A 57,108-nucleotide genomic window follows, 5' to 3' on the forward strand; every position below is an offset into this window, starting at 1 on the left:
AACCAATGGTGCAACGACGCCTAGAATCCGCCCTGCCGCAATTAGTGCTGCTCGTTCGGATCGTTGTCCGCGTCTTCCTTGGTCTCGTGGACGGTGCCCTTAACGTGTTCCGGTGCGGCGTTGATGGAGTAGAGCTTTGCCGGCTCGGAACCCTTGTTGACGAAGTTGTGCCACTTGCCAGCTGGTACGAAGATGGCAAAGTCGTCTTCGACTACCTGGTCGATGTCCAGGTTGTTCTTGTCTTCACCAATCATGATGCGGCCCTGGCCGGACTCGAGGCGTAGAAACTGGTCATGGTCATCGTGGACCTCCGCGCCGATTTCGCCGCCGTCCTGCCATTGCCTCTTATGCTGTTCGGACTTTTTGTGGTTGCGGATGGACATCATGCCGATGGCGATACCGATGACGATGGGCACCCACACCTTCGAGTTATCGAGCAAGAAAACCATCCACTCGGGCAGCGCCGGGAGGTCAGGGAAATCGATGTTCGGCGAGTTGATGTTCGGCCAATCGATACTGATGGTTGGCAGATGGATTTGGGGAAGCTCGGGGAGGTCTGGAAGATCTGGCCAGTCGATGTCGGGAATAGGCAGCAAGCCCAAAAGCTTGCGCAGGATTGGGCCGAGCACGATAACAGCCAACGCCCAACCGCCTTTACCAAGGCCCGCGAGGAGGGGATAGGTCACGCGTTTAACGGGACTTTGCTCCATTGCTTCGCGACGCCGCGCACCACGGCTGCCAGCTGGTGGCTCAAACTCGATGACCTCTTTGCCGTTGTGATAAGTCACCTCGAGCAACTCGTCGAGAGCATTCGCGTGGAGCTTGAGGTGCGGCTTCGTGCGGTTGACGGCATCGAAGCCGTGCAGCGCGTCGGTATCGATTTGTTTTAGTGCCACTCGCGCCGAAGACAACGAGGTGTACCTTCCAAGGACTTCGCCGTCGAGGCAAACTTGCACGCGAATAGGTGGATTATTAATGAATGCCCGGATTCTTTCTTTAAGCGGCATGTTGGCGTCCAGGGCGTTGTATTCTTGCTCGCTCGGTTCTTGCGGCCAGTCTTCATAAGCTTCAGCAAACTCCACATCTGGGCCGACCGTGACTTCGAGTTTTCCGGCCTCCGGATGGTCAAGAGTCCACGTTTCCATGATCTAGGCCTTCCTTCCTGTTAACCAGCTGCCCAACCAAGCAAGCAGGACGACTTCAACTGCGTAAATCCACGTACCGGTGTTGTAGTACATCTTGGTAGAAAGCCAAAACATAAAAGCTGCAATGAGCGGAAAGGACAGTGTATAGCGGAAGAGCCGGCCGTCCAGTATGCCCAATGCCAACGCCATCACTGGCAGCAGCACCAGCATGGACACAGTCGCTGTACTCCCACTAAGAGCCGCGCCCACAATCCCCGGCACCACGAAGAACGCTAACGCGGTTGCGATAAACGAGAGGTAGGCCCGTTTCGGACGAGACGTCGATTCCATGGCCCTGACCTTACAGCCTGCGGGATCATTCTTAGGAATGATTCTTTGACTTCGAGCGGTAGGGGGATTCCTATCGAAATAGATTGAAAAGAATTCGCTGTCTTTGACCTAATGCCTGAACTTTTAACAATGAGTTGAAAGATAAGGGGCGAAGGTAAAACCCTCGCCTGCTGGGGTTGAACGCCGAGAAAGCGAGGGGAGAAATTGTGCCCCCGACAGGGATCGAACCTGCGACCTTCGGTACCGGAAACCGATGCTCTAATCCGCTGAGCTACGGAGGCAAAAGATATGCGGCATGCGCCAGATATCAACGGTGTGATTCTAGCGCATGCTGTCACCAAGTAGCCAATGCGGGGGCTACTTAGTGGTGTGGTGTCTAGCTTTAGTGGTGTGGCGTCTAGCTAGCCTGGCTACTTCACGATGACCACGATGAGGTCGCGCGGACCGTGGACGCCCTCCACACGGGAGAGCTCAATGTCAGAGGTAGCAGACGGGCCGGAGATCCACGTAGCGGGGAAGTCCGGGTTAATGCGAGAGACCATCTCCGGAACTCCGTAGACGATCTGGTCCTTGCGCACGATGCAGACGTGACGATCCGGAACCAAAGTTAGGGCGCGGCGACCACACAGTGGGCCGGCTTCTAGCACGATGGTGCCAGTCTGTGCCGAGGTGACGTGGGACTCGGTCAGCACAGCATCAACGGTGTCGAGTTCGCGCGGATCCGAAGTTGGATCGTCAGGGGTGAAGGTGGCGTTGGACGTGATGGCGTCGATAAGCGCTGCGTCCATTCCCTGAGCGTAGGTGACCTTGGAGCATTCCTTGTTAGTGAAAATCTGGGAAATGGTCTCTGCCAGCTCAGCCTCGGTGGTCACGTGGACTGCGGCCTTGTAATCCTCGAGGCGTTCCACAAGCATGTCACGCAGCTCGTCGGCATTGAGCGTGCCCTTGGTGTCGTACTCACGCGGTGCCTCCACGTGATCGGACAAGCCTGCCTGCTTCTGCGCGGTGCGAATGCGCTTCAGGATCTCTTCTTTGGCGGTACTCACTTGATGCCCTCCTTCTTGGCCTGGGCGAGCAGTTCTTTAGCTTCATCGGAGTCGAACCACTGACGGAAAGACTTCTTTGGTGGAACAGCAGTATCGCGGGCATCGGACCACCCGGACAGGAACAACGGGAGCTTGTCCATCACTCCGTTGAATCCGCCGAGAACGCGGCCCAGCGCAACCATGTGCGTGACCTGGTTCCAGATCTTCGGGTGACCCCAGACCAGCTGAACCACGCTGAAGAGCTTGGACTCGACTGGTGGGGTAGCGTGGGTGACCTTTTGGTGGCGGTTCTCCAGGATGACCTCAGAAAGCGGAATCTTCACCGGGCAAACCTCGTCGCAGCGTCCACACAGGGAGCATGCATAAGGCAGGCTGGCGGAAGGATCGTGGTGGTCCTTCATACCGGTCAGCTGTGGGGTCAGGGAGATGCCAATCGGGCCAGGGTAAACGGAGCCGTATGCGTGGCCGCCGGCGCGCTCGTAGACCGGGCAAACGTTAAGGCAAGCCGAGCAACGGATGCATTTGAGAGCCTGGTGGCCAATCGGGCTGGACAGGGCAGCGGTACGACCGTTGTCCAAAAGAATCAGGTGGAAGTTCTTCGGGCCGTCGTTTTCAGTTACGCCCGCCCACATGGAGGTGTATGGGTTCATGCGCTCTGCTGTGGAAGAACGCGGCAGCAGCTGCAGGAAGACCTCAAGGTCCTGGAAAGTTGGCACGAGCTTTTCGATGCCCATCACGGTAATCAGGGTCTCCGGCAGGGTCAGACACATACGGCCATTGCCCTCGGACTCCACAATGTTGATGGTGCCGGTCTCGGCAACGCCGAAGTTCGCGCCGGAGATGGCAACCTTGGCCTTCATGAACTGTTCGCGCAGGAAGGTACGAGAAGCCTCCGCGAGTTCGGCTGGCTCAGCCTTTAGGGATTCATCCGTGTGCGGCATTTTGTTGACGAAGATGTCACGGATTTCGGCACGGTTGCGGTGGATGGCCGGAACCAGGATGTGGGAGGGCTTATCCTCGCCCAGCTGAACGATGAGCTCAGCCAGGTCGGTTTCGCGGGCATTGATCCCTACGGACTCGAGGTGCTCGTTCAGGCCGATTTCCTGGGTTGCCATGGACTTGACCTTGACGATGTCGGTCTCGCCGGTCTCGCGGATAAGGCCCTCGATGATTTCGTTGGCTTCCTTAGCGTCGCGTGCCCAATGGACGATGCCGCCGCGCTTGGTTACCTGCTCCTCGAACTGCTCGAGAAGTTCCGGCATGCGGGCAGCAACGTCTTCTTTGATTGCGGAGCCGGCGTCGCGCAGCTTCTGCCAGTCCGGCAGCTCTTCGACGGCGTTGGCACGCTTATTACGAATGGTGGTGGTGGCGTGGTGCAGGTTACGACGCTGGGTCGCGTTGTTGAGGCCAACGTGGGCGAGTGGAACGAATGCCTTCTCGCCGCGGAGGTTGCCGTAGCCCTCCGGCGCGCGAGGCGGGGTGGTGTCGAGGAAGGAAGTCATTAGAGCATCTTCTCCTTGGAGTAAGCGGCCGTCTCAGGGGTCCAAGGGTGTTCCTTGGTGGAGGCCAAAATTTCAGCCATGTGCAGCACGCGAACGCCGCTGCGCTGGCGCGCTAGTGCGCCGCCGATGTTCATAAGGCAAGAGGAGTCGCCGCCGGTGAGGTACTCGGCTTCGGTGTCCTTCACGTGGCGGGTTTTGTCAGAAACCATGGCCTGGGAGACCTCTGGGTTCTTAAGTGAGAAGGTGCCGCCGAAGCCACAGCACTCTTCGACGTTTTCGAGCGGCACGAGGTCGATTCCCTCGACCTTGCTCAGCAGCTGGTACGGGCGGTCACCGAGCTTCAGGAAGCGCAAGCCGTGGCAGGAAGCATGGTAGGTGACCTTGTGCGGGAAGAAAGCGCCGAGGTTGGTGCGCTGCTCGATGTCCACGAGGAATTCGGGCAGGTCCAAGGTCTTCTGGGAGGCCTTTTTAGCGCCATCCACGTCAGCGGAGGAGCCGAACCGGTCAGCAATCTTGACGTGCTGCTCACGAACTGCGCCAACACACGAGCCGGAGGCGGAAACCACGTAATCGATGGAAGGATCTGCGAACGCGTCCGCGTAGCTGCGGATCATGCCCAGTGTTTCCTTCTGGTAACCAGTATTGATGTGCATCTGGCCGCAACAAGTTTGCTCTTCTGGGAAGACCACTTCGTGGCCCAAACGGGAGAGGATTAGTGCGGTTGCCTTGTGAGCGTCCGGGAAGAGGGCGTCACCAATGCACGTAGAAAAAAGTGCAATTCGCATGCTTGCGCTCCTTTAACTGCCCAGTATGTGCCATGGAAGTCAGCGCGTACTTGGGTGGGCTAATTTTTATGGGTGTGCCTTAAATAATACCGATAAAAACGCAGAATTTCATAGTGAAAATGCCGTCTAGCTGCGGTTATTCTGCAACACTAATGTTGCGAAATTTATTACGTGCGCAAACCACTACCGCCGTGCGTCTCGTGGGGAACTTGTGGTTTCTGATGAGTGATGCGTCACTTTAAGGCAATATACCTTTTGGGGGTAGACAAAAGTCTCCCCATCGCGCGGCTGTAATTGCAGCGGATGCGGAGACTTTCTTTAGGGGCAGAAGTTTTAAGGAACTAGGAAGCCCAACGCGTTGGTCATGAGGAACACAATGACACACACGACGGCCAGGAAGACGAGCGAGTAGCCCACGACTGCCTTGAGGATGCGGGACTCCTCGCCCTCCATCTGAACTGCCGTTGCGGCGATGGCCAGCGACTGCGGGGAGATCATCTTGCCCACAACGCCACCGGCGGTATTCGCCGCCAGCATGAGGTCTGGGTTGACGCCGATGCGTTCTGCAGCGGTGACCTGGAGGTTGGCAAAGAGGGCGTTGGCCGAGGTATCCGAACCGGTAACTGCAGTGCCGATCCAGCCCAGCACCGGCGCGAAGAGCGCGAAGATGCCGCCCGCGGAGGCCACGAATTCACCGATAGAGATGGTCTGGCCGGAGTAATTCATGGTGTAGGCCAAAGCGAGAACCAAGATGATGGTCAACGCAGAGAACTTCATGCGGGAGCAAACCTCACCGAACTTTTTCAGTGGGGCAGACTTCGGCAGGTGGTAGTGGCCGTTCTCGTTGAAGATCCAGAAGATGATGGCCACGATGAGTCCGGAGATGAGCAACAGCGTGCCCGGGTTGCCAAAGACATTGAAGCTAAACGAGGTGTCCATTACCTTGCCAGCAGAGTCAAGGACTGTGCCATCCAGGCCCGGCCAGGCGAACTTAATCTTCCAGAACCCAAAGAGCTTCGGAGCTGCGGTAGCTACCGCGAAGACTGCGGTCACGACTGCGTAGGGCAGCAGCGCCATCCAGATGCGGCTGCCGGACAAGTCGGTGACTGCCTGCTGCGCCGGAATGCCCATGCGCTCACGCAGCTCAGCAACGCCCTTTGGCTTCCACATGCGCAGAAATACGAACGCGCAGCCCAGCGAGACGATGCAGGCCACAACGTTGGTGAGCTGGTAGGCAAAGAAGTTGGCCGCAGCCCACTGCGCGATGGCAAAAGAAACGCCGATGACGCCAGCAGCCGGGGCGGCTTCCTTGACGCCGCGGACTCCGTCCAAGATGAACAGGATGAAGAAGGGGACTGCCGCTGCAATCAGCAGCACCTGCAAGGAAATAAGTCCTGCGATATCAGCAGTCTGCTCGGCGGTACGGCCGCCCACCTCACCGGCGGTGGTCACTGGAATGCCCACCGCGCCGAAGGCAACCGGTGCAGTGTTGGCGATGAGTACAGTCGTGGCAGCCTTGAGCGGCTTGACACCCAGCGCCAGAATCATCGTCGCGGTAATCGCCACTGGGGCGCCGAAGCCGGCGAGAGCCTCAAGCAGGCCGCCGAAGCAAAACGCGATGAGGATGGCCTGGATGCGGATGTCACCGTCGCCAAGCAGGTCGAAAGTCTTGCGAAGATCCTCAAAACGCCCAGAGGCCACGGTGATCTCGTAGAACCAAATGGCGGTGATGATCACCCAGACAATCGGCAACAAGCCAAAGAGGCCACCGCGTGCGGCGGAGGACAGCGCCATGCCCGTGGGCATGTCGAAGCCGAAGATAGCAATGGCGAGAGCCACGATGAGTGCCACAGCACCCGAGGTATGTGCGCGAGCCTTAAGACCCAGCAACATGATGAAGAAGGCGATGAGGGGAAGTGTCGCTACGGCAGCGGAAAGGCCGAGGCTACCGCCAATGGCATCCGTCGATATTTGGAAAGTGTTCATAGTTACCCAAGTCTCTAGAAGGAAAACGAGTGTCTTATTTAATACACAGTCTTTCTAAAGCCTAAAACTTGAGCGAGCCTTTTCGCGTAAGTTTCGCAATAAAGGGCATATGTCACACAAGTTGCTTGCTGTTATAAAAGACCCCAACGCGTGCCTGATGCTGCTCATGTCAGCGCGGGACGATAGACTTTGACGCTATGAATCCCGTAGATCTTTCTGTGCTTATTAAAGAGACCGCAGTCGCTGTATTGAGCGAACACGAGCTCGACACCGCCGTCCTTCCTGAGACCGTGACCGTGGAGCGTCCGCGTAATCCCGAGCACGGTGACTACGCCACCAACCTTGCCCTGCAGGTAGCCAAGAAGGCCGGCGTGAATCCGCGCGAGCTGGCCACCTGGCTGGCCGAGGCGTTGGCTAAGCACGACGCCATTGACGTCGCCGAGATCGCAGGCCCGGGCTTCCTGAACATCCGCCTGGCAGCCGCCGCACAGGGCGCCATCGTGGACCAGGTCCGCCAAGCAGGCACTAACTACGGCCACAACGATGCCTACAAAGGCCAGAAGATTAACCTCGAATTCGTCTCCGCTAACCCCACCGGTCCGATCCACCTGGGCGGCACCCGTTGGGCAGCCGTGGGCGATTCCCTCGGCCGCGTGCTCGAAGCCTCCGGCGCTGAGGTAACCCGCGAGTACTACTTCAACGATCATGGCCGCCAGATCGACCGCTTCTCCAACTCGCTCGTGGCTGCGGCCAAGGGCGAGCCGACTCCGGAGGACGGCTATGGCGGAGAGTACATCCAGGAGATCGCAGCCAACGTCCAAAACCAGGTCCCCGATGCACTCGAGGGCACCGAGGACGAGGTCCGCGAGAAGTTCCGCGCCGCTGGTGTGGAAATGATGTTTGACCACATTAAGGAGTCCCTGCACGAGTTTGGCGTTGACTTCGACGTCTACTTCCACGAGAACTCCCTGTTCGAGTCCGGCGCCGTTGACAAGGCCGTGGCGCACCTTAAGGACAACGAGAAGCTCTACTTCGAGGACGGCGCCTGGTGGCTCAAGTCCACCGACTACGGCGATGACAAGGACCGCGTGGTCATCAAGTCTGACGGCGACGCCGCATACATCGCTGGCGACATCGCCTACGTTGCGGACAAGTTCGACCGTGGCCACGACCTCGCTATCTACATGCTGGGTGCGGACCACCATGGCTACATCGCCCGCCTGCGCGCCGCCGCTGCCGCCATGGGCTATAACCCAGAGCAGGTCGAGGTTCTCATCGGTCAGATGGTGAACCTGCTGCGCGACGGCAAGGCTGTGCGCATGTCCAAGCGTGCTGGCACCGTCATCACTCTCGACGACCTCGTCGAGGCCATCGGCGTCGATGGCGCACGCTACTCCCTGGTGCGTTCTTCCGTGGATCAGTCCATCGACATCGACCTGGGCCTGTGGGCTTCCCAGTCCTCCGATAACCCTGTTTACTACGTTCAGTACGGCCACGCGCGCATCTGCTCCATCCTGCGCAAGGCGCAAGAGCTGGGCCTTGACGCCGCGGCTATGGCAGATGCAGATCTCGCGCTTCTCACCCACGAGAAGGAAGGCGATCTCATCCGCACCTTGGGCGAGTTCCCTGAGGTTGTCTCCACCGCAGCGACCTTGCGCGAGCCGCACCGCATCGCCCGCTTTGCCGAGGATCTTGCTGCTGTGTTCCACCGCTTCTATGACCAGTGCCAGGTGCTGCCGAAGGCAGGGGAGGAGACGCAGCCAATCCACATCGCACGCCTCGCGCTTGCCGACGCCGCCCGTCAGGTCCTCGCCAACGCCCTCACCATGGTGGGGGTTAGCGCGCCGGAGAAGATGTAAATGGATTTTAACGAGCTGCCAGCGCACGTCTGGCCCCGTAACTCGCGCCGCGAAGAAGACGGCGTGGTTACCGTCGCCGGGGTCCCGCTGACGGAACTCGCCGAAGAATACGGCACGCCACTCTACGTCTTCGACGAGGATGACTTCCGCTCCCGTTGCCGCGACATGGCCCGCGCCTTCGGCGGCCCTGAGCACGTGCACTATGCCTCCAAGGCTTTCATCACCAAGCGCATCGTGAAATGGGTAAACGAGGAAGGCCTGTGCCTTGACGTCGCCTCCCTCAACGAGGCCAAGGTGGCGCTGGCCGCCGGTTTCCCGCCGGCCCGCATGACCGCCCACGGCAACAACAAGGAGCCCGAGTACCTCGAGCTGTGCGTGGACAACGAGATCGCGCACGTCGTCCTCGATAACGAAGGCGAGCTGGCACAGCTCAACGAGATCGCGCGCGCCGCTGGCCGCGTGCAGCCGGTGATGATCCGGGTCAAGCCGGGTGTCGACGCCCACACGCATGAGTTCATCGCCACCTCGCACGAGGACCAGAAGTTCGGCATCTCCTTGGCCACGGGCGCGGCTTTCGACGCCGCCAAGGCTGCCCTCGAGTCCGAGAATCTTCAGCTCGTGGGCCTGCACTGCCACGTGGGTTCCTCCGTGTTCAACGCTGAAGGCTTTAAGCTCGCCGCAGAGCGCGTGCTCTCGCTGTACAAGCGTATCCACACCGAGCTGGGTGTAGCACTTAAGGAACTCGACCTAGGTGGCGGCTTCGGCATTCCGTACATGGAGTACGAGGAGGCACTCGACGTCGCCAAGCTGGCACAAGATCTCCTGGCAGCCGTGGAGCGCACCGCGCACGAGCTCGACATCGAGCCGCCCTTCGTGCTCGTCGAGCCGGGCCGCTCCCTCGTGGGCGCAAGCGCAGTCACCGTCTATTCCGTGGGTACGGTCAAGGACGTGGAGACCGGCAAGGCCGAGCTGCCTATCCGCCGTTATCTTTCCGTCGACGGCGGCATGTCCGACAACATCCGCCCAGCGCTCTACGAATCCGAGTATGACGTGCGTGTAGCCAATCGTTTCACCGACGGTGAGCCCGTGGACTCCCGCGTGGTGGGTTTCCACTGCGAATCCGGCGACATCTTGGTCAACGAACGCAAGCTTCCGGGAGACATCACCACCGGCGACCTGCTCACGTTCGCAACCACTGGCGCCTATCAGTACATGATGGCGTCGCGCTACAACGGCGCACTGCGCCCGGCCGTGGTGTCGGTGCGCAATGGGCAGGCAAATCTGATGCTGCGTCGCGAGACTGTCGATGACCTTTTGGCTCTCGAAGTCAATTAAATTCACTTAAAATCCACTGGCGGTGGGGCCATGACCAAAAGGTTTGCCCCTCCGCCTTCCTATATGGGGCCATGATTTGGATCCCTAAACCCAAAACTAGACAGCTCGTTCTGTATAGTGTGGTTAACAATTTCAGTACCGACGAATGAGGGACGATATGACTTCACAGACCAAGATTCGCACCGGCAAGGGCGAGGGCGAAGCAGTAGGTATTGCACTGCTCGGTTTCGGCACTGTCGGCGCCGAGGTCTTCCGCCTGCTGGGGGAGAACGCTGATGCTTTTGCACATCGCATTGGTGGTCCCGCAGAGATTCGTGGCGTAGCTGTCCAAAACAAGAACAAGCTGCGCCCAGGCGTTCCTAAGGACCTGCTTACTGACGACGCCAAGGCGCTAGTCATGCGCGACGATATCGACTTGGTCGTCGAGGTCATCGGCGGTATTGACTACCCGCGCGAGCTGCTGCTGGCCGCGCTCAATGCGGGCAAGTCCGTGGTGACCGCGAACAAGGCTCTGGTGGCCGCGCACGCGGACGAGCTGGCTGAGGCTGCCGACCGTGCGGGAGTCGACCTCTACTTCGAGGCGGCCGTCGCAGCCGCCATCCCGGTGGTAGGAATGCTGCGCCGCTCGCTGGCGGGTGACCAGGTGCAGCGCATCTCCGGTATCGTCAACGGCACCACCAACTTCATCCTGGATGCGATGGAGACCACCGGCGCTTCCTACGAGGATGCGCTGGCTGAGGCCACCCGCCTGGGCTACGCGGAGGCAGACCCGACCGCCGACGTCGAGGGCCATGATGCAGCTTCCAAGGCAGCCATCTTGGCTTCGTTGGGCTTCTACACCCGAGTCACCTTTGATGACGTCTACTGCGAGGGTATCTCGAGCATCACCGCTGACGACATCGCCGCTGCGAAGAAGGCGGGTTACTCCATCAAACTGCTTGCCATCTGTGAGCGCTTGCGCGACGAAGATGGCAACGAGTCCGTCAACGCCCGCGTCCACCCGACGCTCGTCCCGAAGGATCATCCGTTGGCTTCTGTGAACAAGTCTTATAACGCAATCTTCGTCGAGGCAGAGGCAGCAGGTTCCCTAATGTTCTATGGCAACGGCGCAGGCGGTAATCCTACTGCTTCCGCAGTGCTTGGCGACGTCGTCGGTGCCTCCCGCAACATCGTCCACGGCGGCCGCGCACCAGGGGAAAACACCTACGCCAACCTGCCGATTGCTCCCTTCGGTGAGGTTTCCACCCGCTACCACATCGACATGGAGGTCGCAGATCGCACCGGCGTTCTGGCGGCGATCTCCGCGCAGTTTGCCAAGCACAACGTCTCCCTGCGCACCGTGCGCCAAGAGGACGGCGACGACACCGCACGTCTCATCGTGGTCACCCATGCGGCCACCGAGGCGGAGCTCGAGGCCATCGTCTCTGAGCTGAGCACTCTCGACGAGGTCAAGGCAGTGCACTCCGTTATCCGCCTGGGCGGTGAAGCCCTGTGAGCATCGAGCTAGAGGTCGGCACCAAGGCCATCGTCACGGTTCCAGCCTCCTCGGCCAACTTGGGCCCAGGCTTCGACACGCTCGGAATTGCGCTGAGCCTGTACGACACCGTCGAGGTAGAGGTCACCAACTCTGGTCTTGAAGTAGAGATCTTCGGCGAGGGCGCCGAGGACCTGCCGCGTGACGGCTCCCACCTAGTGGTCAAGGCAATTCGTTCGGCCCTCAACGCTGCTGATGTTTCCGCGCCCGGCCTGCGCGTGGTCTGTAACAACAACATTCCGCAGTCCCGCGGCCTGGGTTCCTCGGCGTCGGCAGCCGTAGCAGGCGTTGCCGCCGGCAACGGACTTGCCGGATTCCCGCTCACCGAGCAGCAAGTAGTGCAGCTTTCCTCGGCTTTCGAGGGACACCCAGATAATGCCGCGGCATCGGTTCTGGGCAACGCGGTGGTCTCGTGGACCACGGTTCCCGTCGATGGCCATTCCCTGCCGGAGTACAAGGCAGTCACCGTGGATGTGCATAAGGACATCAAGGCAACGGCATTGGTGCCTAACTTCCACGCATCGACCCAAGCCGTGCGCCGCGTGCTGCCATCCCACGTCACCCACGGCGACGCAACGTTCAACGTCTCGCGCACCGCTGTGCAGGTCGTAGCGCTTCAGAACTACCCAGAGCTGCTCTGGGAAGGTACGCGCGACCGCTTGCACCAGCCTTACCGTGCCGACGTCCTACCGGTGACCTCCGAGTGGGTCAACCGTCTGCGCAACCGTGGTTTCGCGGCCTATCTTTCGGGCGCCGGCCCTACCGCCATGGTGCTGCACACCGAGCCCATCGACGAAAACATCTTGCGCGACGCGCGCGAGGCCGGCCTCCGCGTTATCCCCTTGGAGGTCGCGGGGCCGGTCGAGGTTAAGGTCGTTCAGGCTTAAGAAGACCGCTTCACGTGCACGCAGCAGGTTCCGTTGCCAGACTTCGGAAGCAGCGTGAGCTTGAGGCGGTTTCCTGCGTCTGCGGCTGATTGCTCGAGGAAGCCGTCGTGGATAGCACACAAGAATGGGGAAGGCTTGATGCCTGCGGTCACGAATGGGCAGGCGTGCAGCTCCATGTCCGTGTGGCCCTTTTCCTCAAGGTCGGCGTTTGAGGCAGTAGGGTCGAAACCCATGTCACGCATCTTGCGGTAAAGCGGGGTCAGCGCATTCGCGGAAGCGTACTGGTCCTGCTGCGTGGAGTTGGCCCACTTACGGCCGATTTCCCGGGCTTGTTCGGAGGCGAAGTCATTAAGCTGGTCTTTGTCCGCGAGCATCTCTGCTAAGACGCTGATCAAGGTCACGTATTCCTCGGCCACCGAGCGATTGTCAGGGATGCGTACCTGGAAGATAAGCGAGGGACGTCCGCGGCCCTTCGCCGGGGCCGTGATAACGCGCACGGCGCCCACGTGTACGAGCTCGTCTAGATGGCCGCGCGCGGTGTTGACATGCATGCCCATGTCTTGGGCGATGTCTGCTGCGCGTGCTCCCTGGGGATATTCCTGCAACGCGTTGAGAACCTCGCGCTGCTTTGGGGAAAGGCGCAGCGCCTCGGGAAAAAGTTCTGTGGAAGAACGCGGAGCTTGGGTAGGCATATGTTTACCTCGGTGAAAGTTCTTGACGTGAATTTATTAGGGTAATCGGTTGTTAAAAACGACGATACAACTACAACCCGTAAAAAATACAAACTAGCGAGTGCGATATATGCCACTACGTGGAGCGACTGCCCCCTAATTAGTGAGGATGGAGCAGTGGACTTGCTCGCCGACGGCGAGGTTTGTTGCCTCGGTGACCGAGATTTCGGCGTCTACAGATTGCCCGCCCAGGTCCAGGGTAACGACGGCCCGGTCCAAGGAGATAGCTCGTAAATCCAGCACGGTGGCAGTGATGCTTCCGGAAGGGGAAAGCACGACGTCGCTGTTGCTTAGGACGAGCGTTGTGTCGCCCTGCGGATCGGGCTGCAGCGCGCCTGCAACCTGGTTGCCGCGGATGACGCTGCGGCCAAGTAACTGCGCCACGAAGCGGTTGGGCGGAGCATTGACGACGTCCTGGCGAGGGGCGTGGGCAAGAATTTCGCCTTTTTCCACCACCGCGATGTCATCGGCCAGGCTGAGAAGATCGAGAACATTGTGGGTGACGAGGATCGTGGTGCGGTCGTGCGCCGCGGCAGCAAGCAGGCGGCGCCATTGTGCGGCGGCAGCGGCGTCCACTGCCGCCAGGGGTTCGTCGAGTAGCAGCACTGCCGGCCGCGCGGCCAAAGCGCGCACCAAGGCGGCTTGTGCTGCTTGTCCGCCGGAGAGGTCCCGCACTTTGACGTGGGCGATCTCATCCAAGCCGGCAGCGGAAATGAGCTGCGCGGTAACGTCCTCGGCACCGGTGACCATGGTGATCGCCTCGGTCACTGTGGCCAGCGGCGGCAATGCGGGCTTCTGGGTGAGCATGACGCTTTCGGAGGAGTCAGCGATGCGGCGCAGCAGCGTTGTCTTGCCAGCGCCGTTAACGCCCACCACGGCGGTCGTGGCATGGGGCCGGAACGGCGTGAGTTCGCGGCTTCGCGGCGGCCTGCTTAGCTCGCGGAGATTTTCGATATCAAGTGGGCCTTGTGCGTGTGCCCGTGGCGCTGGTTCCTTGCGCAGCAGCGTGGGCAGGCCCGCGAGTGCTAAACAAAGCACGGCCAGGCCGATGAGCACGGCGGAGAGAGCATAGGCGTTGTCCGCGCTGACCTCGCGTTCTAAGTAGATGCCGCTTGACATCGTGCGCGTAATACCTGGCGCCGAACCAGCGAAGGTAATCGTGGTGCCAAACTCGCCCAGGCTGCGCGCGCAGGCCAGAACGGCGCCGGTAAAGATGGAGGGCGCAACGGTAGGCAGCGTGATCTTCTGCCATATCGCCCACCGTGACATTCCCACCCGGCGCGCTGAGGTGGATACCTCCTGGTCAATGTGGCGTAATGCCGAGTCCACCGCCACCACCACGAAGGGCAGCGCCACGAAAGTATGCGCTGTGACTACACCGGCAAAGGAAAAGGCGAACTTCAAGTGGAGGGCGTCGAGAAGCGGGGCCAAGAGCCCGCGCCGACCGAGTGCCGCGCTTAGCGCTAGGCCACCCACCACCGGCGGCATGGCCAGCGGAAGGTAGACCAGCAGGCGCACAGCCTGGCCCATGCGTTTGAGGCCGTGGAGCCACACGGCGAGCCCGACGCCCAGGAACGTGGCAAGGACGGTGGCCAAGACCGCAGAAGCCAAAGTCACGCGCAGCAAGTCGTGGGTGGAGTCTTGACCGACGACCGCCCCGAGACGAGACCACGGCACGCGCGTTGCTAGCGCCACGACGGGAATCGCAACGTATAAAACCGCCACAGCGCCCACGATGGCGAAGGGCCACGGGGCGCGGGTGGGGGTTTCGTGAGAAGCCATGCAGAGCAGTTTAGTCGGCGGGTTGGAAGCCGTACTGCGTCCAGGTTTCATCAAAGTCGTCGGAGAGCGTATCCAGTAATTGCTCGGCAGCGTCGCGTCGCTCGGAATGCGTGACCACCGCGCCCATAATCTTGTTACGGTACTTCTCAGCGCCCTCGATGGGGATGACCTCGAGCTCTGGGTTGGCCGCGGCGTCTGTGGAGTAGACAAAGCCGGCGTCGGCTTCGCCGCTGGCGACCTTGCCCACGACGTCGGCTACCTGGCCTTCTTGCGAATCGGGAGTAATGGTGAGGTGGAGATCCTCCATGATCTTGTCCGCGATGTCGCCGCAGGGCACGGACGGATCGCAGCGCACGAAGTAGTCCTCCTCGCGCAAGTCCCGGACCGAGGAAATCCCTGCCGGATTACCGGGTGGGACCACCATGACCATGGTGTTGGTGGCCAGCACGCGGGGCTTGTCCACATCGCCGTTGTCCACGGCTTTGTCCATGGTCTTTTCTGAGGCCGTGATGAGGAGGTCTGCCGGTGCTCCTTGGTGAATCTGCTCGACGAGGGATGCTGATCCGCCGTTGTTGATTAGCACTGGGGTGGTGGCCGTGAGGGCATCGTTGAGCACACGCGTCGAGGACGCAGCAAAAACGTTGAGTTCCGCGGGGTCGCTGGCGCAGGCGCTCAGCGACAGAGCCGCCAGCGCCGATCCAATGAGTGGGTTAAGGAGCTTCTTCACAGACATCTAACTTACGCCAGCACTAGGCGGTGCGGGTGAACTTGATGTGGAAATCTTGTGGTTCTTCCTTGAGGTAGGCAAGGTCGAAGGACTCCTCGCGTGCCTCAATCTCCTTGAGCAGTGGCACCGGGTTGTGCGGCGCGATGAGGATCATCGACTCGCCAACGTTGAGGGTGCCGAGCGCGCCGTGGATCGCGCCGTGGCGGACTGCGTGCGGAATTTCAGAGGCGTTCAGGGTAGGGATGTCGTTGCCCTTGTGCGCATCAGAGATAGGCAGTTGCATGATGTTCCTTTCGTTGGAGGTGCTCGAAAGCGTTTCGAGTTTCACCTTAGACCCAATATTAGTACGATAAAAGTTGTGAAAAATATTGCGCATCGTTTCGTGTTTCTGGCATTCGCCGGCGCGGCGTTGCTCGTCGGCCTTTTCGCCGGTGCCTCACTGCTGGGCGTCGCCCCAGCCAGCGCAGTAACCAACGCCCATGGCCCGCTGATGGTGTTCGGTTTCGTGGGAGGTGCCATCGGCTTGGAGCGTGCCGTCGCGGTGAAGAAGACGTGGGCCTGGGCGGGCCCGGCCTTCCACGTGCTGGCAGTGCTAACGCTCCTCGCCGGGGTAACGCGACCCGTACCCGCGGTGTGCTTTGCACTGAGCTTCCTCGTCCTGGGCTTTATCTATCTGGAGGTCCATCGCCGCCAGCCCACCCTCGCTGTCCTCGTCCAGGCTGCCGGCGTGATTGGGGGAGTCGCCGCTTCCTTACTGTGGGCGATGACGCCCTCCTTTGCTACGGCCATGCCGCTGTGTGTCCTCTACGTCGTTGCCACCATCATCGGCGAACGCATGGAGCTCGCCCGCGTGACCATGGCCGGCACTCGCGCGGAAAACCTCATCACTGCATTGGTCCTCTCCCTGGCAGCCGCGGGAGTTATCTACATCCTCGTACCCGCAGTGGGCTACCGCCTGATGGGTGCGCTTTTGCTCGCCATCTCCTGGACCACTGTCCGCGTGGACGTGGCCAAGAACCTCGTGCGCGCTAAGGGGCTGCCCCGATATTCCGCAGCCTGCATGTTGGCCGGTTACTTCTGGCTGGCAGTTGCTGGACTGGCGTGGCTGGGCATGGGGCAGGTCAGCGGCTTTAGCTACGACGCTTCGGTGCACACCATTTTCTTGGGCTTTGTCATGTCCATGATCTTTGCGCACGCACCGATCATCTTGACGTCTGTCATTCGAAAGAAGCTGCCCTATAACCCCGTTCTCTACGGGCCTGTGGTGCTACTGCACGCGGGCCTTATGGTGCGCGTCGGCGCGGATATCGTTGCTCACACTGGGGTGTATCAGGTAGGCGGTATGACTAACGTGGTGGCGGTGCTGCTGTTTGTTTTAAGTGGCTTTGTTTTGACCATCCGGGAGGCACGACGTGCACATCGCTGACGTATCTTTAGCCCCCCGCGGACGCTGGCACACGATTGCAGCGAGCGTCATTGGCTTCTGGGTGCTGGTGGGCGTTGCCATCAACGTGGCAGGAAATCTCGGTGTCAACGTGGTGTGGTGGGATCTCATTCACCCGTTCACGATTGGCGCGATGACCACGGCAATCATCGTGTATTCCACGCACTTTACTGAGGCACTGACCCGCATGCAGGCCCGTGGCTACAAATCGGTGGCCTGGCGCGTGGCGCTAATTCAGGTGGGCTTGGTCCTCCTGCTCGTCGATCGTGCGGGCTATGATTGGGGCCCGCTTTCCGACGCCGCCTCGCTTCTCATCATCGTCACCTTCTTCTGGCACGCGTGGGACATCTACCGCGCGCTCAAAGGTTCGCTCGCGGGTTCTTTTGCCGTGACAGTACCTTTCTACATTGCTGCCGCCGTGTTCTTGATGGCCTCAGTCGTGATGGTCATTTTCGCGGCTAACGGCGTGGGCAACTACTCACTGCTGGTCGCCGCGCACTCCCGCGGAATGGTGTGGGGCTTTGCCTGGCTGACCATCCTCGGAACAGTGGTCACGCTGCTGCCCACGCTGTCGGGCACCAAGATCGCCCCGGCAGCGCGCGCCCGCTGTTCCCGGGCACTTATAGTGCACTGCGTAGGCCTCGCCCTCGCGGTGGGGCTTTACGCAGTGGGGCTTACTCGGGCAGCGGGCATGGCCCAGTTGCTCGTCGTGCTCGCCGCAATTTACATCATTCAGCCCATCCTGGCCACGGTGGTGGCGGGAAACCCGCAGCAGACCACGGCGACGGTCTCGGCCGTCGCCGGATTGTTGTGGATGCTCAGCTTATGCGCTGCGGACGCGGTGTGCGCCGTAATCGGCGTCTACCCCCGCGCGGTGACGTTGTTGCTCATGCCCGCCTTCGTCGGCGCTGGCCTGTTGCAATTGGTCACCGGCGTGCTCCATCACCTCCTGCCCACCCTGGTGGGCGGCGGGACGGCGAAAGTCACACTAGGGCGAAAAGTCGCTGACCGCGGCGGTTATGCACGTTTGGTGCTTATCAACTTGGGCGCAGTGTTGTGCTTACTCGGCGCGGATGTTGCCGGGCTTATCATGATGGGGCTTGGCCTCATCACCAACGTCTTGGCCATCGTAGTGGCCGTTTACAAGCAGAATAGACTGGAGAACTAAATGCTCAGCGTTTCTTCGAATCAATCTCCGAAGCCGCCGGCTCAAAACAATTGGGCTTCCTGGTTGCTCATCGGCATTGCCCTTGCCGCGGTTATCGCGCTCGCGGTGTTTAATAGCACGGGCAAGGCGCAAAGGGCGTCGGAAAGCGCGGGCGTGGAAGCGACCGTTGTCGACGTCTCAGTCTCCGGCATGGCCTTCGTCCCGGCCTCCATTGACGTGCCACAGGGCGCCCACCTGGTGATCAACTTCACCAACGACGGCGACCAGGTCCACGACCTAAAGATTGGTGACAACGAGACAGGCCGTGTGGAGCCAGGCAAGACCGTTGAGCTCGACGCAGGCATCATCAACGAATCCACCCAGGGCTATTGCACCATCGCCGGGCACAAAGCACAGGGTATGGTGCTCCAGATAAACACGACTGACGACGCCGCGGGAGCTGCCAGCACCGCAGGCTCTGCAGGCACAGCAGGCGATGCTCAGCACGAGCACCATCACTCTGCGAGCCACCCCGACGTACCGAGTGCAGCGGAGCGCACCAAGAAGCGCGACGACTTCAAGGCTTTCGATGCCCGCTTGGCCAAGGCCGAAGGAACCACCCACGAGGAGACCTGGACCATGACCGAGGAAGAAGTCGAGGTCGCACCCGGGGTAAAACAAACGCGGTGGCTATTCAACGGCCAAGCCCCAGGGCCAACCCTGCGCGGCAAGGTAGGCGACAAGTTCAAGATCACCATCAAGAATGAGGGAACGATGGGCCACTCCATCGACTTCCACGCCGGTGAGGTCAATCCGGATGAGAACATGAAGTCCATCGACCCGGGCCAGTCGCTAACTTACGAGTTCACCGCTAACCGCTCGGGCATCTGGATGTATCACTGCTCCACGGCGCCGATGAGCCTGCACATCGCCAATGGAATGGCGGGCGCTGTCGTTATCGATCCAGCTGAACTCAGCGATGTGGATGCCGAGTACGCCATGATTGCCTCTGACATCTTCCTAGGCGACGAGAACGGTGCCGATGCGGACCGCGTCTCTAACGGTGAGTACGACCTGATGGCGTTTAACTACTACCCGAACCAGTACGACCTTGAGCCACTGCATGCCAAGGTAGGCGATAAGGTTCGCATCTGGCTGCTCAACGTGGGCCCAGACCAGCCGTTGTCCTTCCACGTGGTGGGCGAGCAGTTCGACACCGCGTATAAGGAGGGCGACTACCTCATTAAGGACCGTCGCGATTCGGGTTCGCAGGCGCTGGATCTGCTTCCCGCGCAGGGCGGCTTCGTGGAGATGACGTTCAATGAACCCGGCACCTATAGCTTTGTCAATCACATCATGACCTCGGCCGAAAAGGGTCAGCACGGAAAGATTGTGGTCACGCAGTAGCGCTTAGACAAAAGGAGCGAGGAAGAAATCTTCCTCGCTCCTTTAATCGATCTAGTGCTTAGGCACCGTGGGCAGGAGTCTCGTTGGCGTCGAGCTGCGCGCGGTGGGAACGCACCGGCTCCCACGCAGTGTGCGAGCGCATATCCGTAGTGCGCTGGTCGCGGGAACGGTAGACCACGTACGGACGGGTGACGTAGCCAACCGGCGCTGAGAAAGCGTGAACCAGGCGAGTAAAAGGCCAGACGGCGATGATGGTAAAACCACACAAAACGTGGACCTTGAACTGCCAGGGAACATCAGCCATCCACTCCGGGTGGATGTTGAAGATCAGCAGTTGGCGCAGCCACGGCGAGATGGTTTCGCGGTAGTCATAGCCTTGAGGTCCGCCGAAGACCTGGGTGCTAAACGTCGCGATGGTGCCAGACAGCAGCGCTAGCGCCAGGAAGAAGTACATGACCTTGTCCGAGCTCGAGGTGGACAGGAACACTGAGCGATTAACAATGCGGCGGTAGAGCAGACCCAGGAAGCCAAGAACTACGGCGACCGCCGCGATAGAGCCAGGGATCGTCGCTAACAGGTGATAAGCGTGGTCACTGATGCCTACCGCACGCGTCCACGACTTTGGGAAAGCCAGGCCCATCAGATGGCCGATGACCACGAAGACCATGCCCCAGTGGAACAGCGGGGAGGAAAGGCGCAGCAGCTTCGATTCATAGATCTGGGAAGAGTGCGTGGTCCAACCGAATTGGTCGGTGCGCCAGCGCCAGAAGATGCCGACGAAAAACGCGGCGATGGCCAGCCACGGGAAGGCACCCCATAAAAAGTTGTTGAAATAATCCATGAGTGCTCCTTAAACGAGATCAGGTTGGGCAGTGGGGAAAGGAAGATCAGCAATGCCCACCATCTCAGCTGGAGGGCCGGTACGAATGAGATCGACGTATTTCTGAGCGGTTTCGGCATCTACCTCCGGCAGCGCCTTGCACACGGCGACGATAAGGCGCACATAAGGCGAATCCTGTTGTGAAAGTGCAGCACGCAGCACTTCTATGCCCTCGCGATAGCTCGCCAGCATCTCAACGGCGCGCGCATGGTCTTCGCCCTCGGCGAGTCCTAGCGCTTCCAGAACCACGCAGAGGTGGTCCGGCAATTCATTTTCTGCCAGCTGGAAACCAAATGACTCAAGCTGTTGGGAGAAAGACAAGATGGCCATTCCGCGCTGCCGGGTATCGCCGACGGCGTAGTAGGACAAAAACAGCGAGCAGCGGCGACGCTGATCGAAGGTCTCAACGTAGTGCTCCTGCAGTGCGCGCAGCCCCGCGGTACGGGCGGCGTCGATAAAGCCCATGAAATCCGTTGCCAGCGCCATTGGTAGCTGGTCGAGCTGGTCCTGGACCACGTCCAAATGGGAGAGAAAATCCTCCTCCGGGTAGCGCAGCAAGACGCTGGCCGCCATGGCGACGATACGCCGCTGGGTCTCATCGACCGCCACCGGTGTCACGAAGTCAGTGGGGACCTGGCCGGTGTGCGTGCGTGCCGTGCGCTTGACATCGGCAGCTCCGCCCAAAGAGCCGATGCCGGCAGGCACACCGCTGACGGTGCCGAATCCTGCCACGGCGTCATCTTGCGGAGGTTGAGCCGCACGGGCGGCAAGTTTTTCAAAGATCTTCATCTTTCAGACTTACCCCCCTAGTCGCGGTTTGGGAACATCGAATCGGGGCGGTCACCAGTCCACGACAGCAGGGAAACCGTGCCGGAACCTGCTGCCGCGCCGTGCGTGCAGGCCTCCGGCGCGCCCATGCCCAAGTCGTGGAAGACGTCCTCGGAAGCGCGTGCCGGGTCGACGTCGCCGAAAGGATCCAGCGAAGCGATGCCACGCGGGGTCTCCGGGGAGGCAGTCGGGATGACGTAGCGGTCGTCGTACTTGGCGATGGAAAGCAGGCGGTACATAGCCACCATGTCCTCTCCGGTCATGCCGACGGCCTGTGCAATTTCCTCCTGTGGCTCGTTGTCCAAGTTGATATCGCGCATGTAGGAGCGCATAGCGACGAGGCGGCGCAGCGACTTTTCCACTGGCACAGTATCGCCTGCGGTGAAAAGACCTGCGAGGTACTCCAGCGGAATACGCATGTTAGACAGCGCGGAGAAGAGGATCTTGTGGTCCTCGCCGTCAATGCCGGTGGCGCTTACCTGGTCCACGATGGGCGAAAGTGGCGGGATGTACCAGACCATCGGCAGCGTGCGGTACTCAGGGTGCAGCGGAAGCGCGACGTTGTACTTGAAGATGAGGTCGTAGATTGGCGAGTTCTGCGCGGCATCGATCCAGGAGTGCGGGATGCCTTCTTTCTGTGCGGCAGCTACGACAGCAGGGTCGTGCGGGTCCAGCATGATGGACTTCTGCGCTTCAAAGAGGTCCTGATCATTCGGCGTCGAGGCAGCCTCGGCCACGCGATCGGCATCGTAGAAGATGACGCCCAAGTAGCGCAGGCGGCCCACGCAGGTTTCAGAGCAAACCGTGGGCTGGCCTACCTCAAGGCGCGGGTAGCAGAGCGTACATTTCTCGGCCTTGCCGGTCTTGTGATTGAAGTAAACCTTCTTATAAGGGCAGCCCGAGACACACATGCGCCAGCCGCGGCACTGGTCCTGATCCACGAGCACGATGCCGTCTTCAGCGCGCTTGTACATCGCGCCGGAAGGGCACGAAGACACGCAGGTGGGGTTCATGCAATGCTCGCAGATGCGTGGCAGGTAGAACATGAAGGAGTCCTCGATCTCCTTCTTTACCTGCAGATTCATCTGGTGCAGGGTAGGGTCCTGGTCCATGGTCTCAACAGAACCACCCAGGTTGTCATCCCAGTTGGAAGACCACTCAATCTTGTTTATCTCGCGGCCATCGATTTGAGAGACCGGCTTTGCGGTGGGCTGGGTCTTTTGACCAGCCTTGGCACCCATCAGATCCTCGTACTGGTAGCTCCACGGCTCGTAGTAGTCCTGGATGGTCGGCAGGTTCGGGTTATGGAACAGGGTAGCCAGCTTCTTCAAGCGTCCACCGGCCTTGGGTTTGAGCTTGCCAGAGCCGGTAAGCTCCCAGCCGCCCTTCCACTTTTCCTGGTCCTCCCAGGTGCGGGGGTAGCCCACGCCGGGACGAGTTTCAACGTTATTGAACCAGATGTACTCGGTGCCTTCGCGGTTGGTCCATGCCTGCTTACACGTGACCGAACAGGTGTGGCAGCCGATGCACTTGTCCAGGTTCATGATCATGGAGATTTGGGCCATGACTTTCATTAGTAAGAAACCTCCTGGGAGCGACGGCGCACGCGGGTGACTTCGTCGCGGTTGTTGCCGGTTGGGCCGATGTAATTGAAGTGATAGGTCAGCTGGCCGTAGCCGCCGGCAATGTGGACCGGCTTGATGGAGATACGGGTCAGCGAGTTGTGCGTGCCGCCGCGGCGGCCGGTGAACTCATTGATTGGGGTACCAACGGTGCGTTCCTGGGCGTGGTTGCAGATCATTGTGCCCTCCGGGATGCGGTGGGAGACGATGGCGCGGGCGGACACGATGCCGTTGCGGTTGTAGACCTCAACCCACTCGTTGTCCTTCACGCCGATCTTTGCGGCGTCCTTGTCCGACATCCAGACCACCTGGCCGCCGCGGGAAATAGACAGCACGTGCAGGTTGTCGAAGTACTGCGAGTGAATCGACCACTTGTTGTGGGTGGTGAGATAACGCAGGGTGACCTCGACCTCGCCGCGCTCATTCTGCAAGGTCTGGCCCGGCGCGAATTCGCCGTGCATATGCAGATGATCAAGCGGCGGGCGGAAGATAGGCAGCGCCTCGCCGTAGTCCATGAACCAATCGTGGTCGATGTAGTAGTGCATGCGGCCGGTCAGCGTGTGCCATGGCTTGTCGAACTCGACGTTGATACTAAACGCCGTGTAGCGGCGCTTATTGCGCTTGTCAGCCGTCCATTCCGGCGAGGTGATGACCTCGGTCGGGCGCTCCTTGATGGAATCCCAGCTGATGCGCACGTCTTCATCGGAGGCCGCAAGCGGTGTCATGTCACGGCCGGTGCGCGAAGACAGATACTCGAAGCCTTGCTTTGCCAGCTCGCCGTTGGATACACCGGACAGGTGCAAGATGGCGTCGATGACCTTTGTGTCTTTGCTCAGGTCAATGAGCTCACCCATCGAGGTCTTCGAGGTTCCACAGATGAGCTCAAGCTCCTTGACCTGCTTTTCCACGTTGAACTTGGTGCCATGCACTGCAGTCCCGGCCTTGGCCGGCAGCGGGCCCAAGTGAGTCCACTTCTCATAGATCTTGGTGTAGTCACGCTCCACCACATGCAGCTTCGGCATGGTAACCCCTGGCACCAAGCCGAGCTTTTCGACGTCGGGCACAATGCCGTTTGGCATGCCCAACTCATCGGGGGAGTCGTGGTGGCTCGGTTGCGTGACGATGTCAGTTTGCACGCCGAGCCACTTTGCGGACTTGGCAGAAAGCGAAGCCGCGAGGTCGCGGAAGACCTCGAAGTCGGTGCGCGACTCCCACGGCGGGTTGATGGCCGCGTTGAAGGAGTGCAGGTATGGGTGCATATCCGTCGAGGACATATCGTGCTTTTCGTACCAGGTAGCTGCTGGCAGCACGATGTCAGAGACCAAGGTGGTCGACGTATTGCGGAAGTCCGTGGTCATCATGAGGTCGAGCTTGCCCTCAGGAGCCTCATCAACCCACTTGATGGTGCGCGGACGATCCTCGGCAGCGAGCTCTTCGGCCGTGGCATCGGAGTCGATTCCGAGCAAGTGACGCAGGAAAAACTCGGTGCCCTTTGCAGAAGACCCCAGCAGGTTGGTACGCCAGTTCAAAAGAATGCGCGGCCAGTTTTCTTCTGCCGAAGGGTTGTCGTAGGAGAACTCGAGGTCGCCATCTTTGAGTTGGCTTACAACGTAGTCATTGATGTCGACGCCTTTTTCCTTTGCCTCTGCCGCAAGTAATAGGTTGTTGCGGTTGAACTGCGGGTAAGCCGGCATCCAGCCGCGACGCATAGCCTCAGCCATGGTGTCGGAGACCATCTTGTCACCGATGACACCGTGGTTGGCCAGGGGCGATCCCAGATGGGAGGCGCGGGAGTTGTCGTAGCGGTATTGCTCGGTGGCGAAGTAGTAGAAGCCTGTCGAAATCATGTGGCGCGGAGGACGCTGCCAGTCGGTGGCCATGGCCCACTGGGTCCAGCCGTTGATAGGGCGCAGCTTCTCCTGGCCCACGTAGTGAGCCCAGCCGCCACCGTTCACACCCTGGGTGCCGCACATCGAGGTCAGCGCCAAGAAGGTGCGGTAGATGGTATCTGCGTGGAAGTAGTGGTTGACGCCGGCACCCATGATGATCTGGGAGCGCCCTTTGGAATCTGCGGCGTTCTGCGCGAACTCACGGCCGATGCGGATGGCGGTATCGGCAGGCACGCCGGTGAGGCCTTCCTGCCAGGCTGGCGTGCCCACTTCGGAGGCATCGTAGAAGTCCTTCGGCCAGGAACCTGGCAAGTTAAGCTCTTCGCGGTTGACGCCGTAGTGCGCGAGCATGACGTCGAAGACGGTGGTCACGAGTTTGCCGTCGACGCGACGAACCGGCACACCGCGGTGCACGATGCCCGTGCCGACTGGCTTGTCGGTGCCGATGTCGGCTGGATCCGCATCTAGGTCGAAGCGCGGGAAGAGTACCTCGGCGGTCTCGAAGGAATCGGTCTCTGCGATGGACATGACAGGATCGGCGTTGTCGAGGGAGAGGTTCCACTTCGCCGAGTTATTGTCCCAGCGGTCAGCGACGGTACCGCCTGGATCGACTACCTTGCCATCTTCTTCCATGACCAGGCCACGGTGGGTGGCGTTTGGCGAGGAATTCAGCTCCGCATCGGAGACCTGGGAAGCTGTGAGGAACTTGCCTGGGGTATAGGTGCCGTCCTCGCGCTTGTCCAAGGTGACCAAGAAAGGCGAGTCCGTGTACTTGCGCATGTAGTTCAAGAAGTATGGTTCTTGGCGCTCAACGTGGAACTTCTTCAAAATGACATGCCCCATGGCAAAGGCCAAAGCGGCATCAGAGCCCGGCTCGATGCGGGCCCACTCGTCGGCGAACTTTGTGTTGTCAGCGAAGTCCGGCGAAACCACGACGACCTTGGTGCCTTTGTAGCGTGACTCCACCATGAAGTGTGCATCCGGGGTACGGGTTACCGGGATGTTGGAGCCCCACATCATGAGATAGGAGGAGTTGTACCAGTCACCGGATTCCGGCACGTCAGTCTGATCACCGAAGGTCTGGGGGGATGCTGGCGGCAGGTCGGCGTACCAGTCATAGAAGGACAAAGCGACGCCGCCGATGCTTTGCAGGAAGCGGGTGCCGGCGCCATAAGAGACCTGCGACATGGCAGGAATAACTGTAAAGCCGAAGATGCGGTCCGGACCGTACTTGCGAATGGTGTAAACGTGCGCCGCAGCAGCGATGTCGATTGCCTCTTCGTAGCTGATACGAATCAGGCCGCCCTTGCCACGCTGGGAGATATAAGCCTTGCGCTTTTCGGGATCTTCCTGGATGGCACGCCATGCGAGGACAGAGTCGCCGCCGTTTTTAGCTTTTTCCTCACGGAACATGTCCACCAGAACGCCGCGCGCATAGGGATAGCGCACGCGGGTAGGCGAGTAGGTGTACCAGGAGAAAGAAGCACCACGAGGGCATCCGCGCGGCTCGTATTCCGGCATGTCATTGCCGGTGGTCGGGTAGTCCACGGCCTGGGATTCCCAGGTGATGACGCCATCTTTGACGTAGACTTTCCACGAGCAAGAACCCGTGCAGTTGACGCCGTGTGTAGAGCGAACCATTTTGTCGAAGGCCCAGCGGTTACGGTAGAAGACATCTGCCTGCCTGCCGCCCTTCAAAAACAGCTGTTGGCCAGAGTCGCTGGCTTCGCCTTTGCGCAGATAGGCGCCGAGCTTGAAAAGGGAGCTGGGGCCGGATTTATTTTCAGTCATGGGGGTGGGTTACTCCTTTAGTAAGGCGTGGTTTAGCCGGGGAAAGGCGCGCGTGGACGGGCGTAGTAGATCCACACGAGGACAGAGGTGATTGCGAAATATACAACGCAGCCCCAGAAGAACGTGGCGGCCGGCATCATGGAAAGTAGCACGCCTACGACGAACGGGCCGAATGCGCCGATGGCACCAGTCCAACCGATGACGCCGCCTGCCTGACGCTTCGGCAAAATCATTGGCATCTGCTTGAAGGTGCCGGCATTGGCTAGGCCGGTGAAGAAGAACATGATGAGCATGCAGGTCAAAAAGCCCTTGAACTCGCTCGGGTCGGAGGGGTTTAAGAAGAGTGCAGAAAGGGCAGTAAAGACCGTCATGCCTACGCAACCGACGAAGGTCCAGATAGCGCCGCCGAACTTATCGCACAGCGGGCCCCACAGTGCGCGGACCAGCGCACCGATCAGCGGGCCGAGGAAGGCATAGGCAGCACCGCGCGGCAGATCATCGAACTGGCCAGCAAACTGGGAATCGGCGCCGAAGGTCTGGTTGATAAGAAGCGCCATTTGAGCCGCGAAGCCGGAGAAAGCGCCGAAGGTCATCAAGTAGACAACGGTCAAGATCCACGTGTTTTTGTTGCCGAAGATATCGATCTGCTGGCGGAAGTTTGCCTTGACTGGAACGTCCTTGAGCAGCATCCATGCGAGAACAGCACCAACTATTGCCCATGGAACCAAGAAGATTGCCGGGTTGTGCACGAAGATTGCGCCATCATCTGTGCGCTGCGGTGCCACGAAGCCGATTCCCAGGAGGGTAAAGCCCATCAGCCACGGCGCAACCAGTTGAATGAAGGAAATACCGAAGTTGCCCAAGCCTGCCTGCAGGCCGAGGGCGGTGCCGGACATGCGCTTAGGGAAGAAGTAGCCGGTGGAAGGCATAAAGCCAGAAAAGACGCCGCCGCCGATACCAGAGAGGAAAGCCAAGGTTAAGAGCCACCAGTACGGGGTGGAGGTGTCCTGCACGGCGAAGAACCAGCCGAGCATCGGGATGATGAACAGCAGGGAGGAAACGGACACCAGCTTGCGGGTGCCGATGATAGGTGGCAGGAACATAAACAGCAGGCGGAATAAGCCGCATGCGAGGCCTGCAATGGAGGTCAGCCAGTACAGCTGACTCTTGCTGAGATCGAACCCGATCTGGTTGAGCATCGGTGCAATTGCGGAAACGAGATACCACGTTGCAAAACCGATGATCAGCACGAAGGTGGAAACCCACAAGGTTCGCCACGCAACCTTGGAATCCCAGTGGTCTTTTTCTTCGGGGTTCCATCCTTGGATGGTCTTGCCCGACGTATCAAGTGCAGTCATTTTTTCCTCGGTATTTTCGTAGGAACTTTCTCTTTCTAATTTAGTTTCAATTATCCTAAAAAGAGGAATTTTCTACGGAATTCTTCGAGTTTAATTAGGAAACGTTAGTGTTGCGGAAATATTTCATATACCGATCTTTCGCTGGTTATCCCGTCAAGGGGTAGGAAACTGCTGCTTATGACTCGTTTCTGTTAAAAATGTCACACCATTAAACCGAGGTAAAGGACGCCCACATGAAACCTGCCACCGCTGCCATAATCGTCACCGCTGACCGCGTTTTGAGCGGCGCAAAGCCTGATTCTGCAGGCGCCTTGGCCAAGGAGCTTTTGTTGGCTCAGGGGCTCAAAGTGGCGAGCCACGATGTCGTTGCGGAAGGCTACGCCCGCGTGGCCGAAGCACTGCGCGAGCAGGTACGGGCCGGCGTCGACGTCATTGTGGTCATCGGAGGAACTGGCATCGGTCCCACCAACTACACACCTGAAGTAACCGAAGAGTTCATTGCTGCCCGCCTGCACGGGCTGGAAACCCAGGTGCTGATCAAAGGCCTAGAGAGTTCGCACAAGGCTGGCCTTTCCCGCGGGGTCATTGGCATGACTGACCGCGGCTGTGGCTCGCTGATTATCAATTCCGCGTCCTCCCGCGGCGCAGTTGCTGACACCTTGGGTGTCGTTCTCCCTTTGCTCGGGGATATCTTTCGGGACGCGAAGGGTAAATGATAAGCGTGGTTACTTATTAAGCTCGGCGGCGCTCCCACTCGGCGAGTTCAGCCAAAGTATCGTAGTCCATTTCCGCGCCTGTACCCGGCACCGCGATGAGGCGGGGGACTGCGTGCAACAGCCTGCGGGCTGACTTGTTGTGCAGGCAGTCGAAGGAATCTACCGCTTGGCGCAGGCCGTCGTAGTGCCACAGCGCGCACAGTGGCTGAATAACATCGCCGCTTAAAGCCGCCGCTACCGAGGGAATCGAGCTTTGCGCTTCGCAGGCGGCAAGTTTTTTCAACAACTTTGGCAGCATTTGGGGCGAATCCGGCGCATCCACAGATAACACTGCGATATAGCGAAGTGGCGCTAAACTACGTGCTTCCAGGTTCTTCAGGCCTGCCGCGATGCCAGCTGCAGGCCCACCAAAAAGCGGATTTTCGCATACCTGCGGCAGGCCCAGCGGAAACGGGGAAACCACGCAGACCGGCGCGCCATAAGGAAGCTGTCTGCGCACGACGTCGACAAGCCTTTCGCCCCGCACACGCACCGAACCCTTATCGCGCCCGCCCATCCTGGTGCCGCGGCCGCCTGCCAGGATGATGACTCCTAGCTCGTGCGGTTTGTAGTTCAGCATTGCCTAGTTTTTAGGAAGCTCGCGGGTCCAGTCGCCGGAACGGCCACCGGATTTTGCGGTGATCCGACAGCGGCGGATAAATGCGGAGCGGTCGACGCCTTTGACCATATCGATGATGGACAGCGCCGCGACGTTGACCGCGGTAAGCGCCTCCATCTCCACACCGGTGCGATCGGCGGTTCGCACCGTTGCCTCGATGAAGACGTGGTCGTCTCGGATTTCTAGATCGACCGAGCAACCATGCACGCCGATGGTGTGGGCGAGAGGAAGCAGTTCCGGAACCTTCTTGGCCGCCGAGATGCCGGCGATGCGCGCGACCGCTAGCACGTCGCCCTTGGGGACCGTGCCGTCGCGAAGCGCAGAAAGAACCTCAGGAGAACATGCAACCTCGCCTTGCGCGGTAGCGGAGCGGACGGTGGGCTGCTTTTCTGTCACATCCACCATGTAGGCGGAGCCGGAGGAATTGAGATGGGTAAATTTCATGGGTTCTAGTCTAATTAAGGCCTAATCGAGAATTAATAGATAACCACGCGGACTTCATCGCCAGCCTGAATTTCGGAGGTCACCTCAACCAGGCCGCACGTGCCATGGAGTGAGGCCACGAAGTGGCTGCTCAACCCGCTGGCAAAGGGGTACGCCACGACGAACTCGCCGAACTCTAAGCGCGTGGGCACAAATGCCGTGCCGTGCTTGTGTGCCACGGGGAACTCCTCCCCGGCGCGCGCGACGATGGTACGCCCGCTGCAGACTTTCGTGCGGGCAGGACGCCCGCTCAAGGCCTCGAGGAAAGGCGAAACATAAAGGTGGTAGGAAACAAACGCCGCTACGGGATTGCCCGGCAGGGAGATAACCGGCAAACCCCCATAGAGGGAAAAACCTTGCGGCGTGCCCGGCTTTTGCTTGACCCCGCCGAACCAAGCCTCACAGTCCTCTGCGGCCTGGAGCACGGTCTGCGTGACGTCGAAGGCGCCGGCGGAAACACCGCCCGTCGTGATTACTACCTCGTGGGAATGAAACAGCTGCTCAATCGTCTCGCGCAGCTGCACCGGGGAGTCGGAAGAGCGCATGTGCGTTACCACCGCGTGCGGAATAGTGGAGCGAATCAGCGACTCGATCATCGGCCCATTCGAATCGGGTAGCTGGCCCGGCTCGAGGCTTGAGCCCTCGACCAGTTCATCGCCGGAGGAGACCACGCCTACGAGAACGGGGCGGTAGACGCGAACATGCGTGATGCCAGCCGAAACCAGCGCGGCAATAAGGCCGGCATCGACCACGGTGCCCGGCTTGGCGATGGTCGCGCCCTCCCGAACGTTTTCCCCCTTCGGGCGGATGTGCGTGCGCCTGGGCGTCTCGTTGATGGTGACCTCACTCGGCAGCTCGTGTGGGCCGGCTGGAATATCGGTCAACTCCACCGGGACTACAACTAGGCCATCGTTGTCCTCCGGAACCGGCGCGCCGGTCATGATGCGCACTGCCTTGCCCGCTGGCACCTCCTTGGGGGCTTGGCCCGCCGGAACGTCGCCTGCGACGGGCAAACGCGCAGGCAGCTCAACCAGATCCTTGACGTGTACCAAGAAGCCATCCATCGCAGAGTTGCTAAACGGCGGCACCGCTAGGCGCGCAGTGACGTATTCTGCAATAACGCGGCCCAAAAGTTTCTCGTTGACCGGTTGGGCTTCCGGAAATACCTCTACCGGCACCGGCCGGGCGTGAGACATTATCGCCTCGAAGTGTTCTTGTGGGGAGCGCATGTTTTTCAAACTAGATCCTTAAGCCTTTAACCACCGATTGCTGCCATCAAGCGATCCGGCTGCAAGAAACCCTCGTCATTCACGCCGTGGCCGGGCAGCTTCGCCCACATTTCTGCGGCCCATGCCTCCATGAGCTCTTCATCGCTGGCGCCCGCGCGTATGAGGTCACGCAGCGAGGTTTCAGAGTTTCCAAACAAGCAGTTGCGTACTGCACCATCCGTGGTCAAACGCGTGCGATCGCAGGAACCACAGAAGGAGTGGGTGACTGAGGCGATGACACCGATTTTGCCCACATATTCGCCGCCGCGGGAGGCGTTCCACAACGCCGCGGGCGCGGAGCCGCGCGGTTCGCTGGCTGGTTCAAGTTCAAAGGAAGCGCGCAGACGCTCCAAGATATCTTCTGCCGTCACCATGTTTTCGCGGCGCCACTTATCACGTGGCCCCAACGGCATCTGCTCGATGAAGCGCAGCTGCGCGCCCGCCTCGATGCAGTACTCGGCCAGCGGAACGATGGAGTCCTCGTTCACGCCCGGCATGACCACTGCATTGACCTTGACCGGGTGCAGCCCGGCGCGGGTAGCGGCTTCGATGGCTGTGAAGACATCCTGGATGCGGTCGCGCCGGGTTAGCCGGGCATAAAGCTCGCGGTCGGTGGTATCGAGCGAGATGTTCACGCGGTCGAGGCCTGCTTCCACCAGTCCATCGATACGCCGGTCGAGGCCCAAGCCGTTCGTGGTCAGTGCGGTAGACGGTGATTTACCTTCGTCGGTGCGCAATTGCTTAGTGGCAGCGACAATCTTCTCCAAAGACTTGCGCAGGAGCGGTTCGCCGCCGGTGAACCGTACCTGGCGGATGCCTAGTTTTTCGACGCCGATGCGGATAAGGCGGATCGTTTCCTCATCGCTCAAGGTTTCTGCGGTGGGAAACCACTCGAGACCTTCGGCCGGCATGCAGTACGTGCAGCGGAGATTGCAGCGATCGGTAAGCGAAACGCGCAGGTCGCGGGCCCTGCGGCCGTATTTGTCTAGAAGCGGATAAGTCATTGTCGTCCTAGTCTATAGACAGAGTGGTCTTATCCATATTAACCCGGAAATGTTTGCGTTTAATCCGGAGGCTAATCGCGGGGCGGGAAATGCTGCGGCAAGTCATCCAGGCGCTGCGACTCGCCAGGGCCTTTCAGTCGAATGATGTTGTATTCGCCCTCGGCGAGGTGCGAGCGCAAGTCCTTCTTATCGAACTTGCCCACGGAGGTTTTGTCGATGTTCTTTACGAAGGTCCAGTACTCCGGAAGCATCCACGAAGGTAGCTCCTTGCGCATACCCTCTCGGATGCGCTCGGCGGTTTCGATTGTTGGAGAAAACCCTGGTGCCAACACCGTTACCGCGAGAGGGCGTTCCACCCACTGTTTATCCGGATAACCGATGACCGCGGCTTCCACCACGACAGGGTTGGCCATGATGAGGTTCTCCAGCTGCACGGAATAGATCCACTCGCCGCCAGAGCGGATGACGTCGCGGGCGCGGTCCTCCACAGTAAGGAAGCCATCTTCGGTGACGGAGCCGACGTCGCCAGTGCGCAGCCAGCCATCCGCGGTGAATTTGGATTCGGCATCCTCGACCTGCTTGCCGCGGAACTCTTCTGCTGAGCCGCCCGGCTCGGAGGTGGGTGAGTGGTAATAAGAGCCCGTGACCAGGTTGCCGCGCACCTGAATCTCGCCGGCGTTGCGGTCGGAACTGGGCACGACCACGCCGTCGTTGACCACGCGGTATTGCAGCGAGGCAGGAAAACGGCCTTGGGAGACGCGGTAGGCCCAGCGGGTATCGCCATCGGCGCCCTGGGGTGGACGGGCAACCGTGCCCACCGTGGTGGTCTCGGCCATGCCCCAGACGTGGACAACATCAACGCCGTATCGCTCCTCCCACATCTTGATCAGTTGCGGCGGCACCGGCGAGCCGCCTGCGAAGATTTCCGTAAGCGTCATGCGGCTTGGCGGGTTCTTGAGGTAGTGAACGAAGAGCTGAATCCAAATCGTTGGCACGCCATGCGCCACGCGCGGCGACGTTGCCGCGATGATGCTGGCGAGCGTCGGTGCGGAAACATCGGCGTCGGGAAGCACCAACGGCGTACCCGTCATGAAAGCCGCAAACGGAACACCCCAGCTCAACACGTGATAGATAGGGATGCAGCACAGGAAGGTCTCGCCGTGGGTCACGCACAGTGAGTCGGATGCGCGCAGCTGCATGCTCTCAAGGTAGAGCGCGCGGTGGGAGTAGAGCACGGCCTTCGGTGCGCCGGTGGTGCCGGTGGAGTAACACAAGGCTGCCGCCGTATGCTCTTCCAGCTCCGGCCAGTTGTATTCGGTGGAACGTCCGTCAAGCAGCGCCTCGTAGGAGTACACCTCGACGCCACGTCCAAACTTTCCTGCGTGCGACTGCGGATTGCTGGCGCCGATAAACAACACGGCGCGCACGGATTCCGCTCCGGCTAGAACTTTGGCGAGCTGATCTGCCAGGCGTGGGTCAGCGACGATGACCTCCACCTCAGCATGGTTAATGATGTGCCGGATTTGGTCATTCATCAGCTGCTTGTTCAAGGGAGTGAAAACAGCGCCCTTGCAGGCTACGCCAAACATGACCTCGAGATGTTCCGCACAATTCCACATGAAGGATGCGACACGCTGATCCCCGGTAACTCCAAGTTCGTCGTGCAGCACGTGCGCGAAAGCTGCGGCTCGTGCGCCGATGGCGGAGAAGCTGGTCTTTTCCGGTTCCGAGTTGCTATGCCACGTGGTCACCTGTGTCTGCCCATGAACGGTGGACCCGTATTCCAGGATGCGTGTAAGGGAGAGAGGGATGTCCTGCATGGTGGAAAGCATGCTGTCTACTTTAGCGGTGTCACTTCCAGCTTGCGCGTACAATGCGTTATAGTTGACAGCGACTGGTGCGGATTGGCTTGACAAGTGTTTCCGAGTCGCCGCGCAACCGAGTATTCCGAGGATGCAACCTCGTGTTACTTTCTCGCTCGCAGTCGCCTTCTACTAATTCTCCTCCGTGGCATTCCTTTTCCCAGGGGAGAGGCCTAGATATTTCACCGCCCGCGCAGTTAACCCGAATAATTCGTTACTTCGGAACTTGCTTCGCTCGTGGCGGCGTGCACCATAAAAATACAAATTGGCTTCCAGCGCGTAGGCCACATTTCAGGCTACGCAAATCAATGCTGGTGAAGCGACGAAAGGATTTCCGTGAGCAATACGGACAAAGCCGCAGCACAGGATTACGCATCCCTGAAGCTGCCGGAACTGCGCAAGCTTGCTGCCGAGCGCGGCCTTCGAGGTGTCTCTGGATTGCGCAAGGGGGACCTCATCACTGCACTGACCACCGGCCAGGTTCCAGCCAAGGCCGCCAAAGCTGCCAAGGCCGCAAAGCCCGTAGCGGACGCTGCGCCTGCCGACGCCGCGGCGAAGCAGGAATCTGCAGCTGATGCAGCTGAATCGAAGAACGCTGGCGCAAACCCGCGCCGGGTTCGTAAGGCTACCCGCAAGGCTGGTGCTGCACACGACCATGCAGCGCACGACCACGCGGACAACGACAATTCCGCGAACTTCGCAAACGCCGCAAACGCCGCTGCCGCCGAGGCTCAGAACGAGAACAAGGGCGAGCAGAAAGGCGAGCAGAAGGGCGACGAGCAGCGCTATGAGTCCCGTTCCCAGGCCCGTCGTGCCCGCCGTAACCGTGCTCGCCGCCAAGAGCGCGAGAACGCCGAGAACACCAAGTCTGACAACGATGCTGGCAATGGCGCTGCGAACGAGGGTTCCCAAGATTCCTCCAGCGAGCAGCAGGGCAACGAAGACAAGCGCGAGAACAACGACCGCGGCGACCGTGGCGACCGTGGCGATCGCAACGAGCGCAATGACCGCAATGACCGTGGTGGTCGCAACAATCGTCGCAACACCGATGATGACGATGACAACAACGGCGGACGTCGTAACCGCCGCAACCGTCGTAACCGCCGCAACCGTGGCGGCAACGACAATAACGGCGGCGGCAATGACCTGCAGATCCGTGAGGGTGATGAGGTGCAGGCAGTCGGCGGCATCCTCGAGGTCGTGGACAACAACGTAGCTTTCCTGCGCACCACCGGTTACCGCGCGGCAAGCTCCGACGTCTTCGTGAACAACAACCTCGTTCGCCGCCTGGGCCTGCGCTCTGGCGACGCCCTGACCGGTAAGGTCAAGGTCTCCGGCCCAACGCACACCCACGGCAATGGCCGCAACCGCCGTAAGTACAACCAGTTGGTGCAGGTTGACACGGTTAACGGTGCGGATCCTTCGACCGCGCAGAACCGCCCGCACTTCTCCAAGCTGACCCCGCTGTACCCGAACCAGCGCCTGCGTCTGGAGACCGATCCGAAGATCCTGACCACCCGCGTCATCGACCTCATCATGCCGATCGGTAAGGGCCAGCGCGCGCTCATCGTCTCCCCGCCTAAGGCCGGTAAGACCACCATCCTGCAGAACATCGCCAACGCGATCTCCGCAAATAACCCAGAGTGCTACCTCATGGTCGTCCTCGTCGACGAGCGCCCAGAAGAGGTCACCGACATGCAGCGCAGCGTCAAGGGCGAGGTCATTGCCTCCACCTTCGACCGCCCGCCATCAGAGCACACCTCCGTGGCCGAGCTCGCCATCGAGCGCGCAAAGCGTCTCGTGGAGCAGGGCAAGGACGTCGTCGTCCTGCTCGACTCCATCACCCGCCTGGGCCGTGCATACAACAACTCCTCGCCGGCTTCCGGCCGCATCCTCTCCGGCGGTGTGGACTCCAACGCCCTTTACCCGCCGAAGCGTTTCCTCGGTGCTGCCCGCAACATCGAAGACGGCGGCTCCCTGACTATCATCGCTACCGCAATGGTCGAGACCGGCTCCACCGGAGACACCGTCATCTTCGAGGAGTTTAAGGGCACCGGCAACGCCGAGCTCAAGCTCGACCGCGCTATCTCTGAGCGCCGCATCTTCCCGGCTGTCGACGTTAACCCGTCTGGCACCCGTAAGGACGAGCTGCTGCTCGTTCCGGAAGAGGCGCGCATCATGACCAAGCTGCGCCGCATCCTGTCCGGCCTAGACTCCTTCGCCGCGATCGACTTGCTCATCAAGCAGCTCAAGAAGACCCGCTCCAACGGCGAGTTCCTCATGCAGGTGGCAAGCTCTGCACCGATGGTTGCTGACAAGGAAGCTGAGGATTACATCTAATGGCAAGCCAAGTTTCACTCGTTGACGACATCGTCTCCGAGTACCAGGGCATCGAAATGCAGATGGGCGACCCAGAGGTCGCCGGCGATCAGAAGCTCTTCCGCAAGCTTTCCAAGCGCTACGCGGAGCTGCGTCCTATCGTTGCCGTCAACAACGACCTGGTCCAGGCACGTCAGGACCTCGAGGACGCCAAGGAAATGGCATACGAGGACCATGACTTCCAGGACGAGGTCGATCGCCTTGAGCCGCTGGTAGTCGAGCTCGAAGAAAAGCTCGCCGACCTGCTCGCGCCGCGCGATGAGCACGACTCCGAGGACATCATCATGGAGATCAAGGCCGGTGCCGGTGGCGAAGAGGCAGCCCTTTTCGCAGGCGACTTGGCCCGTATGTACGAGCGCTTCGCCGACAAGGCTGGATTCCAGTGGGAAGTCTTGGGACTCAACGAGTCCGACCTCGGCGGCGTGAAGGACATGTCCATCTCCTTCAAGTCCAAGACCCCGTCCCGCGACGGTGCTTGGTCCGTATTCAAGTTCGAGGGTGGCGTGCACCGCGTGCAGCGCGTCCCGGTCACCGAGTCCCAGGGGCGCATCCAAACCTCCGCCGCTGGCGTGCTGGTGTACCCAGAGCCGGACGAGGTAGAGTCCGTCAACATCGACGAGAAGGACCTGCGCGTCGACGTTTACCGTTCCTCCGGTAAGGGCGGCCAGGGCGTTAACACCACTGACTCCGCAGTGCGTATCACGCACCTTCCCACCGGCTTGGTGGTGACCTGTCAGAAGGAGCGTTCCCAGATTCAGAACAAGGCCCGTGCACTGCAGGTGCTGCAGGCCCGCCTGGATCAGATTGAGCGCGAAGCTCGCGAGGCCGAGGCCGGCGAGCAGCGTGCTTCCCAGGTCCGTACCCTGGACCGCTCGGAGCGCATCCGCACCTACAACTGGCCGGAGAACCGCATTACCGATCACCGCATTGGTTACAAGGCCAATAACCTGGATGCCGTGCTCAACGGTGACATGCAGGATCTCATCACCGCCCTGCAGGCCCAAGAGCGAGCTGAGCGCTTGGAGGCGGAAGGCTAAAGGTGGCTTTTCACACCTACGCAGAAGCGCTTCGCGACGCCGCGGAGCGCTTTCGTGCATCTGGAGTTCCCAGTCCCGAGTGGGATGCCCGTTTGTTGGCCGCCGAGCTCATCGGCTGCGGGCACATGGACATCGACCTTGACGCAGCTCCCATCCCGGGCTTCGACATCGCGTATGAGGGCTGGGTGGCGCGCCGTGCTGCCCGCGAGCCGCTGCAACACATCCTCGGTACTGCGTGGTTTGGCCCGCTTGAGCTCGAGGTCGGACCAGGCGTGTTCATCCCGCGCCCCGAGACTGAAGTCCTGGCGGATTGGGGAGTGCGCATGCTTCGCGACGTCGCTAAGCACACAGCTCTTACAGTTACCGCGTCGCCTCCGCGTGTCGTCGACCTGTGTACCGGTAGCGGCGCGCTGGCCGGCTACGTCAAGCACGAAATGCCGGAAGCCGAGGTGTACGCGGTCGAGCTCTCCGATGAGGCGTTTTCCTATGCGCAGCGCAACCTCTCCCGCGTGGCCGGCGAGGGGCTGAGGCTTGTCCAGGGCGACGCGACTGCGCCTGCGACCTTGCGCAAGCTCGACGGCAGCGTCGACCTCGTGCTCACCAATCCGCCCTATGTGCCGGAAACCCTAGATCTCGAACCCGAGGTCTACCACGATCCACACATGGCAGTCTTTGGTGGGGAAGACGGTATGGCTATAATCAACCGCCTCGTCCCGCGCATCGCGGAGCTGCTCAAGCCCGGCGGCCGAGTGGGCATCGAGCACGACGACGCCACCAGCGCTGCAGTGCAGGCTGTGCTCCACGCTGATGGACGGTTCACTGATATTGCCGTGCTGCGGGATCTGACAAAGACCGCCCGTTTCGTTACGGCGCGCAAAAGTGTAAGCGCCTACTCCGCAGGAGTACAGTAGGTTGGTCTGTAAACATGAAGTGAGGAAAGCATGCAGGGAAAGATTTATAACTGCGCCGACCAAGCAGAGCGCGAAGAGGGAATGGCACTCGCAGTAAAGGCTGCGAAGTCGGGCCGTCTGGTTGTGATGCCAACTGACACTCTTTACGGCCTGGGCTGCGATGCGTTTGACAACGACGCCGTGGCAAGCCTGCTGGCCACCAAACATCGCGGTCCTGACATGCCGGTCCCAGTATTAGTGGGATCGTGGGACACAATTCGCGGCCTGGTTGCCAGCTATACCGATACCGCACGTACCTTGGTCGAGGCTTTCTGGCCGGGCGGCCTGTCCATCGTGGTGCCACAGGCTCCGTCTCTGCCCTGGAACCTCGGCGATACCCGCGGCACCGTGATGCTGCGCATGCCGCTGCACCCGATCGCGATTGAACTGTTGCGCGAGGTAGGCCCCATGGCTGTGTCTTCTGCAAACATTTCCGGCCAGACCCCGCCGACCACCGCGCTTGAGGCAAAGCAGCAGCTGGGTAAAGCCGTGACCGTTTACCTCGATGGCGGCGAGACCGCAATTGGCAAGCCTTCCACCATCATCGACCTCTCCGGGGAGCGTCCGTACCTGCTGCGCGAGGGTGCGCTGTCCGCGGAGGAAATCGCTGCGGTTATTGGTGTGACCGCAGAGTCTCTGCGTACCCGTCCTGGCGCCTAGGCGCCGAGGCGTAGTAGTGCCTAGGCGCTGAGGCGCAGTAGCAAAGACAAGAACCCGAGCGAAAAGGAGAGTGTGTGGGCGGAACTGGAGTACCGCTGCGCGAGATAGCCCTCGTTATTCTCGTCGCAGCGACCTTTACCTATCTTGCCACTGGTTTAGTTCGGAGCTTTTTGGTGCGCACTGGCCGAGTGGCAGAAATTCGCTTGCGAGATTCGCATTCTCAACCCACCCCGCAGATGGGCGGCGTGGCGATGTTTACCGGGTTTGCGGCCGCGGTATTCATTGCGGGCCAGTTTCCAGCCTTGACTCGCGGCTTTATGCCCGTTACCCCAGAGATGAACGCGGTCTTATGGGCGGCGCTGGCCATAGTGCTTGTGGGCGTCATCGACGATCTTGTTGAGCTCAGTGCGGTAGTCAAACTAGTGGGCCAATTACTGGCCGCTGGAATCATGAGCGGCCTCGGCCTGACGTGGACGTTGCTCTTCATTCCGCTGGGGGATGGAACTACGGTTCTTCTTGATCAAATCCAGGGCACACTCTTGACTACGTTCTTTACGGTACTGCTGATTAACGCTATGAACTTCGTGGATGGGCTTGACGGTCTCGCCGCCGGCCTAGGCCTTATTGCAGGCGCCGCGATCCTGGTCTTCTCCCTGACCGTCTTGCATGATCAAGGTGGTGCGGTCTCCGCATATCCGCCCGCAATCATCGCGGCAGCGCTGGTGGGTATATGTGCCGGATTCCTGCCCCACAACTTTGAGCCTTCTCGTATCTTCATGGGGGACAGTGGATCGATGCTCATTGGCCTGCTGCTGGCGGCGGCTTCGACGTCTGCCTCGGGCAAGATCAATATGTCCTTGTACGGTACTGTCGACATGGTGGCTCTCGCTTCGCCGTTCATCGTCGTGGCCGCTGCTGTATTTATTCCAGTCCTGGACCTTGTCTGGGCGGTTATTCGCCGCCTCTCACAGGGGCGTTCGCCTTTCTCTGCGGACAAAGCGCACATCCACCACCGCCTCTTGTCCTTGGGTCATACTCACCGCCGAACCGTACTCGTCCTCTATTTGTGGGTATCCGCTGTAGCTTTTGGGGCGGTGTCTTTTTCCATAGTCCCGCCGGTTCTCGCAACGACTATTACGGTGCTGGCTTTGCTCTTTGCCTTCGGCGTCACGCTCATCCCACTTCGCCAGGGCAAGCTCGGACGCGCCAAGCCTGGCGCCACAGTAGTAGCCCATACGGATCCTTCATAGACGCGGGCGTGATGTAGGCTTTTTGCCTATGACTAACAACGCCGCGAACGATGCGCCGATTAACAAGGTTGAAGACTTTGATGATCCAGTTTTGCCGCTCAAGCGTGCCTTAAACTTCGGCTCGATGGCACTGGTAGCGATAACTATCTTGTCCCTGGCTGTCTGGGGAGGTATGCGCGGACTACCCGGCATTTGGGGCGTCGTAATTGGCGCCGGCATCGGCGGCGGCTTCGTACTGTTGACTGTGGTGTCTGTGCTCGCTGCATCCAAGACTTCGCCGACCAATACCATCATCGTGGTGATGGGCAGCTGGCTGGTGAAGATCTTGGTCCTCATTATCATCTTGGCCGTGATTCGCGACCTTGAGTTTTACGACAAGATGGCCATGTTCGTGACCGTAGTCCTGGCGCTCTTGGCGACTCTCGGCACAGAGGCATGGGGCGTAGTCAGTGCCCGCGTATCTTACGTGCATTAAATTCTCGCGCTAACCCATTTTTGCCGAACTTATCGGCCTGTACCCCGTGGTGGGTGGACATTCGTTGTCTGCTTGCCCGGGGTGGCTTATGTTTTGCGCCATATAACCCGAATGTGGGGCAGGTACCTTCCTTGGGGGAACGTGTGAAAAGTGTGTAAATTCCACCCCCGGGGTGGTGCATATTCCCTGTGTGTGACAAAGGCCATAAAAGGTCTTTTGCCTAGTCATAAGCCTTAAAAGTGGGAAATAGCGAAGCAGGGCGGGGTGGCGTCATTTCGGCTCCACCCTGCTACACGTCTCAAACGCGCTGAACTGATATTATTTCGTGCGGGTTACCGCGGAACCGAAATATTTTCCTTGCTAGCTGCGAGGTCATTGAAATTTCGGCTCCCGCGCGGTCAATCCCTGTCACTTCTTCGAAGATGTGCGACGGAGTCCGAAGTCGTGACAGAGAGCTTGAGACGTCCATCGCACCGTCCGCAATATCCAATTGCGGCGGCCCTAACACGGGAGAGAACGCTGAGCGTTACAACATTGGCCATGAAAGGGCACTTCCACGCGCCTGATCTGGGTGAAGAATTCTTCCCGGGGCAAGTAGATGCTGACCATCTGTTCTTCGGTGACTTTGCCGACGGATGGTTCGCGCTTGATCGCCTAATGCTGGTGCGCATCTTGATGACGCTGGTATTGGTGGTTCTTTTCATGTTGGCCTTTAAGAACCCCAAGTTGGTTCCAAAGGGTCTGCAGAATGTCGGCGAGCATGCGGTCGATTTTGTCCGCATCTACATCGCCGAAGACATCTTGGGTAAGAAGGAGGCGAAGCGATTCCTCCCGGTTATCGCGACGATCTTCTTCGCAGTCCTGTTTATGAACGTACCGACCATCATCCCGGGACTTAACGTCTCGCCGAATGGTCGTATCGGTATGCCTATCGTTCTTGCAGCGGTTTCGTACATCGCAATGATTTACGCCGGTGCAAAGCGCTACGGTTTCGGCAAGTTTGTTAAGTCCTCGGTGGTTATTCCTAACCTTCCGCCGGTCCTGCACTTGCTCGTTGTGCCGATCGAGTTCTTCTCGACCTTCATTCTGCGACCAGTTACCCTCGCCATTCGTCTCATGGCGAACTTCTTGGCTGGACACATCATTCTGGTCCTCCTGTTCTCTGCTTCGAACTTCTTCTTCTGGCAGCTGAACGGTTGGACGGCACTGTCTGGTTTGACCATTGTTCTGGGACTTGCATTCAGCTTGTTCGAGCTCTTGGTCATCTTCCTGCAGGCCTACATCTTCGCCCTTCTGACGGCGGTGTACATCGAACTGTCCCTCCACGCGGATTCGCACTAAGGACGAGGTCGACGAGCGCGACCGAGAAAAATCTCAACTTCACAGAAACTATCTCCCTGTCCGTGAGAATGCGGGCAGGACATACGAAAGGGAACGACTTTCACCATGAACGAAATCATTCTTGCACAGGATGCTGCCGCTAACCTCGACAGCTTGAAGGCTGTTGGCTACGGCCTCGCCGCAATCGGCCCTGGTATCGGTATCGGCATCGTTGCCGGTAAGACCGTTGAGGCTATGGCTCGCCAGCCTGAAATGGCCGGCCAGCTGCGTACCACCATGTTCCTTGGTATCGCCTTCACCGAGGCTCTTGCACTTATCGGCCTCGTTGCAGGCTTCCTGTTCTAAAAAGTTCGCGTTTTCCTAAACCAACCTTTTAAGACTGGAGACCACATGAACAACGTCTTTTATACGCTTGCGGCGGGGGAGGAGAACCCGGGTTCCGGCAGCTTCTCCGTCCTTCTGCCCAAGAACTATGACATTTTCTGGTCTTTGATCTGTTTCGTTGTCATCTTGTGGCTGTTCTGGAAGTTCGTTCTTCCGGCATACAACAAGATGCTCCAGGAGCGCGAGGACCGAATCGAGGGTGGCATGAAGCGTGCTGAGGCTCAGCAGGCTGAAGCTAAGGCTGCTCTCGAGAAGTACAACGCACAGCTTGCTGACGCACGTGCAGAAGCTGCAGAGATCCGTGAGCAGGCGCGCGAGCGCGGCAAGCAGATCGAGGCTGAGGCTAAGACCCAGGCCGAGGAAGAATCCCGCCGCATTGTCGCTTCTGGCGAGAAGCAGCTGCAGGCTTCCCGTGCACAGGTCATCTCCGAGCTGCGTTCCGAAATCGGACAGAACTCCATCAACTTGGCTGAGAAGCTGCTCGGCGGCGAGCTTTCGTCCGCTACCAAGCAGTCCTCCACGATTGACACCTTCCTGTCCGAGCTCGATTCTGTGGCACCGGCCGGAAAGTAGGCAACTATGAAGGCAGCTAGCCGCGAAGCTCTCGCGAGCGTTGAATCCCAGCTGGATCAGTTTCTGGCTTCGGACAACGCTGTTGCGAGCGCTGCACAGGCAGGTCTCGACCTCTTCGAGGTCGTCGATGTCCTTGATGCAGACCGCGAACTGCGCGTTGCGCTAACCGACGCCGCCGTTCCGGCCGACACCCGCAAGTCTCTGGTGCAGAACCTTTTTGGCTCCAAGATTGCTCCGATCGCCGCTCAGGTCATCGACGCAGCTGCAGCCGAGCAGTGGTCCTCCACTCGTGACTTGGTCAAGGGTCTCGTATCCCTTGGTCGCCGCGCACTCTTGCGTGGTGCTGAGGCTCAGGGCCAGTTGGGCCAGGTGGAAGACGAGCTTTTCCGTCTGTCCAGCATCCTGAAGAACGAGGCAGAGCTGACCCAGTTGCTTTCCGATCGAACTGCTACGTCCGCACGTAAGCGCGGATTGCTGGCAAGCGTGCTCTACGGCAAGGTAACGATGTTCACTGAGGCGCTTGCGCTCCAGGCCATCGGCCGCCCTGAGCAGAACCCCATCGATGATGTCGCCGCTCTGGCCGACTACGCAGCGCAGCTGCAGGGTCGCACCATTGCACGCGTCACCACCGCGGGTGAGCTGAATGATAGCCAGCGTGCAGCACTCGCTGAGAAGCTGGGCAAAATTTATGGTCGTGCGATGTCCATTCACTCTGAGGTTGACACCAGCCTCCTCGGTGGTATGGCCATCCGCGTCGGCGATGAAGTTATCGACGGTTCCACGGCAGGCAAGATTGCCCGCCTGCGTGCCAAGATGGCTTAGCCGAAACGACAGAAATGATTAAGTAATTGCTGGAAGATACTACCGAGAGCAGGAAGAACATGGCGGAGCTGACGATCTCCTCCGATGAGATTCGTAGCGCGATTGCGAACTACACCTCGAGCTACTCCGCGGAGGCCTCCCGTGAGGAGGTCGGCGTGGTCATTTCGGCAGCTGACGGTATTGCGCAGGTTTCGGGCCTGCCATCCGTTATGGCGAATGAGCTGCTCGAGTTCCCAGGCGGCGTTATCGGCGTCGCACAGAACCTCGACACCAACTCCATCGGTGTCGTTGTCCTGGGCAACTTCGAGTCCCTCACCGAGGGCGACGAGGTCAAGAGGACTGGCGAAGTCCTTTCCATCCCCGTGGGCGAGGAATTCCTCGGCCGCGTTATCAACCCACTGGGCCAGCCGATCGACGGCCTGGGCCCAATCGCCGCTGAAGAGGACCGCGTCCTCGAGCTGCAGGCACCGTCCGTGCTGCAGCGTCAGCCGGTTGAAGAGCCGATGCAGACCGGCATCAAGGCTATTGACGCAATGACCCCGATTGGTCGTGGTCAGCGTCAGTTGGTCATTGGTGACCGTAAGACTGGTAAGACCGCAGTCTGCATCGACACCATCCTGAACCAGAAGGCTAACTGGGAGTCTGGCGACAAGGACAAGCAGGTACGTTGTATCTACGTCGCTATCGGCCAGAAGGGCTCCACCATTGCTGGAGTCCGCCACACCCTGGAGCAGCACGGCGCACTGGAGTACACCACCATCGTGGCTGCTCCGGCTTCCGACGCTGCCGGCTTCAAGTGGCTCGCCCCGTTCTCCGGTGCGGCCCTGGGTCAGCACTGGATGTACCAGGGCAACCACGTCCTGGTTATTTACGATGATCTCACCAAGCAGGCTGAGGCCTACCGTGCGATTTCCCTTCTGCTGCGCCGTCCGCCGGGCCGCGAGGCATACCCGGGCGACGTTTTCTACCTCCACTCCCGTCTGCTGGAGCGTGCTGCAAAGCTCTCCGACGACATGGGCGCAGGTTCCATGACCGCACTGCCGATCATCGAGACCAAGGCGAACGACGTTTCTGCCTTCATCCCGACCAACGTTATTTCCATTACCGACGGCCAGGTCTTCCTGGAGTCCGACCTGTTCAACCAGGGCGTCCGTCCGGCAATTAACGTCGGTGTGTCCGTCTCCCGTGTTGGTGGCGCTGCGCAGACCAAGGGTATGAAGAAGGTCGCCGGTAACCTGCGTCTTGAGCTTGCTGCTTACCGTGACCTGCAGGCATTCGCTGCCTTCGCTTCCGACCTCGACCCGGCCTCCAAGGCACAGCTCGAGCGCGGTGAGCGTCTGGTCGAGCTGCTCAAGCAGGCAGAGTCCTCCCCGCAGCCTGTCGAGTTCCAGATGGTTTCCATCTACTTGGCAGACCAGGGCATCTTCGACGTCGTTCCCGTCGAGGATGTACGTCGCTTCGAAGCTGAAGTTCACGAGTACCTGCACTCCAACGCCCCACAGGTGTTCGAGCAGATCGCTGGTGGCCAGGCTCTGTCCGACGAGTCCAAGGATGCGCTCGTTAGGGCTGCAAAGGAATTCACCCCAACCTTCCGTACCTCCGAGGGCCACAACATTGGCTCCGAGGCACCGGTTGAGCCGCTCGACGCGGCTGAGGTGAAGAAGACCGAGCTCAACGTCTCCCACAAGACGGCTAACTAGAGTCCGCACAGCTCTAAGAATCAACCGTCTAGATAAAAGAAGGGAGGAGCGAACACCATGGCTAATCTTCGTGAACTGCGTGACCGCATCAGGTCCGTTAATTCCACCAAGAAGATCACCAAGGCACAGGAGCTCATTGCTACCTCGCGCATTACCAAGGCACAGGCAAGGGTTGAGGCATCACTGCCTTACGCACACGAGCTTGCGAATGTTATGAACAGGCTCGCAGCGGCCAGCTCGCTGGATCACCCCATGCTTCGTGAACGTGAAGATGGCAAGGTCGCCGCTATTCTCGTGGTCTCTTCTGACCGCGGCATGTGCGGTGGCTACAATAACAACATCTTCAAGAAGGCAGCCGAGCTCGAAGCACTGCTCAAGAAGCAGGGCTACGAGACCGTCCGCTACGTCACGGGTAATAAAGGCGTTGGCTTCTACAAGTTCCGTGAAGCTGACGTTGCAGGCAGCTGGGCTGGTTTCTCCCAGGATCCGTCCTGGGAAACCACCCACGATGTCCGTCGTCACATGATTGACGGATTCATTGCAGGTTCGAAGGGGACCGCTAAGTACCGCGAAGGCATCAACACCGAGGGCGAGTCCATCCGTGGCTTCGACCAGGTCCACGTTGTGTATACCGAGTTTGAGTCCATGCTGATTCAGACCGCGCGTGCCCAGCAGTTGCTGCCAGTGGTTCCGGTCATCGAGGACGAGGAATTCCACCTCGGCGAGTCCGCGCTTTCCGACGCCGAGCCCGCTGATCAGGTCACCCCTGATTACGAGTTCGAGCCGGATGCGGACACGTTGATGGAGAGTCTGCTCCCGCAGTATGTCTCTCGCATCCTCTTCGCGATGTTCTTGGAGGCTTCCGCTTCCGAGTCCGCCGCTCGCCGTACCGCAATGAAGTCTGCTACTGACAACGCTACCGAGCTGGTCAAGAACCTCTCGCGCGTGGCCAACCAGGCTCGTCAGGCACAGATTACCCAGGAAATTACAGAGATCGTCGGTGGCGCTGGTGCGCTCGCCGAAAGCGCAGAAAGTGACTAGATTATGACTTCAGCTCTGCAAGAGCAGAACACACAGTCGTCGGCTGTTGCCGGCCGTGTGGTGCGCGTCATCGGTCCGGTCGTCGACGTGGAGTTCCCGCGTGGCGGACTGCCGGCACTGTACAACGCACTGACCGTCGAGATTACTCTCGAGGCTGTTGCAAAGACCGTCACCCTCGAGGTCGCTCAGCACCTCGGTGACAACCTCGTCCGTACCGTTTCCATGGCACCGACCGACGGCCTCGTCCGCGGCGCTACCGTGACCGATACTGGCAAGCCAATCTCCGTTCCAGTCGGCGATGTGGTCAAGGGCCACGTCTTCAACGCACTGGGCGACTGCCTCGACCAGCCTGGTCTGGGTCGCGACGGCGAGCAGTGGGGCATCCACCGTGAGCCGCCAGCATTCGACCAGCTCGAGGGCAAGACCGAGATCCTGGAGACCGGTATTAAGGTTATCGACCTCCTGACCCCGTACGTGAAGGGCGGCAAGATCGGTCTCTTCGGCGGTGCAGGTGTTGGTAAGACCGTTCTTATCCAGGAGATGATTACTCGTATCGCACGCGAGTTCTCCGGTACTTCCGTCTTCGCCGGCGTCGGCGAGCGTACCCGTGAGGGCACCGACCTCTTCCTCGAAATGGAAGAGATGGGCGTTCTCCAGGACACCGCCCTCGTGTTCGGCCAGATGGATGAGCCGCCAGGAGTCCGTATGCGCGTGGCTCTGTCCGGCCTGACCATGGCGGAGTACTTCCGCGATGTGCAGAACCAGGACGTGCTGCTGTTCATCGACAACATCTTCCGTTTCACCCAGGCAGGTTCTGAGGTTTCGACCCTGCTGGGCCGTATGCCTTCCGCCGTTGGCTACCAGCCAACCCTGGCTGACGAGATGGGTGTCCTGCAGGAGCGCATTACCTCCACGAAGGGCAAGTCGATTACCTCTCTGCAGGCCGTTTACGTTCCTGCGGATGACTACACCGACCCGGCTCCGGCCACCACCTTCGCCCACCTCGATGCAACCACCGAGTTGGACCGTGGTATTGCTTCCAAGGGTATTTACCCGGCTGTGAACCCGCTGACTTCTACCTCTCGTATTCTGGAGCCGTCCATCGTGGGCGAGCACCACTACGAAGTTGCACAGCGTGTTATTCACATCCTGCAGAAGAACAAGGAACTCCAGGACATCATCGCCATCCTTGGTATGGACGAGCTGTCTGAGGAGGACAAGGTCACCGTTCAGCGTGCCCGTCGTATCGAGCGCTTCCTGGGCCAGAACTTCTTCGTCGCAGAGAAGTTCACCGGCCTGCCAGGCTCCTACGTCCCGCTGACCGAGACCATCGACGCTTTCGAGCGCATCTGCAACGGCGAGTTCGATCACTACCCAGAGCAGGCCTTCAACGGCCTGGGTGGCTTGGACGACGTCGAGGCTGCGTACAAGAAGCTCACCGAGAAGTAGGGAGTGGCACATGGCTGACATCACCGCTGAATTGGTATCCGTCGAGCGCATGCTGTGGTCTGGACAGGCCACGCTGGTTACGGCTGAGACCACCGAGGGTGAGATCGGCGTGCTTCCTGGTCACGAGCCATTGGTCGGCCAGCTGGCCGAGAACGGCGTCGTGACCATCCACCCAGTGGACGGCGAGCGCCTCGTCGCCGCGGTCCAGGGTGGCTTCCTCTCCGTGTCCAGGGACAAGATCACTGTCCTCGCCAACTGGGCCACCTGGTCCACCGAAGTTGATGAGGCACAGGCTTCCGAAGACCAGAAGTCTGACGAAGCTCTCGTCCACAACCGCGGTGCAGCCGCACAGCGTGCTGTGCGCCGCGCCAACAAGGGCTAGGAGAGTAACGGGCAGCAAAGCCCTTCCGCTCTCGAAGCGCTCCATTTCCTCCACACGAGGAGATGGAGCGCTTTTTCGATCTCGCCATTCATTAGCTCGATTAGTGGCATTTGGTGCAACTAAAGCGCTAGAATTCATTCATCAGCTACGGTTGCCTAGCAGTAAGGAGCACCTGAATATGAATTCATCAGTAATTGGTTTGTTCCTTCTTGCGTTGGGGCTCATTGTGTTGGCCTGTTTGTTCCTCGCCGCACGCCGTTTCTTTATGCTGCGTGAGCGCGGGACCTCAGTACTGCTGCGTTCCTTGCCGGCTAAGGATTCCCACACTTGGCGCCATGGTGTGATGCGCTACAACGGCGAGTACGTTGAATACTTCAAGCTTCGCTCCGTTTCACTGCAAGCAGACCTGCGCTTTAATCGCCTCGACGTCGAACTAATTGGCACGCGCCCATTGGACGATGACGAGGCTGCTTTCATGTCTGAGGGGCAATCAGTGCTGCATTTCTCCTTTGGCGGGCAGGAGTATGAGATCGCCTCGGATTCGCACGGCATCATGGGGCTTACGGCTTGGATTGAGGCTGCCCCATCGAAGCGTCAGGAGAGGCTGGATTACCGCCAGCTTCGGCAGCGGGCGACCCGCTTTGCTAAAGAACAATAGCCAACCTATAGGGTAGAGGGCATGCGTTTAGTCATCGCCCGTTGCTCAGTAGATTATGTTGGCCGCTTGGATGCTCACCTGCCCATGGCGGACCGCCTTGTGCTAGTTAAGGCCGATGGCTCCGTGTCCATTCATGCCGACGACCGCGCCTACAAGCCGCTCAACTGGATGACCCCACCCTGCACGCTCGAAGAGTCCGCTATCACCGACATTGACGGCGAGGACACCGGCGAGCAACTGTGGCTCGTAGAAAACCCCAAAGGTGAGCAGCTGCGCATAACAATCGCAGAGATTCATCAGGACATCTCCGTGGAGCTGGGCGAAGACCCCGGCTTGGTCAAAGACGGAGTCGAGGCTCACCTGCAGGAGCTCCTTGCTGAGCACATCGACACACTCGGTGAGAATTATTCGCTGGTCCGTCGCGAATATCCCACCGCGATTGGCCCAGTAGACATCATGGCCAAGGACCAAGACAACAAGTTCGTGGCCGTCGAGGTCAAGCGGCGCGGCGGTATCGACGGCGTCGAACAGCTCACCCGCTACCTTGAGTTGCTCAACCGCGATGAACTTCTTGCTCCTGTGCAGGGCGTGTTCGCCGCCCAAGAGATTAAGCCGCAGGCGCGCACACTCGCCGAAGACCGCGGTATCCGCTGTGTCATCCTGGACTACCAGGACCTCCGCGGGATTGAATCGAACGAACTGCGGTTGTTCTAGTGCCACGTCGCAACCGCCGTAATCGCCCTGAACTGCGTCCTCTTCCTAAGGACGGATCCACCTTCTTCGGTTCCCAGACAGTCGAGGGCCCTAAATGGACCCACGGCGAACCTTTCATTATGCGCCACATTGGCAGCGCCGCCGCCACGAAGTTTTATATCTGTCCGGGATGTAATCAAAACATCCCGCCACGCGTGGCTCATATCGTGGCCTGGCCTCGCGATACCGGTGGTAGGGAAGAGGACCGTAGGCACTGGCACCGGCACTGTTGGGAGCGTAGGTAGGATAGCGGGCATGATTGTTGCATTTTCTGTAGCGCCAACCGTCGTTGGCGATGAAACCGCAGAGATGTCCGCGGCCGTAGCCGAGGCAGTGCGCGTCGTTCGCGCTTCCGGGCTCCCCAATGAAACAAATGCCATGTTCACCCTCGTGGAGGGAGAATGGGACGAGGTCTTCGCGGTCATCAAGGAGGCAACCGACGCCGTGCGCCAGGTTTCTCCCCGTACGTCCTTGGTCATCAAGGCCGATATCCGCGAAGGCGTGACCGGGCAGCTCACACAAAAAGTAGACTCTGTTAATCGTCGTCTGGAGGAAAAGAAGTGACCGGACCTTACGTAGGCGGTGCCCTCGACCTGGGCGCCTTGAAGAAGAAGGCAGAAGCGCCTAACGATGCCCCCGCAGGCATCGCGGCTTTCTTCGAGGTCACCGAGGAGAACTTCGAAGCAGAATTAATCCGCCGCTCCGCTGAGGTGCCTGTCATTGCACTCATCGGTTCCCCGCGCTCACCTGCTTCCGAGCAGCTCAAAGCTGATCTCAAGTCCCTGGCGGAGGCCGGTAACTTAAGCTTCATCGTCGGCTACATCAACGCCGACGTGGTGCCCCAGGTGGCTCAGGTCTTCGGTGTCCAGAACCTGCCGACCACCGTCGCCATCGCTGCAGGCCAGCCCGTCACCAACTTTGAGGGAGCTCAGCCCAAGGATGCCCTTGAGCAGTGGACTGGGACCCTCGTTGAGAAACTCGGTCCGCAGCTGCGCGGCTTAAGCGGTGGGGAAGCACAAGAGGAATCTGAGGCGCCGGATTCCCGCCTGCACGTCGCTGAGGAAGCCATGAATCGCGGCGACTTCGACGCCGCTATCGCACAGTATGACGAAATCCTGGCTTCTGAACCCGACAACGTGGAGATCAAACAGGCGCGCAACACCACGGTGCTGCTCAAGCGCCTCGACCCTGCCAATCGCAGTGAGGATCCAGTGGCGGCAGCGGACGCGGAACCGCAGGACGTCGCCAAGCAGCTCGATGCAGCCGACGCCGAGGTAGTCGCCGGCACTCCCGAAAAGGCGTTTGACCGCCTGATTGAGGGTATGAAACGTACCGCGGGTGACGAGAAGCAAACACTCAAGGACCGTCTGCTGGAGCTGTTTGGACTCTTCGAGTCTTCGGACCCGCGTGTACTTAAGGCGCGCACCCAACTCGCCAGCGCCCTGTACTAGGCAGGGGCAAGGGGTAGACAGCGCTCCTGCTTACCCCCATTCTGAAAAGTCCGATTCTCCCATTTTTCCGGACTTGGGGGACTGGCTATTAACCCCGGTTATGGCCCGGGGTTATTTTTCGTATACCCCCAGCGCAGGGCCAATTTCTAGACCCCAATAGGTGCGGTTTAATATCGCCTACATTAAGAATGCTGAGTGAGCCGTAGCACTTTGTTGGGCAAAGTTGTCGAGCAACTCTCAGTGCAGGTTTCTAGTTCCCCCTGAAGGGAGTGTCCATGTCCACCCTCTCACCGCAAGGTCCAAAGATTGCGGAGTCCAAGGCTCCGAAGAAGGACCGCACCCACTGGCTCTACATCGCGGTTATCATTGCCGTTCTCGGAGGTATTGCCTTCGGCCTGATCGCGCCTGATTCTGCGTCGAACATGAAGATCGTCGGCACGATGTTTGTCAGCCTCGTCAAGATGATCATCGCTCCGGTCATTTTCTGCACCATTGTCCTTGGCATTGGATCCGTTCGCGCTGCTGCCTCGGTGGGCAAGGCCGGCGGCATTGCCCTCATCTACTTCATCACGATGTCTACGTTCGCTCTCGCAGTCGGCCTCATCGTTGGCAACTTCATCGAGCCAGGCGCGGGCCTAAACATCCAGGCCACCGCGGGCGAAGCTGACAAGTACGTCAAGCAGGCCGAGGAAGGCGCTCACGGCCTTTCCGGTTTCGTGCAGTCCATCGTTCCGGACACCCTGTTCTCGGCGTTCACCTCCGGTTCCGTCCTCCAGGTTCTCTTTGTTGCTCTGCTCTTCGGCTTCGCCGTTCAGTCAATGGGCAAGGCCGGTGAGCCGATCCTGGCTTTCGTGGCCAACCTGCAGAAGGTCACCTTCAAGATCTTGACCATGATCCTCTGGGTTGCCCCGATTGGTGCATTCGGCGCTATCGCTGGCGTCGTCGGCGCCACGGGCTTCGAGGCAGTCAAGTCTCTGGCAGTGCTCATGCTGGCCTTCTATATCACCTGCTTCCTCTTCGTTTTCGGTGTTCTCGGCCTAATTGCCCGCCTGCTCGGTGGCATCAGCATGTGGAAGCTGTGTAAGTACCTGGGGCGTGAGTTCCTTCTCATCGTCGCGACCTCGTCCTCTGAGTCTGCTCTGCCGAACCTCATGCGCAAGATGGAGCACCTGGGCGTCGCCAAGCCAACCGTGGGCATCGTCGTTCCGACGGGCTACTCCTTCAACCTGGACGGCACCGCTATCTACCTGACCATGGCGTCCATCTTCATCTCTGACGCCATGAATATGCCAATGCAGCTCGGTGAGCAGATCGGTCTGCTGGTCTTCATGATCATCGCTTCCAAGGGCGCCGCGGGCGTCTCCGGTGCTGGCCTGGCTACGCTGGCTGCGGGTCTGCAGTCCCACCGCCCTGAGCTTCTCGACGGCGTGGGTGTCATCGTTGGTATCGACCGCTTCATGTCTGAGGCTCGTGCGCTGACCAACTTTGCGGGCAACGCTCTCGCCACCATTCTTGTTGGCCGCTGGACCAACTCCATCGATATGCCACGCGTGCGCGAGGTGCTCAATGGCAATCTTCCTTACGTGGAAACCGCGGACGACGCTGATGTTGACCTCTCCAACCCAACCGTGGAGAATCCGGCAACCGCGCATCTGCAGCCAACTCCGCAGCTCGATATCGACAACTACCAGAAGGGCTCTGGCGCGCTCCAGTAGTGCGAACACTTAAGCTTCAATAAATGACCGGAATATTTCCGGTCATTTTTGCTTTAAAAGTGATCTACCATGCTAGTTTTTCTCCAAGTGTTATATCTCATATTCCACTGGAGGAAATATATGCGAAAGCTTTATGGCGTTTTGGCTGCCGGCGCCCTCGCCTTTGGTCTTGTTGCCTGCGGCAGCGATGCAGGCGATGCGGCTAGCGACGCCAACTATGTCACCGTGCTCGGCACCGAGCCGCAGCAGGGACTCATTCCGGCCATGACCAACGAGAACGGCGGCGGCCGCGTGGTCGATATGCTTTACTCCGGCCTTATCTACTACGACGCAGAGGGCAAAGTCCACAACGAGATGGCCGAGTCCATCGAGCAAGAAGGGGACAAGACCTACAAGGTCACCCTCAAGCCGGACCTGAAGTTCTCCGACGGATCCCCGGTTACTTCCGCAACCTTCGTAGACACCTGGAACTATGCCGTGGCCAACGAGCAACTCAACGAGAGCTTCTTTTCTTCCATTAAGGGCTATGAGCCAGGCGTCAAGGAGATGGAAGGTCTCAAGGTCATCGACGATCGCACCTTCACCATCGAACTGACCCAGCCGGAGTCCGACTTCCCGACTCGCCTGGGGTACAACGCCTACTTCCCGCTTCCCAAGGCCGGGCTCGACGACCCAGAAGGCTTCGGCGAGAACCCCGTCTCTAATGGCCCATACAAGTTTGTCTCGTGGGACCACAACCAGAGCCTCATCATCGAGCCGAACCCGGAGTACGGCGGCGAGCGCACCCCGCAGAACGAAGGTATCCAATACACCTTCTACAACGACACCGATGCGGCGTACATGGACCTGTTGGCCAACAACCTGGACGTCCTCGAGGCGATTCCTTCCTCGGCCTTCGGCAACTACGAGGCTGACCTAGCTGAGCGCAGCGAGACCAAGCCAGCGGCGACCTACCTCGAGATGTCCATCAATGAAGAGACCCCGCACTTCAAGGGTGAAGAGGGTGTTCTGCGCCGCCAGGCTATCTCCATGTCCATCAACCGTGCTGAAATCGCCGAGTCCATCTTCAAGGGCACTCGCACCCCGGCCCGCGACTTCACCTCGCCGGTCTTGGACGGCTACGACGACGATTTGCCGGGTTCCTCCAACCTTGACTACAACCCAGAAAAGGCGAAGCAGCTGTGGAAGAAGGCCGACGAGAAGTACGGTAAGTTTGAAGGTCAGTTCCCGATCAACTACAACACCGACGGCGACAATAAGGATTGGGCCGACGCCGTAGCGAACAACATCAGCAACACCTTAGGCATCGAGTCCGTGGGAAGCCCGTTCCCCGACTTCAAGTCCTTCCGCGACGCTTATCGCAAGGAGCGCATGGACGGCGCCTACCGCACTGCGTGGCTGGCCGACTACCCATCCATGGGCAACTTCCTCGGTCCGAACTTCACTAGCGACGTCGCCTCCAACGACGCTAAGTACTCCAACCCAGATTTCGACGAGCTCATCGTGAAGGCCAACGGCGCCAAGAGCTCTGAAGAGGCTGCCAAGCTCTACAACCAGGCCCAGGAGCTGCTGCTGCGCGACCTGCCTGCCATCCCGCTGTTCTACCCGAATGTTGTTGGTGGCTGGTCGCAGAACGTCGATAACGTCGAGTTTAGCTGGAAGTCCCTGCCGGTCTACTACGCCATTACTAAGAAGTAGCGCTACAGCTCAACGCGAGGCATAAAACACGGATAAAGTACGGAGTCATGACCTCCGTACTTTTTCTTTGCAACAGCAACCGCGGCAAGTCCCAGATGGCTGCCGCTCTGGCCAAGCAGCACGCGCCCGAGTGGGACGTGTATTCCGCAGGCGTCCAGGTGTTAGAGCCAGGCATTGCCGGCGACATTAACCACGAGGCAGCGGAATCGCTTGCCGCGGTCGGTGCCGACATGGCGCAGGGCACTCCGAAGCCTGTGGACCCTGAGCTCGCCTCACAGGTCGAGCACGTCATCGTGGTAGGTGGCGCAGACTACGACGGTCCCGCTGAGCGCTGGGATATCGAAGACCCGTCCCTGCGCGGCGTCGAGGGCACCCAGCGCATGAACGAGCTGCGCGACGACATCGACTCCCGCGTGCAGGAACTCATCGCGAGAGTCAACAAGCAGGCTTAACGCGGGCCTGCCTCGGGGGGGGAGCTTAGCCCCTGAACAGGTACCACTGCACGGAGTTCGACGGCAAGTGGAGCTCCGTGTAGTTGCCCTGCGAGTGAATCCAGCGCGGCAGATCGTTGCCTGCTCCTTGGTAGACGGCGTCGTCAGTGTTGAGGATCATCTCCCACGCGCCGTCGCGCGGCAGCCACAGGTTATAGTTGGGCACCGAGCTGCCTGAGAAGTTGCACACCGCCAACAGCGCGGAGCCATCCGTGCCGTAGCGGACGTAGCCCAACATGTTGTTGTTCGAGTCGTCAGACTTGACCCATTGGAACCCTTCAGGTGCAAAGTCCTGCGACCACAGCGCCGGGGTGTCCTTGTACACCGCATTGATATCGCGCACCAAGCGCTTGATGCCGTGGTGCCACTCGTTGCCCCAGCCCTCCAGGTTGGACCAGTCAACCGAGTTGGACTCGTTCCACTCCGTGGTTTGGCCGAACTCCTGGCCCATGAAAAGCAAGTTCTTGCCAGGGTGGGAGAACATGTAGCCATAGAGCGCGCGCAGGCCGGCGGCCTTGTTCCAGTCATCGCCCGGCATGCGGGTCCAGAGCGAGCCCTTGCCGTGGACAACTTCGTCGTGGCTAAACGGCAGCACGTATCGCTCCGAGTAGGCGTAAATCATGGAGAAGGTCAGCTCACCATGGTGGTACTGGCGGTGGATGGGCTCGTGCTTGAAGTACTCCAAGGTGTCATTCATCCAACCCATGTTCCACTTCAGGGAGAAGCCCAGACCGCCCTGATCCGTCGGTGCAGTAACGCCTGGCCAGGAGGTGGACTCCTCAGCGATGGTCAAGACACCAGGATGGACGCGATTCAGCGTGGCGTTGGTCTCCTGCAGGAACTGGACCGCCTCCAGGTACTCGCGGCCGCCGTACTGGTTGGGAAGCCACTCGTCGCGGGAGTAGTCCAGGTAGAGCATAGAAGCCACCGCGTCGACGCGCAGGCCGTCAATGTGGAACTCCTCCGCCCAGTACAAAGCGTTGGCCACTAGGAAGTTGCGTACCTCGTTGCGGCCAAAGTCGAAGACGTAGGTGCCCCAGTCGGACTGCTCGCCGCGGCGCGGGTCCGGGTGCTCGTAGAGAGCCTGGCCATCGAAACGTCCCAGGGCGAAGTCATCCTTAGGGAAGTGCGCCGGGACCCAGTCGACGATGACGCCGATGCCGGCGCCGTGGAGGGCGTCGACAAGCGCGCGCAAGTCGTCCGGAGTACCCCAACGCGCGGAAGGGGAATAGTAGCCCGACACCTGGTAGCCCCAGGAACCGCCGAATGGGTGCTCGGCAACAGGGAGCAGCTCGACATGAGTGAAGCCATGCTCCTGCAGGTACGGGATGAGCTCTTCGCGCAGGGAGTTGTAATTGGAACCAATCTTCCAGGAACCCACGTGCAGCTCATAGACGCTCATTGGCACGTTAAGGTCACCATTGCGCTGCTCTAACCACGCAGCGTCGTTCCACTCGTAGCGATTAGCGGCGACCACCGAGGCAGTCTCCGGCGGGGCAATAGTGCGCTTGGCTAGCGGGTCCGCCTTATCGATACGGCGGCCGTCCCTGGTCTGGATGGCGAACTTGTAGTGCTCGCCCTCGCTAATGCCTGGGATGAAGACCTCCCAAACACCAGTTGAACCCAAGCTGCGCATCGGGTACTGGGTGGGATTCCAACCACAGAAGTCGCCTATTACCGCAACGCCTTCAGCGTTCGGCGCCCACACGGCAAAGGCCACGCCGTCGACGGTGCCCAGGTCCGTGTCGTAGCTCTTCAGGTTCGCGCCCAACACATCCCACAGGCGCTCGTGGCGGCCCTCGGAAATCAGGTGCAGGTCCAGCGTGCCCAAGGTGGGCAGGAAGTGATAGCCGTCGGCGACGTCGACAGGCGTCTGTCCCGGGTAGGTAACGC

Annotated in this window: 50 protein-coding genes, 1 tRNA gene and 1 pseudogene (1 of these 52 only partly in view); 30 read left to right on the forward strand and 22 right to left on the reverse strand. The window is 59.8% G+C overall.

Annotated elements, in window-relative coordinates:
• Positions 1–41 precede the first annotated feature (41 nt).
• From HMPREF3153_RS13025 to HMPREF3153_RS06600, 7 genes and pseudogenes are all read right to left on the reverse strand, one after another.
• Positions 42–329 (reverse strand): annotated as a pseudogene (locus tag HMPREF3153_RS13025) (cupin domain-containing protein); the annotation flags it as partial.
• 819 nt (positions 330–1,148) lie between these two features.
• On the reverse strand, positions 1,149–1,475 hold the full coding sequence (locus HMPREF3153_RS06575; RefSeq protein WP_049146355.1) for a hypothetical protein: 327 nt from the start codon (positions 1,473–1,475) through the stop codon (positions 1,149–1,151).
• A gap of 207 nt (positions 1,476–1,682) precedes the next feature.
• Positions 1,683–1,756: transfer RNA gene (locus HMPREF3153_RS06580), tRNA-Arg, on the reverse strand.
• Positions 1,757–1,885: 129 nt separating this feature from the next.
• A complete protein-coding gene (locus HMPREF3153_RS06585; protein ID WP_049192431.1) occupies positions 1,886–2,521 on the reverse strand; it encodes a LutC/YkgG family protein in 636 nt (211 codons plus the stop codon).
• On the reverse strand, positions 2,518–4,023 hold the full coding sequence (locus HMPREF3153_RS06590; RefSeq protein WP_005531999.1) for a LutB/LldF family L-lactate oxidation iron-sulfur protein: 1,506 nt from the start codon (positions 4,021–4,023) through the stop codon (positions 2,518–2,520). The genes HMPREF3153_RS06585 and HMPREF3153_RS06590 overlap by 4 nt, the downstream gene beginning before the upstream one ends.
• Positions 4,023–4,808, reverse strand: a complete 786-nt coding sequence (locus tag HMPREF3153_RS06595; protein ID WP_070420385.1) for a (Fe-S)-binding protein — start codon at positions 4,806–4,808, stop codon at positions 4,023–4,025. The genes HMPREF3153_RS06590 and HMPREF3153_RS06595 overlap by 1 nt, the downstream gene beginning before the upstream one ends.
• A gap of 333 nt (positions 4,809–5,141) precedes the next feature.
• Positions 5,142–6,794, reverse strand: a complete 1,653-nt coding sequence (locus HMPREF3153_RS06600) for an L-lactate permease (RefSeq protein WP_070420386.1) — start codon at positions 6,792–6,794, stop codon at positions 5,142–5,144.
• A gap of 197 nt (positions 6,795–6,991) precedes the next feature.
• On the opposite strand from HMPREF3153_RS06600, the gene argS reads away from it, so the two are divergent.
• The 4 genes from argS (at position 6,992) to thrB (ending at position 12,409) form a co-directional block, all read left to right on the forward strand.
• Positions 6,992–8,653, forward strand: a complete 1,662-nt coding sequence (argS, locus tag HMPREF3153_RS06605; protein ID WP_070420387.1) for an arginine--tRNA ligase — start codon at positions 6,992–6,994, stop codon at positions 8,651–8,653.
• Positions 8,654–9,988 carry a diaminopimelate decarboxylase gene (lysA, locus tag HMPREF3153_RS06610; protein WP_046645518.1) on the forward strand — a complete coding sequence of 445 codons (1,335 nt, stop codon included), beginning with the start codon at positions 8,654–8,656 and terminating at the stop codon, positions 9,986–9,988. It begins immediately after the preceding gene.
• 157 nt (positions 9,989–10,145) lie between these two features.
• A complete protein-coding gene (locus HMPREF3153_RS06615; RefSeq protein ID WP_070420388.1) occupies positions 10,146–11,483 on the forward strand; it encodes a homoserine dehydrogenase in 1,338 nt (445 codons plus the stop codon).
• Positions 11,480–12,409, forward strand: a complete 930-nt coding sequence (gene thrB / locus HMPREF3153_RS06620; protein ID WP_046645520.1) for a homoserine kinase — start codon at positions 11,480–11,482, stop codon at positions 12,407–12,409. The genes HMPREF3153_RS06615 and thrB overlap by 4 nt, the downstream gene beginning before the upstream one ends.
• Here thrB and HMPREF3153_RS06625 read toward each other — a convergent pair.
• From HMPREF3153_RS06625 to HMPREF3153_RS06640, 4 genes are all read right to left on the reverse strand, one after another.
• Positions 12,406–13,101: a helix-turn-helix transcriptional regulator gene (locus HMPREF3153_RS06625; protein ID WP_070420389.1), complete on the reverse strand. Its 696-nt coding sequence runs from the start codon at positions 13,099–13,101 to the stop codon at positions 12,406–12,408. The two genes, thrB and HMPREF3153_RS06625, sit on opposite strands and share 4 nt — an antisense overlap.
• Before the next feature lie 135 nt (positions 13,102–13,236).
• Positions 13,237–14,922 carry an ATP-binding cassette domain-containing protein gene (locus HMPREF3153_RS06630; protein WP_070420390.1) on the reverse strand — a complete coding sequence of 562 codons (1,686 nt, stop codon included), beginning with the start codon at positions 14,920–14,922 and terminating at the stop codon, positions 13,237–13,239.
• Between the two features lie 10 nt (positions 14,923–14,932).
• Positions 14,933–15,655, reverse strand: a complete 723-nt coding sequence (gene modA, locus HMPREF3153_RS06635) for a molybdate ABC transporter substrate-binding protein (RefSeq protein WP_046645523.1) — start codon at positions 15,653–15,655, stop codon at positions 14,933–14,935.
• 16 nt (positions 15,656–15,671) lie between these two features.
• Positions 15,672–15,932, reverse strand: a complete 261-nt coding sequence (locus HMPREF3153_RS06640) for a DUF2249 domain-containing protein (protein WP_034657596.1) — start codon at positions 15,930–15,932, stop codon at positions 15,672–15,674.
• Positions 15,933–16,007: 75 nt separating this feature from the next.
• Between HMPREF3153_RS06640 and HMPREF3153_RS06645 the strand changes: the two genes are divergently transcribed.
• The 3 genes from HMPREF3153_RS06645 to HMPREF3153_RS06655 are packed head-to-tail and all read left to right on the forward strand — an operon-like array spanning position 16,008 to position 19,647.
• Positions 16,008–17,075: a hypothetical protein gene (locus tag HMPREF3153_RS06645; RefSeq protein ID WP_070420391.1), complete on the forward strand. Its 1,068-nt coding sequence runs from the start codon at positions 16,008–16,010 to the stop codon at positions 17,073–17,075.
• The gene (locus HMPREF3153_RS06650) at positions 17,062–18,261 is read left to right on the forward strand and encodes a beta-carotene 15,15'-monooxygenase (protein ID WP_070420392.1); all 1,200 of its coding nucleotides are present in this window, start codon (positions 17,062–17,064) and stop codon (positions 18,259–18,261) included. The genes HMPREF3153_RS06645 and HMPREF3153_RS06650 overlap by 14 nt, the downstream gene beginning before the upstream one ends.
• Entirely contained in the window at positions 18,262–19,647 is a 1,386-nt protein-coding gene (locus tag HMPREF3153_RS06655) for a multicopper oxidase domain-containing protein (RefSeq protein WP_070420393.1), read from the forward strand.
• A gap of 58 nt (positions 19,648–19,705) precedes the next feature.
• Here the strand turns inward: HMPREF3153_RS06655 and narI are convergent, their stop codons facing one another.
• The 5 genes from narI to HMPREF3153_RS06680 are packed head-to-tail and all read right to left on the reverse strand — an operon-like array spanning position 19,706 to position 28,015.
• Entirely contained in the window at positions 19,706–20,488 is a 783-nt protein-coding gene (gene narI, locus HMPREF3153_RS06660; protein ID WP_049192437.1) for a respiratory nitrate reductase subunit gamma, read from the reverse strand.
• Between the two features lie 9 nt (positions 20,489–20,497).
• Positions 20,498–21,316 (reverse strand): nitrate reductase molybdenum cofactor assembly chaperone, encoded by an 819-nt coding sequence (gene narJ, locus HMPREF3153_RS06665; protein WP_083280968.1) that lies wholly within the window; start codon positions 21,314–21,316, stop codon positions 20,498–20,500.
• 17 nt (positions 21,317–21,333) lie between these two features.
• Positions 21,334–22,929, reverse strand: a complete 1,596-nt coding sequence (narH, locus tag HMPREF3153_RS06670) for a nitrate reductase subunit beta (RefSeq protein WP_070420394.1) — start codon at positions 22,927–22,929, stop codon at positions 21,334–21,336.
• On the reverse strand, positions 22,929–26,657 hold the full coding sequence (locus HMPREF3153_RS06675; protein WP_070420395.1) for a nitrate reductase subunit alpha: 3,729 nt from the start codon (positions 26,655–26,657) through the stop codon (positions 22,929–22,931). Before HMPREF3153_RS06675 ends, narH begins: the two co-directional genes overlap by 1 nt.
• Positions 26,658–26,689: 32 nt before the next feature.
• On the reverse strand, positions 26,690–28,015 hold the full coding sequence (locus tag HMPREF3153_RS06680) for a nitrate/nitrite transporter (RefSeq protein WP_070420396.1): 1,326 nt from the start codon (positions 28,013–28,015) through the stop codon (positions 26,690–26,692).
• A 233-nt stretch (positions 28,016–28,248) separates the two neighbouring features.
• Between HMPREF3153_RS06680 and HMPREF3153_RS06685 the strand changes: the two genes are divergently transcribed.
• The gene (locus HMPREF3153_RS06685) at positions 28,249–28,731 is read left to right on the forward strand and encodes a molybdopterin-binding protein (protein ID WP_070420397.1); all 483 of its coding nucleotides are present in this window, start codon (positions 28,249–28,251) and stop codon (positions 28,729–28,731) included.
• A 16-nt stretch (positions 28,732–28,747) separates the two neighbouring features.
• Here the strand turns inward: HMPREF3153_RS06685 and HMPREF3153_RS06690 are convergent, their stop codons facing one another.
• The 5 genes from HMPREF3153_RS06690 to HMPREF3153_RS06710 form a co-directional block, all read right to left on the reverse strand.
• Positions 28,748–29,350, reverse strand: a complete 603-nt coding sequence (locus tag HMPREF3153_RS06690) for an NTP transferase domain-containing protein (protein ID WP_070420398.1) — start codon at positions 29,348–29,350, stop codon at positions 28,748–28,750.
• Positions 29,351–29,353: 3 nt separating this feature from the next.
• Complete coding sequence (gene moaC, locus HMPREF3153_RS06695; RefSeq protein WP_070420399.1) at positions 29,354–29,833, reverse strand: cyclic pyranopterin monophosphate synthase MoaC; 480 nt, start codon at positions 29,831–29,833, stop codon at positions 29,354–29,356.
• 32 nt (positions 29,834–29,865) lie between these two features.
• Positions 29,866–31,101, reverse strand: coding sequence for a molybdopterin molybdotransferase MoeA (locus HMPREF3153_RS06700; protein ID WP_070420400.1), 1,236 nt, complete (start codon positions 31,099–31,101; stop codon positions 29,866–29,868).
• Positions 31,102–31,127: 26 nt separating this feature from the next.
• Positions 31,128–32,144 carry a GTP 3',8-cyclase MoaA gene (gene moaA, locus HMPREF3153_RS06705; RefSeq protein WP_070420401.1) on the reverse strand — a complete coding sequence of 339 codons (1,017 nt, stop codon included), beginning with the start codon at positions 32,142–32,144 and terminating at the stop codon, positions 31,128–31,130.
• 71 nt (positions 32,145–32,215) lie between these two features.
• Complete coding sequence (locus tag HMPREF3153_RS06710; protein ID WP_005532044.1) at positions 32,216–33,976, reverse strand: long-chain fatty-acid--CoA ligase; 1,761 nt, start codon at positions 33,974–33,976, stop codon at positions 32,216–32,218.
• A gap of 366 nt (positions 33,977–34,342) precedes the next feature.
• Here HMPREF3153_RS06710 and rho point away from each other — a divergent pair, with 366 nt between their 5' ends.
• From rho to HMPREF3153_RS06820, 22 genes are all read left to right on the forward strand, one after another.
• On the forward strand, positions 34,343–36,346 hold the full coding sequence (gene rho, locus HMPREF3153_RS06715; protein WP_070420402.1) for a transcription termination factor Rho: 2,004 nt from the start codon (positions 34,343–34,345) through the stop codon (positions 36,344–36,346).
• Positions 36,346–37,422, forward strand: coding sequence for a peptide chain release factor 1 (prfA, locus tag HMPREF3153_RS06720; protein WP_005532046.1), 1,077 nt, complete (start codon positions 36,346–36,348; stop codon positions 37,420–37,422). The genes rho and prfA overlap by 1 nt, the downstream gene beginning before the upstream one ends.
• Positions 37,423–37,424: 2 nt before the next feature.
• Entirely contained in the window at positions 37,425–38,333 is a 909-nt protein-coding gene (prmC, locus tag HMPREF3153_RS06725) for a peptide chain release factor N(5)-glutamine methyltransferase (protein ID WP_070420403.1), read from the forward strand.
• Between the two features lie 30 nt (positions 38,334–38,363).
• Positions 38,364–39,032: an L-threonylcarbamoyladenylate synthase gene (locus tag HMPREF3153_RS06730; RefSeq protein WP_005532048.1), complete on the forward strand. Its 669-nt coding sequence runs from the start codon at positions 38,364–38,366 to the stop codon at positions 39,030–39,032.
• A gap of 74 nt (positions 39,033–39,106) precedes the next feature.
• Entirely contained in the window at positions 39,107–40,282 is a 1,176-nt protein-coding gene (locus HMPREF3153_RS06735; RefSeq protein WP_034657597.1) for an MraY family glycosyltransferase, read from the forward strand.
• 28 nt (positions 40,283–40,310) lie between these two features.
• On the forward strand, positions 40,311–40,757 hold the full coding sequence (locus HMPREF3153_RS06740; protein WP_005532050.1) for a Cg1360 family ATP-synthase-associated protein: 447 nt from the start codon (positions 40,311–40,313) through the stop codon (positions 40,755–40,757).
• A gap of 540 nt (positions 40,758–41,297) precedes the next feature.
• Positions 41,298–42,098 (forward strand): F0F1 ATP synthase subunit A, encoded by an 801-nt coding sequence (gene atpB, locus HMPREF3153_RS06745; protein ID WP_005532051.1) that lies wholly within the window; start codon positions 41,298–41,300, stop codon positions 42,096–42,098.
• Positions 42,099–42,203: 105 nt separating this feature from the next.
• Positions 42,204–42,443, forward strand: coding sequence for an ATP synthase F0 subunit C (locus tag HMPREF3153_RS06750; protein WP_005532052.1), 240 nt, complete (start codon positions 42,204–42,206; stop codon positions 42,441–42,443).
• 45 nt (positions 42,444–42,488) lie between these two features.
• Positions 42,489–43,055 carry a F0F1 ATP synthase subunit B gene (locus HMPREF3153_RS06755; protein ID WP_046645536.1) on the forward strand — a complete coding sequence of 189 codons (567 nt, stop codon included), beginning with the start codon at positions 42,489–42,491 and terminating at the stop codon, positions 43,053–43,055.
• Between the two features lie 6 nt (positions 43,056–43,061).
• Complete coding sequence (locus HMPREF3153_RS06760) at positions 43,062–43,877, forward strand: F0F1 ATP synthase subunit delta (RefSeq protein ID WP_070420404.1); 816 nt, start codon at positions 43,062–43,064, stop codon at positions 43,875–43,877.
• Between the two features lie 59 nt (positions 43,878–43,936).
• On the forward strand, positions 43,937–45,577 hold the full coding sequence (atpA, locus tag HMPREF3153_RS06765; RefSeq protein ID WP_070420405.1) for a F0F1 ATP synthase subunit alpha: 1,641 nt from the start codon (positions 43,937–43,939) through the stop codon (positions 45,575–45,577).
• Between the two features lie 57 nt (positions 45,578–45,634).
• Positions 45,635–46,618 (forward strand): F0F1 ATP synthase subunit gamma, encoded by a 984-nt coding sequence (locus tag HMPREF3153_RS06770; RefSeq protein ID WP_070420406.1) that lies wholly within the window; start codon positions 45,635–45,637, stop codon positions 46,616–46,618.
• Positions 46,619–46,621: 3 nt separating this feature from the next.
• Entirely contained in the window at positions 46,622–48,067 is a 1,446-nt protein-coding gene (atpD, locus tag HMPREF3153_RS06775) for a F0F1 ATP synthase subunit beta (protein WP_005532061.1), read from the forward strand.
• Between the two features lie 10 nt (positions 48,068–48,077).
• On the forward strand, positions 48,078–48,449 hold the full coding sequence (locus tag HMPREF3153_RS06780; protein ID WP_005532062.1) for a F0F1 ATP synthase subunit epsilon: 372 nt from the start codon (positions 48,078–48,080) through the stop codon (positions 48,447–48,449).
• 178 nt (positions 48,450–48,627) lie between these two features.
• Complete coding sequence (locus HMPREF3153_RS06785) at positions 48,628–49,107, forward strand: DUF2550 domain-containing protein (protein ID WP_070420407.1); 480 nt, start codon at positions 48,628–48,630, stop codon at positions 49,105–49,107.
• Between the two features lie 21 nt (positions 49,108–49,128).
• On the forward strand, positions 49,129–49,821 hold the full coding sequence (gene nucS, locus HMPREF3153_RS06790; RefSeq protein ID WP_046645542.1) for an endonuclease NucS: 693 nt from the start codon (positions 49,129–49,131) through the stop codon (positions 49,819–49,821).
• A complete protein-coding gene (locus tag HMPREF3153_RS13030) occupies positions 49,821–50,105 on the forward strand; it encodes a hypothetical protein (protein WP_080970039.1) in 285 nt (94 codons plus the stop codon). Before nucS ends, HMPREF3153_RS13030 begins: the two co-directional genes overlap by 1 nt.
• Before the next feature lie 10 nt (positions 50,106–50,115).
• Positions 50,116–50,424 (forward strand): MTH1187 family thiamine-binding protein, encoded by a 309-nt coding sequence (locus HMPREF3153_RS06800; RefSeq protein ID WP_046645543.1) that lies wholly within the window; start codon positions 50,116–50,118, stop codon positions 50,422–50,424.
• Positions 50,421–51,311 (forward strand): tetratricopeptide repeat protein, encoded by an 891-nt coding sequence (locus HMPREF3153_RS06805; protein WP_046645544.1) that lies wholly within the window; start codon positions 50,421–50,423, stop codon positions 51,309–51,311. The genes HMPREF3153_RS06800 and HMPREF3153_RS06805 overlap by 4 nt, the downstream gene beginning before the upstream one ends.
• A 275-nt stretch (positions 51,312–51,586) precedes the next feature.
• A complete protein-coding gene (locus HMPREF3153_RS06810; protein WP_070420408.1) occupies positions 51,587–53,026 on the forward strand; it encodes a cation:dicarboxylate symporter family transporter in 1,440 nt (479 codons plus the stop codon).
• A 120-nt stretch (positions 53,027–53,146) separates the two neighbouring features.
• Positions 53,147–54,724 (forward strand): peptide ABC transporter substrate-binding protein, encoded by a 1,578-nt coding sequence (locus HMPREF3153_RS06815; protein WP_110333285.1) that lies wholly within the window; start codon positions 53,147–53,149, stop codon positions 54,722–54,724.
• Positions 54,725–54,771: 47 nt separating this feature from the next.
• Complete coding sequence (locus HMPREF3153_RS06820) at positions 54,772–55,176, forward strand: arsenate-mycothiol transferase ArsC (RefSeq protein ID WP_049063757.1); 405 nt, start codon at positions 54,772–54,774, stop codon at positions 55,174–55,176.
• Between the two features lie 25 nt (positions 55,177–55,201).
• Here the strand turns inward: HMPREF3153_RS06820 and glgB are convergent, their stop codons facing one another.
• Positions 55,202–57,108, reverse strand: the 3' portion of a protein-coding gene (glgB, locus tag HMPREF3153_RS06825; protein WP_070420410.1) for a 1,4-alpha-glucan branching protein GlgB. The gene runs 214 nt beyond the window's last position; only the last 1,907 of its 2,121 coding nucleotides appear in the window; the start codon falls outside the window, past its right edge; it ends in the stop codon at positions 55,202–55,204.

The organism is Corynebacterium sp. HMSC06C06, from assembly GCF_001807295.1.
Taxonomy (GTDB): Bacteria; Actinomycetota; Actinomycetes; order Mycobacteriales; family Mycobacteriaceae; genus Corynebacterium; species Corynebacterium striatum.

What these genes read in the sequence shown, in the direction of transcription:
- HMPREF3153_RS06575 (WP_049146355.1), bottom strand. Translation starts at nt 1,475, where the DNA reads ATGGAATCGACGTCTCGTCCGAAACGGGCCTACCTCTCGTTTATCGCA.
- HMPREF3153_RS06590 (WP_005531999.1), bottom strand. Translation starts at nt 4,023, where the DNA reads ATGACTTCCTTCCTCGACACCACCCCGCCTCGCGCGCCGGAGGGCTAC.
- HMPREF3153_RS06595 (WP_070420385.1), bottom strand. Translation starts at nt 4,808, where the DNA reads ATGCGAATTGCACTTTTTTCTACGTGCATTGGTGACGCCCTCTTCCCG.
- HMPREF3153_RS06600 (WP_070420386.1), bottom strand. Translation starts at nt 6,794, where the DNA reads ATGAACACTTTCCAAATATCGACGGATGCCATTGGCGGTAGCCTCGGC.
- argS (WP_070420387.1), top strand. Translation starts at nt 6,992, where the DNA reads ATGAATCCCGTAGATCTTTCTGTGCTTATTAAAGAGACCGCAGTCGCT.
- lysA (WP_046645518.1), top strand. Translation starts at nt 8,654, where the DNA reads ATGGATTTTAACGAGCTGCCAGCGCACGTCTGGCCCCGTAACTCGCGC.
- HMPREF3153_RS06615 (WP_070420388.1), top strand. Translation starts at nt 10,146, where the DNA reads ATGACTTCACAGACCAAGATTCGCACCGGCAAGGGCGAGGGCGAAGCA.
- HMPREF3153_RS06625 (WP_070420389.1), bottom strand. Translation starts at nt 13,101, where the DNA reads ATGCCTACCCAAGCTCCGCGTTCTTCCACAGAACTTTTTCCCGAGGCG.
- HMPREF3153_RS06630 (WP_070420390.1), bottom strand. Translation starts at nt 14,922, where the DNA reads ATGGCTTCTCACGAAACCCCCACCCGCGCCCCGTGGCCCTTCGCCATC.
- modA (WP_046645523.1), bottom strand. Translation starts at nt 15,655, where the DNA reads ATGTCTGTGAAGAAGCTCCTTAACCCACTCATTGGATCGGCGCTGGCG.
- HMPREF3153_RS06640 (WP_034657596.1), bottom strand. Translation starts at nt 15,932, where the DNA reads ATGCAACTGCCTATCTCTGATGCGCACAAGGGCAACGACATCCCTACC.
- HMPREF3153_RS06655 (WP_070420393.1), top strand. Translation starts at nt 18,262, where the DNA reads ATGCTCAGCGTTTCTTCGAATCAATCTCCGAAGCCGCCGGCTCAAAAC.
- narI (WP_049192437.1), bottom strand. Translation starts at nt 20,488, where the DNA reads ATGGATTATTTCAACAACTTTTTATGGGGTGCCTTCCCGTGGCTGGCC.
- narJ (WP_083280968.1), bottom strand. Translation starts at nt 21,316, where the DNA reads ATGAAGATCTTTGAAAAACTTGCCGCCCGTGCGGCTCAACCTCCGCAA.
- narH (WP_070420394.1), bottom strand. Translation starts at nt 22,929, where the DNA reads ATGAAAGTCATGGCCCAAATCTCCATGATCATGAACCTGGACAAGTGC.
- HMPREF3153_RS06675 (WP_070420395.1), bottom strand. Translation starts at nt 26,657, where the DNA reads ATGACTGAAAATAAATCCGGCCCCAGCTCCCTTTTCAAGCTCGGCGCC.
- HMPREF3153_RS06680 (WP_070420396.1), bottom strand. Translation starts at nt 28,015, where the DNA reads ATGACTGCACTTGATACGTCGGGCAAGACCATCCAAGGATGGAACCCC.
- HMPREF3153_RS06685 (WP_070420397.1), top strand. Translation starts at nt 28,249, where the DNA reads ATGAAACCTGCCACCGCTGCCATAATCGTCACCGCTGACCGCGTTTTG.
- HMPREF3153_RS06690 (WP_070420398.1), bottom strand. Translation starts at nt 29,350, where the DNA reads ATGCTGAACTACAAACCGCACGAGCTAGGAGTCATCATCCTGGCAGGC.
- moaC (WP_070420399.1), bottom strand. Translation starts at nt 29,833, where the DNA reads ATGAAATTTACCCATCTCAATTCCTCCGGCTCCGCCTACATGGTGGAT.
- HMPREF3153_RS06700 (WP_070420400.1), bottom strand. Translation starts at nt 31,101, where the DNA reads ATGCGCTCCCCACAAGAACACTTCGAGGCGATAATGTCTCACGCCCGG.
- moaA (WP_070420401.1), bottom strand. Translation starts at nt 32,144, where the DNA reads ATGACTTATCCGCTTCTAGACAAATACGGCCGCAGGGCCCGCGACCTG.
- HMPREF3153_RS06710 (WP_005532044.1), bottom strand. Translation starts at nt 33,976, where the DNA reads ATGCTTTCCACCATGCAGGACATCCCTCTCTCCCTTACACGCATCCTG.
- prfA (WP_005532046.1), top strand. Translation starts at nt 36,346, where the DNA reads ATGGCAAGCCAAGTTTCACTCGTTGACGACATCGTCTCCGAGTACCAG.
- HMPREF3153_RS06730 (WP_005532048.1), top strand. Translation starts at nt 38,364, where the DNA reads ATGCAGGGAAAGATTTATAACTGCGCCGACCAAGCAGAGCGCGAAGAG.
- HMPREF3153_RS06740 (WP_005532050.1), top strand. Translation starts at nt 40,311, where the DNA reads ATGACTAACAACGCCGCGAACGATGCGCCGATTAACAAGGTTGAAGAC.
- atpB (WP_005532051.1), top strand. Translation starts at nt 41,298, where the DNA reads ATGAAAGGGCACTTCCACGCGCCTGATCTGGGTGAAGAATTCTTCCCG.
- HMPREF3153_RS06750 (WP_005532052.1), top strand. Translation starts at nt 42,204, where the DNA reads ATGAACGAAATCATTCTTGCACAGGATGCTGCCGCTAACCTCGACAGC.
- HMPREF3153_RS06755 (WP_046645536.1), top strand. Translation starts at nt 42,489, where the DNA reads ATGAACAACGTCTTTTATACGCTTGCGGCGGGGGAGGAGAACCCGGGT.
- HMPREF3153_RS06760 (WP_070420404.1), top strand. Translation starts at nt 43,062, where the DNA reads ATGAAGGCAGCTAGCCGCGAAGCTCTCGCGAGCGTTGAATCCCAGCTG.
- atpA (WP_070420405.1), top strand. Translation starts at nt 43,937, where the DNA reads ATGGCGGAGCTGACGATCTCCTCCGATGAGATTCGTAGCGCGATTGCG.
- HMPREF3153_RS06770 (WP_070420406.1), top strand. Translation starts at nt 45,635, where the DNA reads ATGGCTAATCTTCGTGAACTGCGTGACCGCATCAGGTCCGTTAATTCC.
- atpD (WP_005532061.1), top strand. Translation starts at nt 46,622, where the DNA reads ATGACTTCAGCTCTGCAAGAGCAGAACACACAGTCGTCGGCTGTTGCC.
- HMPREF3153_RS06780 (WP_005532062.1), top strand. Translation starts at nt 48,078, where the DNA reads ATGGCTGACATCACCGCTGAATTGGTATCCGTCGAGCGCATGCTGTGG.
- HMPREF3153_RS06785 (WP_070420407.1), top strand. Translation starts at nt 48,628, where the DNA reads ATGAATTCATCAGTAATTGGTTTGTTCCTTCTTGCGTTGGGGCTCATT.
- nucS (WP_046645542.1), top strand. Translation starts at nt 49,129, where the DNA reads ATGCGTTTAGTCATCGCCCGTTGCTCAGTAGATTATGTTGGCCGCTTG.
- HMPREF3153_RS06800 (WP_046645543.1), top strand. Translation starts at nt 50,116, where the DNA reads ATGATTGTTGCATTTTCTGTAGCGCCAACCGTCGTTGGCGATGAAACC.
- HMPREF3153_RS06810 (WP_070420408.1), top strand. Translation starts at nt 51,587, where the DNA reads ATGTCCACCCTCTCACCGCAAGGTCCAAAGATTGCGGAGTCCAAGGCT.
- HMPREF3153_RS06815 (WP_110333285.1), top strand. Translation starts at nt 53,147, where the DNA reads ATGCGAAAGCTTTATGGCGTTTTGGCTGCCGGCGCCCTCGCCTTTGGT.
- HMPREF3153_RS06820 (WP_049063757.1), top strand. Translation starts at nt 54,772, where the DNA reads ATGACCTCCGTACTTTTTCTTTGCAACAGCAACCGCGGCAAGTCCCAG.